This window comes from Clostridium sp. 1001271B_151109_B4, assembly GCF_015670405.1.
GTDB lineage: Bacteria > Bacillota > Clostridia > Clostridiales > Clostridiaceae > Clostridium.
This window is the reverse complement of record NZ_JADPBQ010000001.1, coordinates 118,177-175,847: the sequence shown is the minus strand read 5'-3', so window position 1 is coordinate 175,847 and position 57,671 is coordinate 118,177. Positions and strand designations below refer to the sequence as shown.

General features: G+C 27.6%; 53 protein-coding genes and 2 pseudogenes (1 of these 55 running past the window's edge). 24 read left to right on the top strand and 31 right to left on the bottom strand.

Annotated elements, in window-relative coordinates:
- The first annotated feature begins 114 nt into the window (after nucleotides 1-114).
- Nucleotides 115-786 carry an orotate phosphoribosyltransferase gene (gene pyrE / locus I4V63_RS00835; RefSeq protein WP_195999410.1) on the top strand — a complete coding sequence of 224 codons (672 nt, stop codon included), beginning with the start codon at nucleotides 115-117 and terminating at the stop codon, nucleotides 784-786.
- Nucleotides 787-825: 39 nt separating this feature from the next.
- Here pyrE and ilvA read toward each other — a convergent pair whose 3' ends face one another.
- A complete protein-coding gene (gene ilvA / locus I4V63_RS00830) occupies nucleotides 826-2,025 on the bottom strand; it encodes a threonine ammonia-lyase (RefSeq protein WP_195999409.1) in 1,200 nt (399 codons plus the stop codon).
- A 203-nt stretch (nucleotides 2,026-2,228) separates the two neighbouring features.
- Here ilvA and I4V63_RS00825 point away from each other — a divergent pair, with 203 nt between their 5' ends.
- The 18 genes and pseudogenes from I4V63_RS00825 to I4V63_RS00740 all read left to right on the top strand — a co-directional run bounded on the left by I4V63_RS00825 (nucleotide 2,229) and on the right by I4V63_RS00740 (nucleotide 23,949).
- Complete coding sequence (locus I4V63_RS00825) at nucleotides 2,229-2,969, top strand: pseudouridine synthase (RefSeq protein WP_195999408.1); 741 nt, start codon at nucleotides 2,229-2,231, stop codon at nucleotides 2,967-2,969.
- A 10-nt stretch (nucleotides 2,970-2,979) separates the two neighbouring features.
- On the top strand, nucleotides 2,980-3,519 hold the full coding sequence (locus tag I4V63_RS00820; RefSeq protein WP_195999407.1) for a class I SAM-dependent methyltransferase: 540 nt from the start codon (nucleotides 2,980-2,982) through the stop codon (nucleotides 3,517-3,519).
- Between the two features lie 123 nt (nucleotides 3,520-3,642).
- Nucleotides 3,643-4,539, top strand: a complete 897-nt coding sequence (locus I4V63_RS00815) for a MurR/RpiR family transcriptional regulator (protein WP_195999406.1) — start codon at nucleotides 3,643-3,645, stop codon at nucleotides 4,537-4,539.
- A gap of 72 nt (nucleotides 4,540-4,611) precedes the next feature.
- Nucleotides 4,612-5,826 carry an NAD(P)/FAD-dependent oxidoreductase gene (locus I4V63_RS00810; RefSeq protein ID WP_195999405.1) on the top strand — a complete coding sequence of 405 codons (1,215 nt, stop codon included), beginning with the start codon at nucleotides 4,612-4,614 and terminating at the stop codon, nucleotides 5,824-5,826.
- Nucleotides 5,827-6,077: 251 nt separating this feature from the next.
- Complete coding sequence (cmk, locus tag I4V63_RS00805) at nucleotides 6,078-6,740, top strand: (d)CMP kinase (RefSeq protein WP_195999540.1); 663 nt, start codon at nucleotides 6,078-6,080, stop codon at nucleotides 6,738-6,740.
- Nucleotides 6,741-6,771: 31 nt separating this feature from the next.
- Nucleotides 6,772-8,681: pseudogene (locus I4V63_RS15520) on the top strand (bifunctional 4-hydroxy-3-methylbut-2-enyl diphosphate reductase/30S ribosomal protein S1).
- Between the two features lie 93 nt (nucleotides 8,682-8,774).
- A complete protein-coding gene (locus tag I4V63_RS00790; RefSeq protein WP_195999403.1) occupies nucleotides 8,775-9,710 on the top strand; it encodes a GNAT family N-acetyltransferase in 936 nt (311 codons plus the stop codon).
- Between the two features lie 184 nt (nucleotides 9,711-9,894).
- Nucleotides 9,895-11,238, top strand: a complete 1,344-nt coding sequence (gene miaB / locus I4V63_RS00785) for a tRNA (N6-isopentenyl adenosine(37)-C2)-methylthiotransferase MiaB (protein ID WP_195999538.1) — start codon at nucleotides 9,895-9,897, stop codon at nucleotides 11,236-11,238.
- Nucleotides 11,239-11,497: 259 nt separating this feature from the next.
- Entirely contained in the window at nucleotides 11,498-12,427 is a 930-nt protein-coding gene (locus tag I4V63_RS00780) for an N-acetylmuramoyl-L-alanine amidase (RefSeq protein ID WP_195999402.1), read from the top strand.
- A gap of 342 nt (nucleotides 12,428-12,769) precedes the next feature.
- Entirely contained in the window at nucleotides 12,770-14,203 is a 1,434-nt protein-coding gene (locus I4V63_RS00775; protein WP_347707701.1) for a ComEC/Rec2 family competence protein, read from the top strand.
- A gap of 491 nt (nucleotides 14,204-14,694) precedes the next feature.
- Nucleotides 14,695-15,111, top strand: coding sequence for a hypothetical protein (locus tag I4V63_RS15515; RefSeq protein WP_243280415.1), 417 nt, complete (start codon nucleotides 14,695-14,697; stop codon nucleotides 15,109-15,111).
- A gap of 18 nt (nucleotides 15,112-15,129) precedes the next feature.
- Nucleotides 15,130-15,510, top strand: coding sequence for a DUF4839 domain-containing protein (locus I4V63_RS15510; RefSeq protein WP_243280414.1), 381 nt, complete (start codon nucleotides 15,130-15,132; stop codon nucleotides 15,508-15,510).
- A gap of 416 nt (nucleotides 15,511-15,926) precedes the next feature.
- Entirely contained in the window at nucleotides 15,927-16,334 is a 408-nt protein-coding gene (locus tag I4V63_RS00765) for a metal-dependent hydrolase (RefSeq protein ID WP_195999401.1), read from the top strand.
- Nucleotides 16,335-16,595: 261 nt separating this feature from the next.
- The gene (mutS, locus tag I4V63_RS00760) at nucleotides 16,596-19,322 is read left to right on the top strand and encodes a DNA mismatch repair protein MutS (RefSeq protein ID WP_195999400.1); all 2,727 of its coding nucleotides are present in this window, start codon (nucleotides 16,596-16,598) and stop codon (nucleotides 19,320-19,322) included.
- Nucleotides 19,323-19,332: 10 nt separating this feature from the next.
- The gene (mutL, locus tag I4V63_RS00755; RefSeq protein ID WP_195999399.1) at nucleotides 19,333-21,351 is read left to right on the top strand and encodes a DNA mismatch repair endonuclease MutL; all 2,019 of its coding nucleotides are present in this window, start codon (nucleotides 19,333-19,335) and stop codon (nucleotides 21,349-21,351) included.
- 12 nt (nucleotides 21,352-21,363) lie between these two features.
- Complete coding sequence (gene miaA, locus I4V63_RS00750) at nucleotides 21,364-22,293, top strand: tRNA (adenosine(37)-N6)-dimethylallyltransferase MiaA (protein WP_195999398.1); 930 nt, start codon at nucleotides 21,364-21,366, stop codon at nucleotides 22,291-22,293.
- Between the two features lie 24 nt (nucleotides 22,294-22,317).
- Entirely contained in the window at nucleotides 22,318-22,554 is a 237-nt protein-coding gene (hfq, locus tag I4V63_RS00745; RefSeq protein WP_195999397.1) for an RNA chaperone Hfq, read from the top strand.
- A 117-nt stretch (nucleotides 22,555-22,671) separates the two neighbouring features.
- Nucleotides 22,672-23,949 carry a methionine gamma-lyase family protein gene (locus I4V63_RS00740; RefSeq protein WP_195999396.1) on the top strand — a complete coding sequence of 426 codons (1,278 nt, stop codon included), beginning with the start codon at nucleotides 22,672-22,674 and terminating at the stop codon, nucleotides 23,947-23,949.
- Nucleotides 23,950-23,994: 45 nt separating this feature from the next.
- Here I4V63_RS00740 and I4V63_RS00735 read toward each other — a convergent pair whose 3' ends face one another.
- Nucleotides 23,995-25,149, bottom strand: a complete 1,155-nt coding sequence (locus I4V63_RS00735) for a DUF3267 domain-containing protein (RefSeq protein WP_195999395.1) — start codon at nucleotides 25,147-25,149, stop codon at nucleotides 23,995-23,997.
- 65 nt (nucleotides 25,150-25,214) lie between these two features.
- A complete protein-coding gene (lexA, locus tag I4V63_RS00730; RefSeq protein WP_221697556.1) occupies nucleotides 25,215-25,823 on the bottom strand; it encodes a transcriptional repressor LexA in 609 nt (202 codons plus the stop codon).
- 139 nt (nucleotides 25,824-25,962) lie between these two features.
- On the opposite strand from lexA, the gene I4V63_RS00725 reads away from it, so the two are divergent.
- Nucleotides 25,963-26,361 carry a hypothetical protein gene (locus I4V63_RS00725; RefSeq protein ID WP_195999394.1) on the top strand — a complete coding sequence of 133 codons (399 nt, stop codon included), beginning with the start codon at nucleotides 25,963-25,965 and terminating at the stop codon, nucleotides 26,359-26,361.
- 116 nt (nucleotides 26,362-26,477) lie between these two features.
- On the opposite strand, the gene I4V63_RS00720 is transcribed toward I4V63_RS00725, so the two are convergent.
- From I4V63_RS00720 to purB, 6 genes are all read right to left on the bottom strand, one after another.
- Nucleotides 26,478-27,575: a tyrosine recombinase XerC gene (locus I4V63_RS00720; RefSeq protein WP_195999393.1), complete on the bottom strand. Its 1,098-nt coding sequence runs from the start codon at nucleotides 27,573-27,575 to the stop codon at nucleotides 26,478-26,480.
- A gap of 412 nt (nucleotides 27,576-27,987) precedes the next feature.
- Nucleotides 27,988-28,176: a hypothetical protein gene (locus I4V63_RS00715; protein WP_195999392.1), complete on the bottom strand. Its 189-nt coding sequence runs from the start codon at nucleotides 28,174-28,176 to the stop codon at nucleotides 27,988-27,990.
- Nucleotides 28,177-28,290: 114 nt separating this feature from the next.
- Nucleotides 28,291-28,899 carry an acetate uptake transporter gene (locus I4V63_RS00710; RefSeq protein ID WP_195999391.1) on the bottom strand — a complete coding sequence of 203 codons (609 nt, stop codon included), beginning with the start codon at nucleotides 28,897-28,899 and terminating at the stop codon, nucleotides 28,291-28,293.
- A gap of 113 nt (nucleotides 28,900-29,012) precedes the next feature.
- Nucleotides 29,013-30,941: an ABC-F family ATP-binding cassette domain-containing protein gene (locus tag I4V63_RS00705; protein ID WP_195999390.1), complete on the bottom strand. Its 1,929-nt coding sequence runs from the start codon at nucleotides 30,939-30,941 to the stop codon at nucleotides 29,013-29,015.
- Nucleotides 30,942-31,041: 100 nt separating this feature from the next.
- Nucleotides 31,042-32,886, bottom strand: coding sequence for a hypothetical protein (locus tag I4V63_RS00700; RefSeq protein ID WP_195999389.1), 1,845 nt, complete (start codon nucleotides 32,884-32,886; stop codon nucleotides 31,042-31,044).
- A 162-nt stretch (nucleotides 32,887-33,048) separates the two neighbouring features.
- Nucleotides 33,049-34,479, bottom strand: a complete 1,431-nt coding sequence (purB, locus tag I4V63_RS00695; RefSeq protein WP_195999388.1) for an adenylosuccinate lyase — start codon at nucleotides 34,477-34,479, stop codon at nucleotides 33,049-33,051.
- A 135-nt stretch (nucleotides 34,480-34,614) separates the two neighbouring features.
- On the opposite strand from purB, the gene I4V63_RS00690 reads away from it, so the two are divergent.
- Entirely contained in the window at nucleotides 34,615-34,839 is a 225-nt protein-coding gene (locus tag I4V63_RS00690) for a DUF378 domain-containing protein (RefSeq protein ID WP_195999387.1), read from the top strand.
- A 53-nt stretch (nucleotides 34,840-34,892) separates the two neighbouring features.
- Here I4V63_RS00690 and I4V63_RS00685 read toward each other — a convergent pair whose 3' ends face one another.
- The 10 genes from I4V63_RS00685 to I4V63_RS00640 all read right to left on the bottom strand — a co-directional run bounded on the left by I4V63_RS00685 (nucleotide 34,893) and on the right by I4V63_RS00640 (nucleotide 45,077).
- A complete protein-coding gene (locus tag I4V63_RS00685; RefSeq protein ID WP_042398687.1) occupies nucleotides 34,893-35,153 on the bottom strand; it encodes an HPr family phosphocarrier protein in 261 nt (86 codons plus the stop codon).
- A gap of 108 nt (nucleotides 35,154-35,261) precedes the next feature.
- The gene (locus tag I4V63_RS00680) at nucleotides 35,262-35,522 is read right to left on the bottom strand and encodes a stage V sporulation protein S (RefSeq protein WP_005212907.1); all 261 of its coding nucleotides are present in this window, start codon (nucleotides 35,520-35,522) and stop codon (nucleotides 35,262-35,264) included.
- Nucleotides 35,523-35,697: 175 nt separating this feature from the next.
- Nucleotides 35,698-37,239, bottom strand: a complete 1,542-nt coding sequence (gene rny, locus I4V63_RS00675; protein ID WP_195999386.1) for a ribonuclease Y — start codon at nucleotides 37,237-37,239, stop codon at nucleotides 35,698-35,700.
- A gap of 262 nt (nucleotides 37,240-37,501) precedes the next feature.
- Entirely contained in the window at nucleotides 37,502-38,545 is a 1,044-nt protein-coding gene (gene recA, locus I4V63_RS00670; RefSeq protein WP_195999385.1) for a recombinase RecA, read from the bottom strand.
- A 171-nt stretch (nucleotides 38,546-38,716) separates the two neighbouring features.
- Nucleotides 38,717-39,304, bottom strand: a complete 588-nt coding sequence (gene pgsA / locus I4V63_RS00665) for a CDP-diacylglycerol--glycerol-3-phosphate 3-phosphatidyltransferase (protein ID WP_195999384.1) — start codon at nucleotides 39,302-39,304, stop codon at nucleotides 38,717-38,719.
- Complete coding sequence (rimO, locus tag I4V63_RS00660) at nucleotides 39,288-40,625, bottom strand: 30S ribosomal protein S12 methylthiotransferase RimO (protein WP_195999383.1); 1,338 nt, start codon at nucleotides 40,623-40,625, stop codon at nucleotides 39,288-39,290. The genes pgsA and rimO overlap by 17 nt, the downstream gene beginning before the upstream one ends.
- Nucleotides 40,626-40,700: 75 nt before the next feature.
- Nucleotides 40,701-43,094 (bottom strand): DNA translocase FtsK, encoded by a 2,394-nt coding sequence (locus tag I4V63_RS00655; RefSeq protein WP_195999382.1) that lies wholly within the window; start codon nucleotides 43,092-43,094, stop codon nucleotides 40,701-40,703.
- Nucleotides 43,095-43,222: 128 nt separating this feature from the next.
- Nucleotides 43,223-44,008, bottom strand: coding sequence for an ATP-dependent Clp protease proteolytic subunit (locus I4V63_RS00650; protein ID WP_195999381.1), 786 nt, complete (start codon nucleotides 44,006-44,008; stop codon nucleotides 43,223-43,225).
- 28 nt (nucleotides 44,009-44,036) lie between these two features.
- Nucleotides 44,037-44,717: a hypothetical protein gene (locus tag I4V63_RS00645; protein ID WP_195999380.1), complete on the bottom strand. Its 681-nt coding sequence runs from the start codon at nucleotides 44,715-44,717 to the stop codon at nucleotides 44,037-44,039.
- Nucleotides 44,718-44,837: 120 nt separating this feature from the next.
- Nucleotides 44,838-45,077 (bottom strand): ground-like protein, encoded by a 240-nt coding sequence (locus tag I4V63_RS00640; protein WP_195999379.1) that lies wholly within the window; start codon nucleotides 45,075-45,077, stop codon nucleotides 44,838-44,840.
- A 219-nt stretch (nucleotides 45,078-45,296) separates the two neighbouring features.
- Here I4V63_RS00640 and I4V63_RS00635 point away from each other — a divergent pair, with 219 nt between their 5' ends.
- Nucleotides 45,297-45,686 (top strand): PadR family transcriptional regulator, encoded by a 390-nt coding sequence (locus I4V63_RS00635; RefSeq protein WP_195999378.1) that lies wholly within the window; start codon nucleotides 45,297-45,299, stop codon nucleotides 45,684-45,686.
- 26 nt (nucleotides 45,687-45,712) lie between these two features.
- Here the strand turns inward: I4V63_RS00635 and I4V63_RS00630 are convergent, their stop codons facing one another.
- Complete coding sequence (locus tag I4V63_RS00630) at nucleotides 45,713-46,336, bottom strand: hypothetical protein (protein ID WP_195999377.1); 624 nt, start codon at nucleotides 46,334-46,336, stop codon at nucleotides 45,713-45,715.
- 139 nt (nucleotides 46,337-46,475) lie between these two features.
- On the opposite strand from I4V63_RS00630, the gene I4V63_RS00625 reads away from it, so the two are divergent.
- On the top strand, nucleotides 46,476-46,901 hold the full coding sequence (locus I4V63_RS00625; protein WP_195999376.1) for a hypothetical protein: 426 nt from the start codon (nucleotides 46,476-46,478) through the stop codon (nucleotides 46,899-46,901).
- A gap of 57 nt (nucleotides 46,902-46,958) precedes the next feature.
- On the opposite strand, the gene I4V63_RS00620 is transcribed toward I4V63_RS00625, so the two are convergent.
- Nucleotides 46,959-47,942, bottom strand: coding sequence for a hypothetical protein (locus I4V63_RS00620; protein ID WP_195999375.1), 984 nt, complete (start codon nucleotides 47,940-47,942; stop codon nucleotides 46,959-46,961).
- Nucleotides 47,943-48,243: 301 nt separating this feature from the next.
- On the opposite strand from I4V63_RS00620, the gene I4V63_RS00615 reads away from it, so the two are divergent.
- The gene (locus tag I4V63_RS00615) at nucleotides 48,244-49,065 is read left to right on the top strand and encodes a tyrosine-type recombinase/integrase (protein ID WP_195999374.1); all 822 of its coding nucleotides are present in this window, start codon (nucleotides 48,244-48,246) and stop codon (nucleotides 49,063-49,065) included.
- A gap of 316 nt (nucleotides 49,066-49,381) precedes the next feature.
- Here the strand turns inward: I4V63_RS00615 and I4V63_RS00610 are convergent, their stop codons facing one another.
- The 10 genes and pseudogenes from I4V63_RS00610 to xdhA all read right to left on the bottom strand — a co-directional run.
- The gene (locus tag I4V63_RS00610; RefSeq protein ID WP_195999373.1) at nucleotides 49,382-49,846 is read right to left on the bottom strand and encodes a pyridoxamine 5'-phosphate oxidase family protein; all 465 of its coding nucleotides are present in this window, start codon (nucleotides 49,844-49,846) and stop codon (nucleotides 49,382-49,384) included.
- Nucleotides 49,847-50,058: 212 nt separating this feature from the next.
- Nucleotides 50,059-50,760, bottom strand: a complete 702-nt coding sequence (locus I4V63_RS00605; RefSeq protein WP_195999372.1) for a DUF6062 family protein — start codon at nucleotides 50,758-50,760, stop codon at nucleotides 50,059-50,061.
- A gap of 28 nt (nucleotides 50,761-50,788) precedes the next feature.
- Complete coding sequence (locus I4V63_RS15875) at nucleotides 50,789-51,718, bottom strand: molybdopterin cofactor-binding domain-containing protein (RefSeq protein ID WP_195999371.1); 930 nt, start codon at nucleotides 51,716-51,718, stop codon at nucleotides 50,789-50,791.
- 12 nt (nucleotides 51,719-51,730) lie between these two features.
- Nucleotides 51,731-52,975 (bottom strand): molybdopterin cofactor-binding domain-containing protein, encoded by a 1,245-nt coding sequence (locus I4V63_RS15870; RefSeq protein WP_195999370.1) that lies wholly within the window; start codon nucleotides 52,973-52,975, stop codon nucleotides 51,731-51,733.
- 19 nt (nucleotides 52,976-52,994) lie between these two features.
- A complete protein-coding gene (locus tag I4V63_RS00590) occupies nucleotides 52,995-53,474 on the bottom strand; it encodes a (2Fe-2S)-binding protein (protein ID WP_195999369.1) in 480 nt (159 codons plus the stop codon).
- Nucleotides 53,461-54,312: an FAD binding domain-containing protein gene (locus tag I4V63_RS00585; RefSeq protein WP_195999368.1), complete on the bottom strand. Its 852-nt coding sequence runs from the start codon at nucleotides 54,310-54,312 to the stop codon at nucleotides 53,461-53,463. Before I4V63_RS00585 ends, I4V63_RS00590 begins: the two co-directional genes overlap by 14 nt.
- Nucleotides 54,313-54,371: 59 nt before the next feature.
- Nucleotides 54,372-55,652: a guanine deaminase gene (guaD, locus tag I4V63_RS00580; RefSeq protein WP_195999367.1), complete on the bottom strand. Its 1,281-nt coding sequence runs from the start codon at nucleotides 55,650-55,652 to the stop codon at nucleotides 54,372-54,374.
- A gap of 22 nt (nucleotides 55,653-55,674) precedes the next feature.
- Nucleotides 55,675-56,139, bottom strand: coding sequence for a xanthine dehydrogenase subunit XdhC (gene xdhC / locus I4V63_RS00575; protein WP_195999536.1), 465 nt, complete (start codon nucleotides 56,137-56,139; stop codon nucleotides 55,675-55,677).
- A 7-nt stretch (nucleotides 56,140-56,146) separates the two neighbouring features.
- Nucleotides 56,147-57,028 carry a xanthine dehydrogenase subunit XdhB gene (xdhB, locus tag I4V63_RS00570; protein ID WP_195999366.1) on the bottom strand — a complete coding sequence of 294 codons (882 nt, stop codon included), beginning with the start codon at nucleotides 57,026-57,028 and terminating at the stop codon, nucleotides 56,147-56,149.
- An 11-nt stretch (nucleotides 57,029-57,039) separates the two neighbouring features.
- Nucleotides 57,040-57,671 (bottom strand): annotated as a pseudogene (gene xdhA / locus I4V63_RS00565) (xanthine dehydrogenase molybdenum-binding subunit XdhA); it runs 1,716 nt beyond the window's last position.

Below are 57,671 nucleotides of genomic sequence, written 5' to 3'. Positions count from 1 at the left end.
AATTATTGCCATAATTTTTTAAAATATTAAAATCTCATAAAATTCATTAGCTTTTTTTCACGAATGATGTTACAATATTTAAGAAAAATATACATATAAGAGGAGTTGTTTTCTATGCAAAAATATAAACAAGAATTTATAGAATTTATGGTTAAAAGTAATGTTTTAAGATTTGGGGAATTCGTTACAAAGAGTGGTCGTCAAACACCTTTCTTTATTAATACTGGAAATTATACAACTGGAGAACAACTTGAGAAACTAGGAGAGTTCTATGCTCAAACAATAAAAGAGCGTATAGGATCAGAAGTTGATGTATTGTTCGGACCTGCTTATAAAGGAATTCCATTAACTGTTACAACAGCTATAGCAATGAATAAATTATATGGAGCTAATGTTGAGTATTGCTCTAATAGAAAAGAAGTTAAAGATCACGGTGAAGGTGGTATTTTACTTGGAGCTAAATTAGATAATACAAAGAAAGTAGTTATAGTTGAAGATGTAATGACTGCAGGAACTTCAATTTATGAAACAGCACCAATCTTAAAAGCTCAAGGTGACGTTGAAATATGTGGATTAGTTATTTCAGTAGATAGAATGGAAAAGGGTAGAGGTGAACAATCTGCTCAATCAGAAATCAAAGAAGCTTTCGGTATAACAACATATCCAATAGTTACTATGGCTGAAGTAGTTGAATATCTATATAATAGAGAAATAGATGGAACTATATATATTGATGATAATATTAAAGCTGCTATATCAGAATATTACAAAAAATATGGTGTTTAATATAAAAATAGGATAATGTAAAAACATTATCCTATTTTTTTAATACATAACATTTATTTGATAATCATTTTCCTTAAAAACACTTAATATATTTTCTATATGTTCATGTCCATTGGTTTCAACTGTTACTTCTAATAATACATTGTGAATTCTGTTAATTGCTTTAAATTGATTATGTTCAAGTTTTACTACATTTGCATTTTCACTAGCTAAAATACTTGATATTTTTAATAATTCACCTGGAACATTTTTAAGCTCAACAGAAAAACAAAGTAATCTACCTTTAGATACTAATCCATTATTTATAAGTGATGAGATAGTTAACATATCTATATTTCCTCCACTTATAACACAGCATACTTTTTTCTCTTCAACATTCAGTTGATTAAGCGCAGCTAAAGTAACTACCCCCGAAGCTTCAGCTAATAACTTATGTTTTTCAGCTAATAGAAGAAATGCTTCTACTATTTCTCCTTCAGAAACAGTAATTATCTCATCCACATAATCTTTTACTATTTCAAATGTACGACTACCAGGTGTTTTAACTGAAATACCATCTGCAAGTGTATTAACAGAATCTAATGTACAAATTTTATTGTTTTTTATACTTAATGCCATTGAAGGAGCACCTTCGGCTTGCACCCCAATTATCTTAATATTAGGATTTAGTTCTTTTGCAGCAAGACTAAGTCCACTTATTAGTCCACCGCCACCAATCGGCGCTACTATATAATCAAAATCACTTATATCCTCAAAAATCTCTAAGGCAATGGTACCTTGTCCATAAATTACATCCATATCATCAAATGGATGTATAAATACTCTTTCTTCCTCTTCTTCTAGTGACTTTGCTTTCATGAATGCATCATCATAGCACTTTCCGTGTAATATAACATTTCCACCATAGTTTTTAGTTGATTCTACTTTTAAGTATGGCGTAGTTTCAGGCATTACTATAGTTGAACTAACCCCAACTAATGAAGAAGCATATGCAACTCCTTGTGCATGATTTCCAGCTGAAGAACAAATAACCCCCTTAGATTTTTCAGTTTCACTTAATGATATAATTTTATTTAATGCACCTCTTAACTTATAAGCACCAGTTAACTGTAAATTTTCACATTTCATATAAACATTATTTTTACACATTTCACTAAAAATATTACTATACAATAATGGTGTTTTTATAACTGTATCCTTTATATTTTTTCTGACATTTATAATTTTTTCTAAATGCATAATATCTAGCCCCTTTTCATCTATAACTAATATTTATAAAAATAGCAATAATTATATATTATCATAAAATAAACCATTAATCGATTATTTTTACATAAGATGCAGTTTACATTAACTTTTCCTTATATAATTAAAGATATAGTTGTATTAATTTAATATTAAATATATAATTACCTTGAATATTAGGAGACGGAGTGAAAATAATGGAAGAAAGATTACAAAAGTACATGGCTCAATGTGGTGTAGCTTCTAGAAGAAAATGTGAAGAAATAATTTTAGAAGGTAAAGTTAAGGTTAATGGAATTGTAGTTAATGAACTAGGTACAAAAATTGATCCTGAAAAAGATACAGTAGAGTTTAATAATAAAATTATAAAGATTGAAGAAAAGAAAGTATATATTATGCTTAATAAACCAGAAGGATACATTACTTCGGCTAAAGATGAAAAGGGGCGTAAAACTGTATTAGATATAGTAAATGTAAATGAAAGAATTTATCCAATCGGAAGATTAGATTATGATAGTTCAGGCTTACTTTTGCTAACTAATGATGGTAGTATATATAATAATATAATTCATCCTAGAGTTTCTATTAAGAAAAAGTATATAGCTGAATGTAGAGGTAAATTTACTGAAAGTGATTTAAAGAAGTTTAAATCTGGAATAGATATTGGTGGATATATAACTGCAGAGGCAGAAATAGATATAATTTCTGAAGAAAAATCTTTTAACTCAAGAAAAAATAGTAGTGAAGTTATATCTACCGTTGAAATATCAATACATGAAGGGAAAAATAGACAAATAAGAAAAATGTGTGCCTCTTTAAATCATGAAGTAATAAGTTTAAAAAGAGTTTCTATAGGTGATATAAAGCTTGGATACCTAAAAAAAGGGCAATGGCGAGATTTAACTTCTGAAGAATTAAATTATATAAAAAATTTATAGGAGTTTTTTTATGTTTAAATATGTATCTGATGTGAGTTTACTTTCTCACAATATAATTAAAGAATATGTTTCTGCTAAAGATATCGCGGTAGATGCTACATTAGGAAATGGTTACGATTGCGATTTTTTATCAAGTAATTTTAAAAAAGTATATGCTTTTGAAATTCAAAAAAGTGCTTGTGATAAATATATTGATAAGAATAATAATGTAGTTGTTATAAATGAATCTCATGCTAAAATAGATAACTATGTAAAAGAACAGATTAATTGTGTTTGTTATAACTTAGGCTATCTTCCAGGTGGAGATAAAAATATAACTACACTTGCAGAATCAAGCCTAGAAAGTATAAAAAAATCATTAGATTTATTAGCTAAGAACGGTATTATATCAATAGCTATTTATAGAGGTCATAATGAAGGTAAGGATGAGGAAAATTGCATTATTAACTTTGCTAGAAATTTACCTAAAAGCAAGTATGGTGTAATGCTACATGAATGTATAAATAGATCTAGCACCTCACCACTATTAATGATAATTGAAAAAAAATAGTCATTATTGGAACTTTAATTTATTTTACTTGCATTTTTTATATTTCAGATTAATTATTTCATTGATTATATTAATAAAAAATGCTAAAATGATTGAAGTTAACTAAAATAGGAGAATGAAATAATGGAAAGAAGTAACAACAATGAATCAAAGGATTTAATGAAATTAATTCAAATGAGATTTCCAAAACTTAGTAAGGGGCAAAAACTAATTGCTGAATACATATTAAAAAATTATGATAAGGCAGCATTTATGACAGCTGCAAAACTAGGTGTTTCAGTTGGAGTCTCAGAATCTACAGTAGTAAGATTTGCAATAGAATTAGGTTTCTCAGGCTATCCTAAACTTCAAAAATCTCTTCAAGAGTTAATTAAAAACAAATTAACTACAGTACAGAGATTAGAATTATCTAGTGATTATATTACTGAAGGTCATGCTTTAAAGGGTGTATTAAAAGCTGACATGGAAAATATAAGAGCTACAATGGAAAAAATAGATTATAATACATTTGAAGATGTAGTAAATAATATTTTTGCAGCAAAAAGAATTTATATTATAGGATTAAGAAGCTCTATGGCATTAGCTGAGTTTTTAGGTTTTTACTTAAATATTATCCTACAAAATGTAAAAACTGTTGGGTATGGTATTTCTGATATTTTTGAACAAATGATTAATGTAGGTGAAGGTGATTTAGTAATAGGCATAGGCTTCCCACGTTATGCAAGTAGAACTATTGATGCATTAGCTTTTGCACAAGATAGAGGTGCAAGGGTAGTTGCAGTTACTGATAGTTTTTTATCTCCACTTGCAACAAGAGCAGATTATGCATTAATTGCACAAAGTAATATGGCATCTTTTGTTGATTCATTGGTTGCTCCATTATCAGTAATAAATGCACTAATAATTGCAGTTGGAATGAGAGAAAAAGAAAATATTTCATCAACATTTAACAGTCTTGAAGAAATATGGCAAGAATATAATGTTTATTCATACAATAATCGCAATGTTGGTGATGATTAAATTTCAATAAAAAGGAATTAACATTTGTTAATTCCTTTAGTTATTATAAACAAATAATTAGGAGGACTTTAAATGTCAAAAGTCATAGTTATAGGTGCTGGTCCTGCTGGAATAATGGCAGCAATTCATGCATCAAAAAAACATAATGTAATTCTTTTAGATGGTAATGATAGAATTGGTAAAAAGTTATTTATTACTGGAAAGGGTAGATGTAATGTTACAAATGCAAAAGATATAAGTGAATTTTTCGATTATATTCCAGGTAATCCTCATTTTTTATATAGTGCTTTATATTCATATACAAATGAAGATACAATAAGCTTCTTTGAAAATGCAGGAATTAAATTAAAAACTGAACGTGGGGGGCGTATTTTCCCATCGTCTGATAAATCATCTGATATAATTAAGGGGCTTTCAATTGGATTGAAAGAAGCTAATGTACAAGTTAAACTTAATTCGAAAGTAACTAACATCATTTATACAGATGGTAAAATAACTGGTGTAGAGATAAATAATACCACGAAGCTAAATGGTGATTATTTTATTTTAGCTACTGGTGGTGCTTCATATCCACTAACAGGTTCTAGAGGTGAAGGACAAAAATTTGCTAAGTCTCTTGGACATACAATTATAGATTTAAAGCCTTCATTAGTTCCAATTGAATTAAATGAACCATGGCTTAAAGAACTAATGGGATTATCACTTAAAAATATATCTTTAAGTATTCTAAGAAATGATAAGGTAGTATATAAAAATCAAGGTGAAATGCTGTTTACTAATTATGGAATATCAGGTCCATTAGTATTAACTGGATCAAGATATGTAAAAGATAATGGTAATTATGAAGCTTCTCTAGATTTAAAACCAGCACTAAATGAAAGTGACCTAGATAAAAGAATACAAAAAGATTTCTTAAAGTATCAAAATAGAGAATTTAAAAACTCTTTAGATGATTTATTACCAAAAAAAATAATTCCTTTAATTATTAAACTTTCAAATATACCCGAAAATAAGAAAGTCAATGTAATTACTAAAGAAGAAAGAAGAAATCTTGTTTACCTTCTTAAAAATCTTAAAGCTAAAATTAAGGGGCTTAGACCTATAGAAGAGGCAATAGTGACTGCTGGTGGTATAAATACATTAGAAATTGATCCATCAACAATGAAGTCAAAAATAATCTCAAACTTATCATTTGCCGGTGAAGTTATTGATGTTGATGCTTTTACTGGAGGATATAACGTGCAAATTGCATTATCAACAGGTTATATAGCAGGTAGTAGCATTTAAGTTCGATTTAGCAAATCGAACTTGCTTGAAACTCCAAATCTCAATTTGGTTAGTTGAAAGTACACTTTAGTGTACTCAGCCACTAAAAGGAGTCGAGTTTCCTTAAGTAAGATTCTAAATCTTCGATTTAGTAAATCAAACTTACTCAGCGACTAAAAGGAGTCGAGTTTCCTTTATTATTGAGAAATTTTATTTTTAATATTATAATGTACTAGAACATAAGATAGATGTAAATGTTTGAAAGGTGGATAATTATTATGAGAATATCTGTAGCAATAGATGGACCAGCTGGAGCGGGGAAAAGTACAATTGCAAAATTAGTAGGTAAAAAATTTGATTTAATGTATATTAATACAGGTGCAATGTATAGAGCCGTAGCTTTATTAGCTAAAAGAAATAACATTAAAACAACAGATGTTGATGCATTAATGAATATGATTGACAAAATGGATATGCATTTTGAAAATGATGATTTAATTTTAGATGGAGTTAATATTCAAGATGAAATTACACTACCAGAAATAAGTGAAATTGTATCTGAATATGCTTCTATTCCTGAAGTAAGAGCTAAGCTTGTAAGCTTACAAAGAAAGATGTCTGAAAAATATGATGTAATTATGGATGGTAGAGATATTGGTACTGTAGTACTAAAAAACTCAAAATTCAAATTCTTCTTAACTGCAACACCAGAAGAAAGAGCAAGAAGAAGATTTATAGAATTAGTTAATAGAGGGTTAGACGTTAATTATGACAAGCTACTAGAAGATATCATCAAAAGAGACTATATTGATAGTAATAGAGAAGTAGACCCTTTAAGAAAAGCTGATGATGCAATAGAAATTGACAGTTCAAACTATAATATTAATGAAGTAACTGAAATAATTTGTAATTTTATAGAAAATGCCTTACAATAGATAAGAAGAATATTTTTAACACAGGAGAAATATTATGAAAGTATTATTAGCTGAAAATGCTGGTTTTTGCTTTGGAGTTAACCTTGCCGTAGATGAAGCAATAAAAACTCAAAATAAGTATAATAAAAAAATATATACATTAGGTCCGTTAATTCATAATAGTGATGTAGTTAATTATTTAGAGGAAAATAATATATATGCTATAGATATTACTGCTGTAGATACACTAAATGAAGGCGATGTTATTTTAATAAGATCACATGGTGTATCAAAAAAAGTTTTGGATTATTTAACTAATAAAGGACTTATTGTTATTAATGCAACATGTCCGTTTGTAACTAATATTCAAAAAAAAGTAAATAAGTTTTCGAATGAAGGTTATAAAATTGTTATTTTAGGAGATGAAAATCATCCAGAAGTAATAGGAATTAATGGCTGGTGTAATGATTCTGCTATCATTACAAAAGATGGTAGCTTTAACAAAGATTTATCTGGAAAAGTATGTGTTGTATCTCAAACTACTGAAAAAGAAGAAAATTGGGAAAAAACTATTAATAATCTATCATTAAATACTTTTGATGATTTAAAATCATTTAATACTATTTGTGCAGCAACAGAAGAAAGACAAAAAAGTGTTTATGAGCTATCAAAAAAAGTTGATTTTATGATAGTAGTAGGTGGAAAACATAGTTCAAATACTACAAAGTTATATGAAATAGCTAAGAAAAATTGTGAAAATACTATTCACATTGAAAATGCTAATGAAATCTCAAAAGATATTTTTAAAGACAAAGATATAAAAACTATAGGGGTAACAGCTGGAGCGTCAACTCCAGATTGGATTATAAAAGAAGTAATCAAGATTATGGAGGGATTTTAAAAATGGAAGAACAATTAATTTTAATGAATGAAATGGATAGAAGATTTCGTATAGGTGATGAAGTTGAAGGTGAAATACTTTCAATTAAAGATAGTCAATTACAAATATCTTTAGTTGGATATAAATCTGATGGTGTTATTCCTTTCAAAGAATTAGCAGCTGAGGATAGAATAAATTCAGTTTTAGAAAGCTTAAAAGTAGGCGATAAAATTAAAGCTAAAGTAATAAAATTAAAAAATGAAGATAATTACGTTGTATTATCAAGATTAGAGTATGAAAAAGAAGCTACTTTAGAAAAGCTTGAAGGGTTATTTAATACAAAAGCTGAATTTGATGTTGTTATAAAAGATGCTAAGGAAAAAGGGTTAGTTGCTTATTATAATGGAGTTAGAATATTTATACCGGCTTCACAAATAGACATAAGATACATTGAAGATAAAGAAAGCTTAGTTGGAAAAACATTAAACGTAAGACTAATAGATTTTTCTAGAGACAACCTTTCAAAGATTGTTGCTTCAAGAAAGGTGATTTTAGAAGAAGCTAAAGCAGAAAAAGAAGCTGCTGCATGGGAAGTATTAAACGAAGGAGATGTAGTGAAAGCAGAAATTAAAAGATTCACAAAGTTTGGTGCTTTTGCAGAAATCAATGGAATTGATGGTTTAATTCACTTATCTCAAATTTCTTGGAAACATATTAACTCATGTGAAGAAATATTAAAAATTGGTGAAATTGTTGATGTAAAAATACTAAGCTTAGATAAAGTTGAAAAGAAATTATCTTTAAGTATCAAAGCTTTAACTCCTGAACCATGGAGCGTAGTAGATGAAAAATATGCTGTAAACTCAGCTGTACTTGGAAAAGTTGTAAGAATTAATGATTTTGGTGCATTTGTAGAATTAGAACCAGGCATTGATGGATTAGTTCATATATCAAAAATAAGTCATGACCATATTAAACACCCATCTGAAGTATTAAGCATTAACGAAGAAGTAAAATGTATAATACTAAGTATTGATAAAGAAAACAAAAGAATTGCTTTAAGCATTAAAGATGCTCAATAATTTTAGCAATATAAAGAAAGATTACACATATATATAAGTGTAATCTTTTTATCTATAAGGGGATTATTAGAAAGTTAGGTTTAGGGGTTATGTATGGTATTATTAGAAAGGTTATCCAGTAATAATTTTGAGAATTTTAAAAACTTAAATTTAGAGAGATTTAGTAAAGAAAATTATGATAAAAACTTTTTTGAATACTATGAAAACGAAAAATTTTTTCTGAAAATTTTTCTAAAAAAATTTGTTAAGTTATTTATCTACGGGAAAGAGGTTATCGGATATATATGGTATGAAATTCCAGTAGAAATTCCTGTGAGAGTTTGGTCTTTATATATCAAACCAGAATATATTGATTTATTAAATCCAGAAATTTTAAAAGGCTTTAACAATACTATTCTCTCTTATGAAACATGCAACGATGAAGATACTAATAAAATGCTTATAAATTTAGGATTTAATAAAATTAAACCATCTTTATTAATGAACATTAAATTAAGTAATTATCATAAAGAATCTCAAGTTGCTATTTTAAAAAATACCTTAGAGCATAATTATAATGTAATTAATTCTTTAAACAACTTATATAATGGGAATATAAGAAAAATTAAAATTACTACTGAAAAAGTAATTTTAAATAAAGAAGAAGAGTTAAGATGCAAAATACAAAATTCAGTTTTTTCGGCTACGACAAGAGTTCCTTTAGAAGTAGAGGATATACAAAATGACATTGAACAAGATTATTATATGGAAGACTTATCTTTGTTTATAAAATTAAATAATATTGCAATAGGTTATGGTCAAATAATATTTAATCGTGATATGTACACTGTAGTTAATTTTGGAATCCTTAAAGAGTTTAGGGGTTATGGATTTGGTAAAATACTATTAAATGATTTAATTAATAGATCGAAAATGATGAAAATTAATGACCTATTTATTAGAGTTGAAGAGAATAATTATAGCGCTCTAAAATTATATAATTGGATAGGGTTTAAACCTAAATCAATTATTAATAAATGGGAAAGATAGATAAAAAACATATGTTTTTAAGTATTTTTTGAAATCAGGATTAAAAGAGTATTAGCTATTAAAGCTTTTACTCTTTATTTTTTACAAAATTTTATGTTATAATACATTATGATTTGATTTTACATAAATAACAATGGAGGAATTAATAATGGCTAAAGATTTTGATTATAAATTATTAGATAATATGAAAGAAACTGATAGTGAAAAAATAAAGCACTATTATATTCATACATATGGTTGTCAAATGAATGAAGAAGATTCTGAAAAGCTTTCTGGAATGCTTAAAAGATTAGGCTATACTAGAACTGAAGATAAAAATGAAGCAAGTATAATCTTATTTAACACTTGTTGTGTAAGAGAGAATGCAGAAAATAAGGTGTTTGGTAACTTAGGTCAATTAAAAAAATTAAAAGAAAAAAATCCAGATTTAATAATTGGTATTTGTGGTTGTATGATGCAACAAGAAGGAATGGCTGATAAAATATTAAGTCAATTCCCTTATGTTAACATAATATTTGGTACACATAATGCTTATAAGTTCCCTGAATATTTAAATAGAGTTAGAACAGAAGGTGTCCAAATAAAAGAAATCTTCAATAAAGAAGAAGAAATTGTTGAAGGATTACCAATTGATAGACAAAGTGATGTTAAAGCATTTGTTACTATTATGTATGGATGTAACAACTTCTGTACGTACTGTATAGTTCCATATGTACGAGGAAGAGAAAGATCTAGAAAACCTGAAGATATAATTAAAGAAATAAAAGAACTAGTATCTCAAGGATATAAAGAAATAACTTTATTAGGTCAAAATGTTAACTCTTATGGTAAAGGTCTAGAGGAAGAGGTTTCATTTGCTGATCTTTTAAGAATGATTAATGAAATAGATGGATTAGAAAGATTAAGATTTATGACTTCTCATCCAAAAGATTTAAATGATGATGTTATTATGGCTGTGAAAGAATGTGGAAAGCTATGTGAACAAATTCATTTACCAGTTCAAAGTGGATCTGATAGAATATTAAAGAAAATGAATAGACATTATACTAGAGAATACTACATGTCTTTAGTTAATAAAATCAAAAAGGAAATCCCAGATGTTTCATTAACAACTGATATAATTGTTGGATTCCCTGGTGAAACTGAAGAAGATTTCTTAGATACTTTAGAATTAGTAAAAGAAGTTCAATATGACTCAGCATTTACTTTTATATATTCAAGAAGAAATAATACACCTGCTGATATGATGTTAGATCAAGTTTCTGAAGAAGATAAGCATCATAGATTCAATAGATTAGTTGAAGCTGTTAATGCTGGAGTTATAGCAAAAAATAAATCTTATGATGGTAAGGTAGTTGAAGTATTAGTAGAAGGTACTAGCAAAAATGATGAAAGTAAACTTTCAGGAAGAACAAGAAACGGAAGATTAGTTAACTTTACTGGTGATGATGTAAAAGTTGGTGACATAGTAAATGTTCAAGTTACTAAAGCACAAAACTTCTCATTAGTTGGTGAAGCAGTAAAATAAATGAAATAAGGATAGCTCTTAATATTAGAGTTATCCTTATTTTAATGTTTATGTACTTTAAAGTTTAAGATAAGAATTACTAGTTAATAAAATTTTATTAGGATTGCTTAATGATCCAAACCAAAATACTAAAGCCTACATAGCAGGTGTAAGTGATAAGTTAATAGATAAAGAATAATTTTGAGGGCCAATAGGCTCTCTTTTTATTATCAATAATATATGAGTTTTCATAATATAAATTAAAAGGAGTGTGTTAATAATGAAAATAGCAGTTAGAGGTGGACATTGCCCAAAAGTTCCAGGGGCAAGAGGTATACTAGATGAGTTAACAGAAGATAGAAAAGTAAAAGATGCAGTTATAAAATATTTAAAACAATTAGGTAATGAGGTTTTAGATGTAACTCCACCAGATTCAACTTCATCTTCATCTTCAGATTTAAGTTATGGTGTTAATAAAGCTAATAATTGGGGCGCTGATTTATTTGTATCTATTCACTTTAATAAAGCTTATGATAGCTATAATGGTGCATTAGGAAGTGAAGTATGTGTATATTCAACTCATGATATAGCTCAAAGAGTTGTTAATGGATTAGGTGAGTTAGGATTTAAAAATAGAGGGCAAAAAATTAGAACTGGTTTATATGAATTAAAGCATACTAATATGAAATCAATGATAGTAGAAACTTGCTTTGTAGAAGCGACCGAAGATGTAGCATTATATAGAAAGCTAGGATCAGATACAATTGGAAAAGCTATAGCTGAAGCTATTGTTAATAAAAAGATAGATGTAGAAATAAAAGAAAATAATAAAGAAGATAATGAGGAGATGAATTATTCTATGTATGTATTTAGTCAAAATTGGTATTTAAAAAAATACGCTGATGTATCTAACAGTACAACTTATAAAAATAATCCATATAAGCATTATGTTGACTATGGAAAGAAAGAAGGCAGATTAGCTTTACCACCTATACCAGCGGAATACAATGAAGGTTCTTATTTAGAACTTAATCCTGATGTAGCTGCAGCAGTTAAGAAAGGAAGTTATAGTTCCGGAATAGATCATTATTTACAATATGGATTCTGTGAAAATAGAAAAATATACAATGATGATAGTTTAGAAGCTATTAAGAAACGTTGTGAAGAGTTAGAAATTAAGTTAGAAGATATAAAAAAAATAGTAGATTAATTATTTAAAGGATAGTAGGTAGGAGAAATCTTACTTACTAGCCTTTTTTTTATTTTGTTGAAAAATATTGCTATAAGCTATTTAGGGATAAAAAAACCATGAAAATTAATGGGTAAATATATAATACAAAATATATACTCAATACTTCAATTTATTAAAATATATAAAAAATTATTAAATTTAAGACATACTACTATTTATAAAAAGTTATTAAATAGTAGTAAAGGTTATTACCCCTAATATGTTATATATATATTAAATGTACTAAAATATCTTAAAAGTTTACAATAAATACTATTAAATGCTATAATCAATTTGAAAATATTTAAGGGGGATGATAAAGTGATAAACAATAAGTTTAATTTACTTAGATTTATAATTGGAACGATTATAATGTTTTTCTCATTAGCTTTTGTTGGATTAGGAATAGATTCAGTAGGATTTTTTGCAGCATCATTTGTAATTGCTCCAATAGGTGTTTATTTTTTTAATAAAAAAATAAACTTAAAATCAAAACATTATTTTGGAGGTCTAGCAGCAATATTTGTTGCTACATTTATTTTTGCAGGGGTAAACACTACACCAGTAGATAATACAGAGAGTAATAATAGTGCAATAGTTCAAAAAGTTGAGGAAGATGATATTGAAGAAGTAGCTACAACGGTAGTAGAAGAAGAGTTGACTGAAGCAACTGTACATTTCATTAATACTGGCAATTCAGATGCGATATTAATTTTACAAGATGATAAGTCAGTTTTAATTGATGCTGGTGATAATGATGATGAATCGTTGATGGTAAATTATCTAAATAATTTAGAAATAAAGAAAATAGATTATTTAGTTAATACTCATCCAGATGCAGATCACTGTGGGGGATTAGATGCCGTAATAAACAATTTTGAAATTGGAACATTTTTTGTCGGCAATGGAAGTTCAGATTCTCAAACATACACAGATGTAATTAATGCAAGTGCAAATAAAGGTATAAATCCATCGGTACCATTAGAAGAATCTAAATTTGAACTAACAAGTAACAGTTATATTCAATTTTTCAATACATCTGGGGGAAGCGATAGTAATGAAAGTTCATTAGTAACTTTATTTGTAAATGGAGAAGATAAATTTTTATTAACTGGAGATGCTGGAGAAGAAACAGAAAATAAAATTTTATCAAAAATGCAGGATGTTGATGTATTAAAAATAGGACATCATGGTTCTAAAAATAGTACAACCCAAGGATTTTTAGATAAGGTTAAACCAGAATATGCAGTAATTCTAACCGGGAAGAATAGCTATGGACATCCAAACTCAGAGGTTTTATCTAAGTTAGAAAGTGCAAATATTGAAATTCATAGATCAGATGAATGTGGGGATATAATCTTCAAATCAACAGGAGAAGGCGTTTCTACTGAATGTAATAAAGGTACTTACTTAGCTAACGATAAGGAATCTAGAGAAGAAGCAGAAAAGAAAGCTGAAGAAGAGAGAATTGCTGCAGAAGCAAAAGCAGCGGAAGAGGCTAGATTAGCTGAGGAAGTCAAAAAGGCAGAAGAAGCAAGAATTGCAGAGGAAGCAAGGAGAGTAGAACAAGAGAGGCTTCAGCAAGAAGCAACTGCACAGACACAAAATAATGTTAGTGAAATGGTTTGGATAACTGCAACAGGTACAAAATATCATAGAACTAATAATTGTGGTAATACTAATTCAGCAAATGCAAGACAAATAACATTAGAAGAGGCTCAAAAGAATTATGAACCTTGTAAAAAATGTTATTAGAACATAATATAAGAAAGTAATAGTTTAAAGAGTAGGACAACCTACTCTTTTATTTTTCTCTCTCCACAAAGTCTATAGCAACAATAAGCACCAGGAGTAATTTCATAAGTATTTTCATTTCTTAAATTTTTAGTTGAGCAATTAGTAGACCAAGAACTATTACACCAGCAATTATAATTTTCATTTACATCTTTATATTTAACAATACATTTTTCGTAAAACACCATCCTTAGTTGAGGAGTAATAGAATGTGTGTTTTTATACAATATATAATAAGGCATATAACATATTAATTGATAAATTTTAAAAATATTAAAATAACCATTTTAAAAAGTCAATCAAGAACTACAATCTATATTTATAATTATTTAATTAATGGTATTATATTTACCAAAATATAATATAATAAATCAAAATTGTATTATTTGGTGAGTTAGTTGTTTAGTAAATTACTATATAAATAGAACTTTAATGGCTGAGGTGGGTAAATTATGAAGAAATTTATATTTATTTTATTAGCTATCTTTTGTTGCATTATTCTCATTGCGTGTGATAGTAGTAGCAATCATATTGGAGAAGCTAAAACACCGTCAGGTTCTTCTATAATGAAAGGTCAAGATTACCAAAGTGTTATAGAATCATTTGAAGAGAATGGTTTTACTAATATTAAGCTAGAAAAAATAGAAGACTTGATTATTGGTTGCCTGACAAAAGAAGGCGAAGTAGAAGAGGTTTCTGTAGGTGGAGATTTTAACTATTCACCATATGAGTGGGTTAAAGCAGATACTGAGGTTATTATAAGATATCATGCGTTGCCAGAAAAAGAGAGTGAAGTAACTGAACATAAAACAGAAGAAAATACAAATAAAGAAGAGTCTACTGAAAACAATGGCCAAAATATTATATAAGATATATCTGATGAAGTGTTGACTATTGATAATTGTGATGAACTTTCTAGTATACTATCAAAGAAAGCAGAAATAGATGAATCATATTCAAGTTTTGCAAATAAGTATGAAGGAAGAACTATTGAGTTTGATGGTAGAATTGATTATTTAGTAAACCATGGAAATTATGATACAAGATATGATATTCTTATGTTTGCATGTGATTATGACCCTAATCATCAAACTGGACCAGCGTTTAAATTTGAAGATGTTAATGCTCATGATTTAAATTTAGATACTTTATATTTAGAAGATGAAATTGAGGTTGGGAAAAATGTACGAATTGTTGCAAAGATAAAAAGGTTCGATAATAACTCAGGATTGTTTTTTCTTGATCCTGTATCAGTTACAGAACGATAAATTCAAATTTGTCGAGTAGATTTAGAGGAATAACCTTAATATACTGTTATAAAAAAGAGTAGATAATCTACTATTTTTTATCTTACCACAAATCCTACAAGTACACTCCCCACCTATGTAGAACAAATATGGTATTTAGATTAATGAAAGAGATAAAGAATGGAAAATAATTGGAACTAGAGAAAGTTTAATAATTGGAATACTAAATAGAATAGTTATTCTTCAGAAAAATCCATTTATACAAGCGATGTTAGGAGCAGATATAAATAAAAAAGATAACATTACTAAATGGATTGAAGAAGGGAGAGGAAGAGAAAAGGCTATAACTACTTTTATAACTAAATTACCTGAAGAGTTAAAGTAGGCTAGGTGTATTATCTAGCGTTTTTACATATAATAATGTAAGGTGATATCGCATGATGAAAAGAACACATATAACAATAGGAGTAATTAGTACAATATTAGCAATCAGATATTTAAATTTAGAACCTATTACTTGTGCGCTTGGAACTATAGCAGGAACAATGACACCGGATCTTGATTTTAAATTTCATATTAAGCATAGAACTATAACTCATAGTTTATTATTTTTATTTATTAGCAGCTTATTATTTTCTGTAATAAGTACAGAATTAAGTCTATCTTATTTTATAGGAGTTAATATGCATTTAATAGCAGATAGTTTTACAGTAATGGGAATTCCATTATTTTATCCATTTATAAAACATAGATATGGGTTTAAATTAATAAAGACAAATAGCTTAATTGAAAATATAATATTTATACTGCTAATCTTTATAGCTTTCACATTAGTAAAGGACTAAGGTAATATACCTAGTCCTTTTAATTTTAGCTTGAAACATTGAATTTTACAGTTTACAATTAATAAGTAATTTATATTTAGGAATTCGGCAAAAACGTTTGTCTAAAAAATTAATTCGTCAAAAAAACGTCAAAAAAACGTCAAAAAAACGTCAAATAAAAATTTCTTTATATATACATTATACATATTTTCATTTTAAAATTATTCTTAAAATGAGATAAACACTAGAAAATGTATTTTAAATACAACGGAGGTAACTAACATGGCATTAACACCCATGATGAGACAATACATGGAAATTAAGGATAAATATCAAGATTGTATCCTTTTTTATAGATTAGGTGACTTTTATGAAATGTTCTTTGAAGATGCAAAGACAGCTTCAAGAGAGTTAGAATTAGTTTTAACAGGAAGGGAATGTGGCTTAGAAGAAAGAGCTCCAATGTGTGGAATTCCATTCCATGCTGCATCTAACTATATTTCAAGATTAGTAAGCAAGGGATTTAAAGTTGCAATATGTGAGCAAGTTGAAGATCCTGCTGTAGCAAAAGGAATTGTAAAAAGAGATGTAATTAAAGTAATAACTCCAGGAACATACTCAGAAAATAATGGTGAAGAGGAATATAAAAATACTTATATAATGGCTATTTATAATGCTGATGGATATTATGGAATAGCGTCTTCAGATATTTCTACTGGAGAGTTTAAAACAACATTCTTTAAAGAATTAAAGACAACACTTTTAGATGAGGTATCAAAAATATCACCAAAAGAAGTGCTTGTTGATATAAACTTTAATGAAGAACTTTTAAATGAAATACATAATATTTCAAATGCATTAATTACTAAGAAAAATGTTATGAATTTTAATTGTAGTGATGAAGAACTTATAAATCAATTTAGTGAAGTAGAAGTAGCTGGGTTAGATTTAAGAAGTAAAATTGCCTCTTCAATATTATTAAAATACATATTAGATACTCAAAAGATGAGTCTTTCTAATATAAATGTTTTAGAATCATATGACATAGTAAATTATATGACTATAGATAGTAGTTCAAGAAGAAACCTTGAATTAACTGAAAACTTAAAGGAAAAATCAAAAAAAGGTAGTTTAATTTGGGTATTAGATAAAACATCTACTACTATGGGCGGAAGAACAATTAGAAAATGGATTGAAGAGCCTTTAATTAATAAGGAAGAAATAAATAAGCGTTTAGACTCTGTAGATGAATTATTTAATAACATTTATTTTACTGAGGAATTACGAGAATCACTAAAGAACATTTATGATATAGAAAGAATTGTTGGTAAAATATCTAATAAAAATGTAAATGCTAAAGATTTAGTTTCATTAAATATGTCTTTAATGAAACTACCTGAAATAAAAGAAAAGCTATCAGTATGTAAAGCTGACCTATTATCTGATTGGTATAGCAATTTAGATGTGTTAGATGATATTAGAACTCTTCTTTCAAAAGCTTTATTAGACGATCCTTCAACTTCTGTTAAAGAAGGTAATATTATAAGGGAAGGATATTCAAGCAAGGTAGATGAGCTAAGAGAGGCTAAATTAAATGGAAAGCAATGGATAGCTTCATTAGAAAGTAAAGAAAGAGAATTTACAGGCATTAAGTCACTAAAAATTGGTTACAATAAAGTGTTTGGATATTATATCGAAATATCTAAAGCAAACTACAATTTAATTCCTGAAGGAAGATATATAAGAAAACAAACACTAGCAAATGCAGAACGTTATATCACTGAAGAATTAAAAGTAGTAGAAGAAAAGATTTTAGGTGCAGATGAACATCTTATGGCCCTTGAATACGAATTATTTGTAGAACTTAGAGATAAAGTTGAAGCTCAAATTCCAAGATTAAAATGCAGTGCAAATATAATCTCATCATTAGATGCACTTTCTACATTAGCTAAGGTAGCAGTAGACAATGATTATGTACGCCCTGAAATTAATACTAATGGAGACTTATATATAACTGATGGAAGACATCCAGTTGTAGAAAAGGTAATAGGCAATGGTGAATTTGTATCTAATAATACTACAATTAATACTACTGATAATAGATTATTATTAATTACAGGACCTAACATGGCAGGTAAATCTACTTATATGAGACAGGTGGCTTTAATTACATTAATGGCACAAATAGGTTCATTTGTTCCTGCTAGAAGTGCTAATATATCAGTTTGTGATAAGATCTTTACAAGAATCGGTGCTTCAGATGATTTAGCAGGTGGAAAATCTACATTTATGGTTGAAATGTGGGAAGTATCAAACATATTAAAAAATGCTACACCTAATAGCTTAGTCTTATTAGATGAAGTAGGAAGAGGTACTTCAACTTATGATGGATTAAGCATTGCTTGGTCAGTAATAGAATATATATCTAATAATAGTAATTTAAAATGTAAAACTTTATTTGCTACACATTACCATGAATTAACTAAATTAGAGGGAATAATAGAAGGTGTTAAAAACTATTCTGTTGCAGTAAAAGAAAGTGATGATCAAGTTATATTCTTAAGAAAAATTGTTGAAGGTGGAGCTGACCAATCTTATGGTATTGAAGTAGCAAAGCTTGCTGGATTACCTATAGAAGTAATAGATAGAGCTAAGCATATTTTATGTAAATTAGAAAATGAAAAATCAATAGAAATTGATAAGTTATTTAATAACTATAAAGAAATCAACGATAATAGCATAAAAGTTAAAGAAGAAGCTGCTGTTGAAAAAGAAGAGGTTGAAGTTATAGAAGATAAAAAAGTCACAGAAATACCTTCTAAAATTAATACTGAAAAGGAACCTATAGTAGTAAAAGAAAATACTGAAATGATGCAAATTGATTTTAATATGATTGGTAAAGAAAGCTTATTAAATGAAATTGCTAATATAGAAGTAATGACTATGACACCATTAGATGCAATGAATACTTTATTTAAAATTGTTCAAGATGCAAAAAAACTGAAATAGGAGGTGCTCTATGAAAAGAATTAATATATTAGATGAGCATACATCTAATAAGATAGCTGCAGGGGAAGTTGTAGAGCGCCCTTCCTCTGTAGTAAAAGAGCTTGTTGAAAATTCAATTGATGCTAATTCTAAAAATATTACCGTAGAAATTGAAGAGGGTGGAATATCAACAATTAGAGTAATAGATGATGGGGTAGGTGTACATAACCTTGATATAGAAAAAGCCTTTATGCCCCATGCAACTTCTAAAATAAAAAATGTTGAAGATATTTACTCTATCAATACTTTAGGTTTTAGAGGTGAAGCACTTCCATCAATTGCTTCTGTTTCAAAATTAACATTTAGAAGTAAAACTTCTGATTGTGATTTTGGGAAAGAATTAATTTTAGAAGCTGGAGAAAAAGTGTCTTTAAATGATTTTGGTATGAACAATGGATCTTATATGGAAGTAAAAGATTTATTTTATAATGTTCCTGCAAGAAGAAAGTTTTTAAAATCTACTTCAAGAGAAGGAAGTTTAATTAATGATATTATTTTAAGAGTTGCATTATGTAATCCTAATATCTCATTTAAGTTATTTAATAATGGCAAAAAAACTCTTCATACATATGGAGATGGTAATTTATTAAATGCTATTAGAACTATATATGGTAAAAACATTTCTGAGCATGTATTGCCTTTTAATTATGAAGATGATTATTTAAAAGTCTATGGATATATAGGTAAAGAACTAATTGCTAGAGGTTCAAGAAATAATGAAAGTATCTTTGTTAATAATAGATATATAAAAAATAAAACTATTGTTGCAGCAGTAGAAAATGCCTTTAAATCATTTTCAACTGTAAATAAGTTTCCTTTCTTTGTTTTGTTTATAGAATTAAATCCTGAAGATATTGATGTTAATATACATCCAACAAAGGCTGAAATTAAATTTAAAGATGAAAGGACTATATATAAAAGAGTATTTGATTCTGTTCATACTGCTTTAAGAGAAGATATCTTTAATTCATTTGCTGAAAAAGAAAATAAAGAACCAGTAGAAGAAATTGAAGAAATTAAGTTGAATTTAGATACAAATATACCTTTAACAACATCTGCAACTACAGCACATTCTGAAACAAGTGAAACATTAATACAAAACAATAAAGTTGAACCATCTATTAATGATATATACAATAATATTACTATTCATGATGTAGCAAAAGAAGAGGACTTATATAATAGACTAAAGGAAATAAATAAAAATAAACTTCAACCTATTAATAATAATTCAGTAAATGACAATACATCACTTTATACTTCACCTATTAACACTAATTATATTGAAAAAAGTGAAAGTGTTGATTCAAATTACTATAATAAGAATAATTCATTTACTAACAGCAATTGTAATACAGTTAACGAAATCAAAGAAACTCAAGAAGACTTATCACAGATAAGAAAAGCTAAATTTCCAGACTTAAGAGTAATCGGTCAATTTAATAAAACTTATATTTTGGCAGAATACTCAGATACACTTTATATAATTGATCAGCATGCAGCTCATGAAAAAATACTATATGAGAAATATGCTAATGATATAGAAAATGGAGAAATAGTAGTACAACAACTTCTTATTCCTTGCCTTATAGATTTATCCTTAGATGATTATGAGTGTTATAAGGAAAACAAAGAAATTTTCATTAATTCTGGCTTTGTTATAGAAGAGTTTGGGGGAAATACAATTTCATTAAAGGAAGTACCGTACTTCTTAGGAAAATTAGATGCAAGGAACTTTTTATTAAGTATAATTGATAATTTAAAAAACTTAGGAAGCGGAAAAACTGTAGAGGTAAAGTTAAATAAAATTGCAACAATGGCATGTAAAGCAGCTGTTAAAGCTAATGATTACCTTACACAAATAGAAATGGAAAAATTAATCTCTGACTTAAGATATATTGATAATCCATTTAACTGTCCACATGGAAGACCTGTTATAATAAAATTTACTGAATATGAATTAGACAAAAAGTTTAGACGAATAGTATAGGAAGGTAAAAAAATGAATAATAAAATACTTGTATTAGCTGGTCCTACTGCAGTAGGAAAAACAGCTTTATCGATAGAATTAGCTAAAAGGTTAAACGGCGAAATAATATCCACTGATTCTATGCAAATATATAAATACATGGATATAGGGTCAGCTAAAATTACTACTGAAGAAATGGATGGAATAAAACATCATATGATAGATGTTACTACACCCGATAAACCATTTTCTGTAGTAGATTTTAAAACTATGGCGCAACCTATTATTGATGACTTACTAGCAAAAAATAAACTTCCTATTTTAACTGGAGGAACAGGGCTTTATATAAATGCATTAACATGTAATATGAATTTTACCGATGCAACTAATGATGAAGCTTATAGATTAGAATTAGAAGAACTTGCAAAAGAACATGGTGATACTTATATTCACAATATGCTTAAAGATATTGATCCAATAAGTTATGAATCAATACATCCAAACAATAGAAAAAGGGTTATAAGAGCTCTTGAAGTGTATAAAGTAACTAATAAACCATTTAGTTCTTTTAATGCAGGAGAGGACTTCTACAAAACTAAATATGATGTACATTACTATACGTTAAACATGGATAGGGAAAAGCTTTATCAAAGAATTAATAAACGTGTAGATATTATGTTTGAAAAAGGACTTTTAGATGAATGTATTAAATTAAAAGAAAATGGGTATAATTCTTTTATGCAGGCAATGCAGGGTATAGGATATAAAGAAATTTTAATGTATCTTGAAAATTCTATATCATTAGAAGAGGCTACAGAAATGATTAAACAAGGATCAAGAAATTATGCTAAACGTCAATTAACATGGTTTAGAAAAGATCCTAGAGCTATTTTCTTAAATAAAGATGAATTATCTGATGAAGAGATAATTAATATAATAACAAATGATATAAAATCTAATTAGTTATTAGCCATGGAGGTGGTTATATTGAATAAACAAAGCAATAATATTCAAGATATCTTTCTAAACAATGCTAGAAAAAGTAAAACAGTTGTATCTATTTATTTGGTAAATGGATTTCAATTAAGAGGTATCGTTAAAGGATTCGATAGTTTTACTGTAATTTTAGATAGTGAAGGTAAACAAATGCTTATATATAAACATTCAATTACTACTATTACACCAGCAAAACCATTACCTTTTTCTGATAATGAAAACATCTAGGAACTGCAAATTGCAGTTCCTTTTTCATTACTTTTCAATTATTTTGTGTAAAAACTTTATATTTTGTATTATATTATATATAATAGTTATGAAATATTATAAAATGGAGGAACTTTAATGTTAAAAGAAACAGAAAAGTTAATGATGGAAGCATACAACATTAAGCCAAATGTATTTGAAGTATACAAGCAAGCTCTAAATGATGTAGAAGAACAATTTAAAATTTATGATGAAATAAGAGAATATAACCAACTTAAGGTCCTTAATGCATTTCAAGAAGAAAGAATAAGCGATATGCATTTTACGAATTCATCTGGTTATGGTTATGATGATGTTGGTAGAGATACTTTAGATAAAGTTTATGCAAGAATATTCAATACTGAAAGTGCTTTAGTTAGACCACACTTCGTAAATGGTACTCATGCTATAGGATGTGCTTTAATGGGTAACTTAAGAACAAATGATACTATGGTATGTATCAGTGGAGCACCATATGATACCTTACATAACATTATTGGAATTAGCGGTAAAGAAAATATAGGATCATTAAAGGAATATGGAGTAAATTATAAGCAAGTTGACTTAAAGGATGGTAAATTCGATACTGAAGCTATTATAAAGGTTCTTAAAGAAGATCCAACAATTAAATTAGTACATATTCAAAGAAGTACAGGATATGGCTGGAGAAAATCATTCTTAGTATCTGAAATTGGTGAAATAATCTCAGTAATAAAAGAAATAAGAAGTGATGTATGCGTATTTGTTGATAACTGCTATGGTGAATTAATTGATACTATAGAACCTACAGATGTTGGTGCTGATTTAATCGCTGGTTCACTTATTAAAAATCTTGGTGGTGGTATTGCTCCAACGGGTGGATATATCGCTGGTAAAAAGGAATACGTTGAACAAGCTGCATATAGATTAACAACTCCAGGTATAGGAGGGGAGTGCGGCTCTACATTCGGTGTTATGAGACAATTTTATCAAGGACTATTCTTAGCACCTCATATAGTAATGGAAGCTCTTAAAGGGGCTGTATTCTGTGCTAGAATAATGGAGATAGCAGGATTTGAAGTATTACCTAAATATAATGATAAAAGAAGTGATATAATTCAAGCTATAAAATTTAATGATAGAGAAAAATTAATTAAATTCTGTAAGGGAATCCAAAAAGGTTCACCTATTGATTCTTATGTTGAATGTGAACCATGGGCAATGCCTGGATATAATGATGAAGTTATTATGGCAGCTGGTGCATTTATTCAAGGATCTTCAATTGAACTATCAGCTGATGCTCCTATAAGAGATCCTTATATAGCATACCTTCAAGGTGGTTTAACATTTGACCATGCTAAAATTGGTATATTAATTTCTTTAAATAGCATATTATAAATAAAAAAGCGAAGAACTTCTTCGCTTTTTTTATTTATAATAATATTAATTTTCCTTAATAATAGATTGTTCAATTACACTAATTAATTCATTAGATTTATTACTTATAAAAGAATCATCTGTCACTGACACCTCATTATCTGACTCATTATTTTCTTCTTTTTGATTGTTTTCTTCAAGGCTAAACATATCAATTTCACCAATCAACTTATTTACCATTATATTATTAAAGTTATTTTTATCATCATTTATAGAATGGTCTTGTATTAAACTACTTACATCTTCATATATATTAGATTTATATTCATCATCCACAATATCAATATCTTCAACACTTTCTTGTATACCTTCATCAATACAAGTATTATTAATACTATCTTCACAAGCTTTACATTCTTCTTCATTTTCTATAATAACATCATTTACTTTATTTTCTTCTAACTGTTCTTTATTAAGATTAATATCAGCAATGTTACTTTCATTAAGTTCTAATTCAATATTAGTTGGTAGGAGAGAAGTATCATCTAACTTTATATCAGATTCATCAATATTAACATTAGATAATTCACTATTTTCTACGGAAGAAGTATCATTATTTAATAAGTAATCATAATTATTAGGAATTACATATAAAGTTTTTTTACCTTCACTATTTTCCTTAGAAAAGAATAGTAATATAATATTTAATAAATCTTCAGCTGATAATATTGCATTTGCAAATGATAATGTATATAAATATATGTCAAATCCTATATTACTAATTAATACTATAGGCAGTATAGAAAATAGCAAAAATGGAGTAATTAAGCTTAAAATAATACGCCATTGATTTATATCTTCCTCAAGCTCTGTTGTTACAATTCTTTTTTTATTAAAAAATACTAATTTATTTTTTTTGTTACTAAATGCCTTTGAATAGAAGAGTATATGAATAAATTCATGGGGTATTTGAATTAAATAAAAGTTAATAACATAAAATAATGCAAAATTTATTACTATAATTTTTAGGTCATTAATGGTATTTGAATTCAATGCAATTATATAGCCTAATCCATACCCATATAAAATAACAAATAAAATCCTAATAATTATTCTTCTATTTAAATATTTATCTCTATCATAATCCTTGATTGGGCAAATAATATTTTCACTATCAAAATCCTCCTTTTTCTTTATAAATCTACCTAAAACAATTTGCATAAGAACCACACACCTTTAAAATATAATAAAAAAGAATCATACAATAGTGTATGATTCCTTAATTATTAATATGTCCTAAATAAACCAACTAATTTACCTAAAATGACGCAGTCTTCAACTATAATTGGATCCATTTTATCATTTTCAGGTTGTAATCTTATATAATTATTTTCTTTATAAAATGTTTTTAAAGTAGCCTCATTTTCTATTAAAGCAACTATAATTTCACCATTTCTTGCCGTCTGACATTTTTCAATTATAGCTAAATCACCATCGAAAATACCAGCATTAATCATACTTTCTCCACTTACATTTAACATAAATAGCTCTTTATTATGCTTAATATAATCAAGTGGAACAGGGAATATCCCTTCAACATTTTCATTAGCTAGTATAGGCATACCAGCTGTAACCTTCCCTATAATGGGAATGTTAACCATTTCCTTTCTTGAAGAATGATCTATAATCTCAAGAGCTCTTGGTTTAGTTGGATCTCTCTTTATTAATCCTTTTGACTCTAAACGTTTAAGATGACCATGAACGGATGATGTCGATCTTAACCCAACAGCTTCACAGATTTCTCTTACTGAAGGAGGGTATCCTTTGTTATCAGTGAAAGTCTTTAAAAACTCATAAATTTCACTTTGTTTATCACTTACTTCTCGCATTTTCAACACCTCGCTTTTGTTATCATTATATCATAATCGTAATACTATATCAAACCTATGTTCTTCTATTTATAAAATATTTTAGTTGAAATATTTTAAATAAACTGATAAAATAATAAGGTTAAAATAAACAGGTGGTGATTTAATGACTTATAAATATACTGAAGATGACTATTGTGATCTTTTTTCAAAAAAAATATGTGATAATTGCGGTAAATGTTTAGAAGAAGATGGGATAGATATAAGGGCCATAAATATTGATGATATAGCAAAGACTGTAGAAGAAAATTCATTTATAGAAGAAGAATTAAAAAATGCATTAGAGGCATTAAATGAAGAAAAGAAGGATTCTGAAGAAAATATAGATGAAGAAATTACATTGGAAAACTATAATGATATCCTAAATAAAATGGATTTAGAAAATGACTATGTAGATGCATTTGATAATATTGTATACTTTGATGAACTTGGTGTTGATAATGACACAGAATTAGAAGAGTTAACAGAGGAAATATATCCTGGAATAAGAAAAATGAAAAAATAGAAATTATTAAAAATGAAAGAAACTTTAAAAATAATAAGTTTCTTTCATTTTTTTATAGTCTTTATTATTAATTTGATAACAAAATGCCAATTTTACGGGTCCTGAACATATGTTCTTTATTTGTTTTTTATACTTGCTAACGGATTCGATTTAGCAGCTTCCCTTAAAATTTCTTCATCCACATGGGTATAAATTTGAGTTGTTGATATATTTTCATGCCCTAAGATACTTTGAAGACTTCTTATATCAACATTACCATGCTTGTACATAAGTGTAGCAGCTGTATGACGAAGCTTGTGGGGAGTATATTTTTCATTAGTTAATCCTGCGTTTTTAACATGTTTTTTAACCAACAATTCTACAGTCCTTTTATTTATTGGAGTACCCCTAGATGATAAAAATAAAAACCTTTTATTTTCATCTGTGGCTTTATTATCATTACGCTTTGAAAGATAATCTTCAATTGCCATTATACATGCTTCATTTAAATAAACAGTACGTTCCTTATTACCTTTACCTATAATAGTTAATGTATCACCTTTTATCTTATCTATTTTTATAGAGCATAATTCAGATAATCTCATACCACAATTTAAAAATAAAGTTAAAATACAATAATCTCTTAAGTAATTGCAATTCTTTTCATCTAAAGAGGAGAGTAGAGATACACTTTCTTCTAGTGTTAAATAAATTGGATGGCGTTTATTTATTTTTGGCGATTCTAATTCAGATGCTGGATTATAAGTAATTATTTTAGCTTTTCCATGCAAATAATTAAAATATGATTTGATTGTAGCAACTTTTCTTGCTCTTGCATAAGTTCCATTGTTTCTTTGCTTTTCTACAAATGATAAAAAGGCATATAAATCACTTAAGCCTATACTTTTTAAAAAAGTTTCATCTAAATCATTTATAGGTATTTCTTCAAATTCTATATCATCTGGTATGTAATAGCCTTTATATACTTTTAAATACTTAAAAAATAAACTTAAATCAATTTTATAAGCTTCAATTGTATTATAGGATTTTCCTTTAATAGTTTCTAAATAACCCAAAAAATCAGCTAATACTTTAGGTAATTTATTATTATTTTGAACTTCAATACCAAATCTATTTTTTTGATCTAAATTATTATAAGTATCTTTTTTTTTAATTTCACTTAGATCAATATCATTTTTTTTATTAGTTTTAGTGTTTTCAAGATTTTCATCCATATAAAATTCTCCTTAAACTAGATTTAATGCTGATTTCATTATATCATAGCTATTTTGTGCTAACAATGGCATTTATTTCGCTAAATGGTTATTTAGCGAAATAAATTTTCGAGTTATTTTTATGTTTTTATTATATAATTTTACATTTTTACTATTTTTACTCTCTTTTGTTTAATATTTTTATTATTTATTTATATTTTTTCTTATAAATCAACTTTTTTAAGTTACTTTCTTTTTTTATTAAATTTTGAGTTTCAACTATGATATTTCTTTAATAATCTTATATTTATTCTATAAGTTAAATTTTAATTTTTATATAATTGTATCTTATTTAAATTAAATTGTATTATAATAAACAATTTCAAATAATTTAATTTTAAACAAAAAAAATAAACGCATTATTTTAATACGTTTATTTTTCGATTTCAATAATTTTTGTTATTAAATCAGCTTTTAATAATTCTGACTTTGAAAATCCTTTTCTAAAATATCTTATTTGTTTATACATTTCTCCATTCATTTCAAAATCCAAAACATCAATTCTATCACCAGAATAAATAATTGGATCCTTTTGACCTTTTACCGTAACTTTAATCTTCATATTTAACTCCTTATTTATTCATTTGTTTAATTATATCTTAAGTATACAACATAGAATTATTTTTATAAAGAAAAAAGGAAAAGTTTTATAAACTTTTCCTTTTAACTAAATATATTATTTAAATATTCCAAAAGGCTTACCAACTGGTAAAAATACCTTTCCAAAGTGCTTATTTAATACAGCTGCACCACATCCATAGAATGACATAATAGCTATTAATAATTCTGACCAAGCAGCTAATCCATGTGAAAATTCTGGCATTATTCCAAATGAATTTAATGATAATCCTAAGAATAAGAAATCAATTAAAACAAATATTGTGAATAATACTTTATGAGTTTCCATTGCTCCAATTGTCATGAATATTGTAAATATTAAATATCCTAAAAATGCAAATCCTAATTGCTTAGTATCCGCTGTTGCAGCTAACTTTTCCCCAAATACTCCATTTTGAATTAACCAAGTGAATCCCATTGAATACCAGAAGAATGCATATGCTCCAAAGGCTGTTGCTCCAAATGTGTTATCATGTTTAAAATCATTTATACATGCAAATAATTGTGCTGTTGCTCCTAAGAATATTGCCCATGGGAATACTAATGCTACCCCTGAAGTTATTCCTAACTTTTGTGATGAAGCTACTAAAGTAATTAGTGCTAGTCCAAATAATCCTAATGCTGAAGGATCAGCAGTTACAATTTTTATCTTTTGCGTGTTTTCCATAATTTCCTCCTAAAAAAATATAACTTTTATTACGACCTTATCAAGATTATCAGAAACTTAAATCCTTGTCAATAAGCTATATTTTTTTTATTGCTTATTACTATTATATTGCTCTATTTCTTATTACTATTATATTCCTCTATTTTTTGTGCTATATCTTCTAAATATTCTTGGCGTTCATACTTTTCTAATAATTCCTCTTCAAGCTTAGTTTTTTCTTGATCTAATTCGTTTAATAAACCATAACTGCTTGAATTTTTTATCATTTCCTCTTCTATTTCTGCAATTTTATTTTCTATAGCTTCAATATCCATATAAATAGTTTCAAATTCTTTTTGCTCTTTAAAAGTAAATTTAGGTCTTTCATCTTTATTTTTTACGTAAGTTTTTTTCTTCCCTATTTCAGTTTTATTATTTTGCTCTTCTTCTTTTTCTTTTAAGAATTTAATTTCTTTATTAATTAAATAATCACTATAGTTTCCGTTATATATGTTAATTAATCCTCTACCATCAAATGAGAAGATCTTATTACAAATTCTATCTAAGAAATATCTATCATGTGAAACAACTATTACAACACCTATAAACTCATCAATAAAATCCTCTAGTATTTTTAATGTTTCTATATCAAGGTCATTAGTTGGCTCATCTAAAATTAAAACATTTGGCGCTTCCATAAGTACCCTTAATAAATGAAGTCTTCTTCTTTCTCCTCCTGAAAGCTTTTCTATCAATGTATATTGCATTGTACCATCAAATAAGAAACGTTCCGCAAGCTGAGATGCGCTTATTTTAGTTCCATCCTCTGTAGGAATCCATTCTCCACCTTCTTTAACATAATCAATAGCCTTCATAGATAAATCCATATGTGAGTCGTCTTGAGAGAATGTAGATATCTTTACAGTTTCACCAATTTCTATGTTTCCTTCATCAGGAGCAATAGAATTTCTAATTATATTAAGTAATGTTGTTTTCCCTACTCCATTATCGCCAATAATTCCAATTCTATCTTCTTTTAATACTGTATAATTGAAATTATCTATAAGGTTTCTAGTTCCATATCTTTTACTTATATTTTTCAACTCTATGATTTTTTTCCCTAATCTAGTACCTATGAAGGACATTTCTAAGTTAGCCTTTGGAGCTATATATTCCTCATTAACTAAATCATCAAATCTTTGAAGTCTTGCCTTTTGTTTTGTTGTTCTAGCCTTAGCACCTCTTCTTACCCACTTTAATTCCTTTAATATTAACTTTTGTCTCTTTTCTTCACTAGCTGCTTCTACTTCTATTCTCTCAGCTTTCTTTTCAAGAAAAGCACTATAATTACCTATATAAGTATATATATTTCCTCTATCTAATTCTAAAATCTTATTAGATACCCTATCTAGAAAATATCTATCATGAGTAATCATTAATAATGCACCTTTTCTATTATTTAAATATTCCTCTAACCATTCTATAGAATTTGAATCTAAATGGTTAGTAGGCTCATCTAGTACAAGTAACTCACATGGTTTTATTAATGCTGACGCTAAAAATACCCTTTTCTTTTGTCCACCAGATAAAGTGCCCATTTTCATAGTATAATCATTTATTCCAAGCTTAGTTAATATAACTTTAACTTCACTTTCTAAATTCCATAAATTTAAAGAATCAATTTTTTCCTGTGTTTTTATAAGCTTATTATTAACTTCTTCATTAAACTCTTCATTTTTAGTTTTATCTAATAAATTTTCATATTCCATCAACAATTTCATCTCAGGAGTATCACTATTAAATACTTGTTCTAAAACTGTTGCATTTGCATCAAAATCTGAGTTTTGAGAAAGATACTCTACCCTTACTCCTTTACCCTTTGTAATACTTCCATCGAAGAATTCATCTCTTCCTGTTATTATTTTTAATAATGTAGATTTTCCACTACCATTTAAGCCTATAAGTCCTATTTTATCACCATCATTAATTCCAAATGAAACATCGTTAAGTAAAACTTTTTCACTATATGTCTTTTTTATATTTTCAACTGTTATTAAATTCATTGTCTTCTCCTTTGATTAATAATTCATTCACTAATTTTATCACATTTATATAAATTAATGCAAAAAAATTAGGCATACAAAATTTATGCCTAATTTGGCTTTACCTATTTAATAGAAAATGTAGTCTTTGTACCTCTTCATTTTTATTTAACCACCAGTTCCTATACCATATATATATCAATTCTCCCCTTTTATCTATAATATCTAATAACCTTATTAAAGTATTAACGGTAAATTTCTCTTTATTATTTATAAATATTGTTTTTATTTCATCTTTCCCCTTACAGCCAGATACATATAAAAGTGATTTATCTTTTTCATCTCCATATATGTGATAACCTAAATTAGAAAGCAAATTAGTTATTCCATTATCCATCTTCTCATTAGATGAAAGTTCACTTTTATATTCCTTACTATCATCACAACTTAAGAAATCTGTACTTTTTATAATAACTTGAAAATTATCATTTATGCTATCCTTATTCTTTTCATATTCCTCTTCATTAATAATTAGAAATGGATATAAATTAGATAAAAACTTATAATTTTTTTCTTCATACTTATTATCAATTATTTGTCTAAAATCCAATTTATTAATATCAACTTTGTTTTCTTTAATATAATCATTTGTGTTTTTATAACTATATTCCTTTAATACTTGTAGAATAATATTATCATAGGATTTCAAAGCCAAATGTAGATTTCTTATTCTTTCATCTACAAATTCATACTCAATTATTTCTGTCTCATATTTAAGCTCATTCTTTTCAATTTCTTGATATAAATAATAACTTGGTATAAATTTAATTATTTTTTCTAAATCCTTCTTCTCATCAATTTTATCATAACAATAATCTAATATATTTTTTTGAATATCACTTAAGGATTTAACTTTATTTTCTAAAGTTAAAAACTCTTCATATGTAGTCAACGTTTCCTTTATATTTAGTATATATTCATATAAATTGTCCTCATTTGCTATATTATCATTAATTTCATCTAATACCTTTTCTTTAAAAACTTTAGTTAAAAATTTAAAGGAACTTGAAAATAGCTTTAAGTTTTCAATATTCTCCATATATTGATTATAAATTTCTTTTTCCTTTTCATAATAATCATTATTAACTTCTTTATTTTTATTAGTTATTTTCTTGTAATTTAATATTTGAGAAAATTTATACCACTTTATATCTACAAGGTCCTCTAACAATTTTTTATTATGTTTGTAATTAATCTTTTTAACCTCATTTAGCAACTGTTCAGGAGTGTAATTTTTATAATAAATTTCTTCATTTTCAAAATCACTTGTATACTCATTATTATAGATAGGAGGCATAAAAGCAAAACTATTATTCAAAATACCGCTTAATTTAGTTATAATTTTTTTTATATCACTCATATCTATATTATCTTTTATAATTTCAAACTTTTTATTATCTCTAAACTTTAAATATTTTATATATATATTAATATAATTTCCTGTAGTAATTTTATTAATTTCATCTACAATTAATTCTTCTTCATTCTTAATTACTTCTTCGCATTTACTCAAAATTGAAAAAAATTTAAAAGCTTCATCTTTAAACTCTAAGCATTTCTTAGTTATTGAATATAAATCATTTAATGATCTTCCTAAATCGTCTTTCTCTATGAATGTTAGAAATATGTTTATAATATTTCTCTTATTATTATTTATCTCTCTATTAAGTAAGGTAAGCTTCTTTACTTTAATGAAATCTAAAGTATCATTCGCATTCAAATCTTTACATTTATTTTTAATATCTTCTATAGTAGCATTATTTAATACATATTCTTTTAAATATTTAAAAATATAATCAGTATTTTCATCATTCCTAATTATAACAATCCTATTACCGTCTATATAGTTTTTTATTAAATTATCAAAAGTCGAATTTTTCAATAAATATTCATAAATCTCTTTCATTATATAATGTAATCCCCTTATTGTATTATTTACTATAACATATGATTGCTAAATAAATTACATTACAATATTGATTAGATTACACTATAAATAAGTTATATTTAATAAAAAAAATCCACTCTAAGCTAATTACAATTAACTTAAGGTGGATTAATATTTTAACTAAACATTAATTTCACTTTTTATTTCTAATGCATCTTTATTTTCATCTATAATAGGTGAGATATATTCAGCAATAAACTCAATAACTTGACTTGGAGCTCTACCTACAAACTTTTGTGGATCGATTATAGCTAAAATCTCTTCTCTTGATAATTTAAAGTAATCATCCGCCATGATTCTTTCAATTAAATCGTTGTTTAAGCCTTCTCCCTTAACTCTTTGTGCTGCTGCCATCGAATGCTCTCTAATTCTTTCATGTAACTCTTGTCTATCGCAGCCCTTTTTAACTGATTCCATCATTATATTCTCTGTTGCCATAAATGGTAATTCTTCATTAACATGTTTAGCTATTACTTTATCATAAACAACCATATTTTCAGCAATATTAATATAAAGATTTAAAACACCATCTAAAGCTAAGAAAGCCTCTGCAACTGATATTCTCTTATTAGCTGAATCATCTAAAGTTCTTTCAAACCATTGAGTAGAAGCTGTTATCGCAGGATTTAAAGCATTAACCACAACAGTTCTTGCTAAAGCTCCCATTCTTTCGCTTCTCATTGGATTTCTCTTATATGCCATAGCTGAAGATCCAATTTGATGTTTTTCAAATGGTTCTTCTACCTCTTTCATACTTTGTAGTAATCTTAAATCATTGCTAAATTTATATGCGCTTTGAGCCACTTCTGATAAAGTATTTAAAACTATAGAATCAATCTTTCTAGGATATGTTTGTCCTGTTACTCCATAACTCTTTTCAAATCCCATTTTTTCAGCTACATATGTATCTAATGCTTTAACTTTACTTTCATCACCTTCGAATAAATTCATAAAACTTGCTTGTGTTCCAGTTGTACCTTTAACACCTCTAAGTTTTAATTTACTTAATAGGAAATCTATATTTTCTATATCTAAAACCAAATCTTGCATCCATAATGTACTTCTCTTACCAACTGTAGTTAATTGAGCAGGTTGAAAATGTGTAAAGCCTAATGTAGGCATATCCTTATACTTTATTGCAAAATTTGATAAATGATTTAAAACTGTAACTATCTTTTTCTTAGTTAATAATAATGCATCTCTCATTATTATTATATCAGTATTATCTCCAACATAGCAGCTAGTAGCCCCTAAGTGTATAATACCTTTTGCATGAGGACATTGTAGTCCATATGCATATACATGACTCATAACATCATGCCTTACTTCTTTTTCTCTTTTTCTTGCCTCATCGTAATTTATATTATCTATATTAGCTTTTAACTCATTAATTTGCTCTTCTGTTATATTTATTCCTAATTCTCTTTCACCTTCTGCTAAAGCAACCCATAACTTTCTCCAAGTTGTAAATTTCATATCATCAGAAAATATATAACTCATTTCCTTTGATGCATATCTAGAGTTTAATGGTGAATTGTATAAATTTGTCATTTGAACACCTCCGAATAATTCATGGTCTTAACCAAATATAATTCGTATTATATCATATTTTTATTTATTTTGTTAGTAATAATAAAAAAAATTTTTCATATTATTTATTATAATACATATTACGGAGGAATTATTATGTGTAAATTAAGTACCTTTGATAAATTTTCAGCTATTTTAGTTTTGTTAGGATCACTAACATGGGGCATAATAGGAATATTTAATGTTAATATTCTATTTGTATTATCAGGTGGTTCACCTAGCATTTTAAGAATTATATATATTTTAATATTAATATGTGCTATTGATTTAATATCTTTAATATTTAGATGTAATATTGTAAGATTCAATAAAGATAAGTAAACTAGCAAAACATACGATAAAATAAAAAAAGTGCTTTCGCACTTTTTTTTATTTTAGTCTTCTAAAGTTTCGATTAATTTAGCAATTTCTTCAGCTGCTAAAGTTTCATCATCACCGCTAGCTGTAACTGTGATATTAGCTCCCTTAGTAACTCCTAAAGATAAAACACCAATTAAGCTCTTAACGTTAGCTTTCTTTCCGTTAAATTCAATGCTTACATCTGATTTGAAAGATGAAGCTTTCTTAACTAATAAAGTCGCTGGTCTTGCATGTAAACCAGTTCCATTGTTTACTATTACTTCTTTAGATACCATTAAAACACACCTCTTTACGTATAATATATTATATATCTAACGATTACATTATATAACGTACTTAAAATAATTTCAATACTAAAATGTCTTTTAATTTAAAGTTATTTTTTATCTAGGTTGTACAATTAATTTTATAGCTGTTCTTTCTTCACCATCAATCTCTATATCAGTAAAGGCAGGTACACATACTATGTCTCTTCCGCTTGGTGCAACAAAGCCCCTTGCAATTGCTATAGCCTTTACTGCTTGATTTATTGCACCTGCACCTACAGCTTGTATTTCTACAATGTTCTTTTCTTTAATAATCGCTGCTAGAGCACCTGCCACTGAATTTGGATTGGATTTTGTTGATACTTTTAATACTTCCATTTGTATTTCTACCCCCTAATTTTAAAATCGTTTACATATTATTGTTTATAAAGTCCTATAATTACTTATATGATATATATTCTACAAAATACTGAAATCTCCTTTTAAAATTTAAAAAATTTTAAAAAAAATTTAAAAAATGCATTTTGTATTATTACAAAATGCATTTTTTTATTTATTTAGCAAAATCCACTGCTCTTATTTCTCTAATTACATTGATCTTAATTTGCCCTGGATACTCTAATTGTTCTTCAACACTTTTAGCTAAATTACGAGCTAATTCAATTGAACCAGCATCGTCTAATTGTTCTGGTTTAACCATGATTCTAATTTCTCTTCCAGCTTGAATGGCATATGACTTATCTACGCCCTCATAAGAATTTGCAATTTCTTCAAGTTTCTCTAATCTCTTAATATAAGCTTCTAACGTTTCTCTTCTAGCGCCTGGTCTTGCTGCTGATATTGCATCAGCCGCTTGAACTAAAACAGCTTCCATAGACATCATTTCAACATCACCATGGTGAGCAGCAATAGCATTTACAACTAATGCTGATTCATGATACTTTTTAGCAAAATCTCCTCCAATTAATGCGTGAGGTCCCTCTTGCTCTTGATCTATTGCTTTACCAATGTCATGTAATAAACCTGCTCTTTTAGCTAAATTTACATCAAGACCTAACTCTGAAGCCATTACGCTTGCTAAGTATGCAACTTCTATTGAATGCTTTAACACATTTTGACCATAGCTAGTTCTATACTTTAATCTTCCTAAAAGTCTTATAATTTCAGGATGTAAACCATGTACACCTGTTTCTAAAGTCGCTTGTTCGCCTTCTTCTTTAATATCATTTTCAACATCTTTTTTGGCTCTTTCAACCATTTCCTCAATTCTAGCTGGATGTATTCTTCCATCTACAATTAATTTTTCTAGTGCTATTCTAGCTACTTCTCTTCTTATAGGATCAAAGCTAGATAAAATAACCGCTTCTGGAGTATCATCAATAATTAAATCAACTCCTGTTAATGTTTCGAGTGTTCTTATGTTTCTACCTTCTCTTCCAATAATTCTGCCCTTCATTTCATCATTTGGTAACGCAACAACATGCACTGTAGATTCAGATACATGATCTGCTGCACATCTTTGAAGTGCAGTAGTTATAATTTCTCTTGCTTTTTTATCAGCTTCTTCTTTAGCCTTTGACTCAATGTCTTTAATCATTAAAGCTGCATCATGAGAAACTTCCTTCCTAACTTCTCCAAGAAGAATTTCTTTAGCTTCTTCCGAAGTTAAAGTAGATATTCTTTCTAATTCTTCTCTTCTCTTAGCATGTAACTGCTGAACATTTTCTTCCATTTGATCAATTTCTTGCAATCTTTTATTGATAGTTTCTTCTTTCTTTTCTAATAGATCACTCTTTTTGTCTAAAGATTCTTCTCTTTGAAGAATTCTTCTTTCAAGCCTTTGAATTTCATTTCTTCTCTCACGAGAATCTCTGTCTAAATCATTTCTTAGTTTGTGAACCTCTTCTTTAGCCTCTAAAATAGATTCTTTTTTAGTAGCTTCTGCTTCTCTTTTAGCCTTTTCAACTAAATCTTTAGCTTCATTTTCTAAAAATAAAACCCTCTTTTGTGTGGCCTTTTGTATTGCTTTGTATACGATAAATCCGAATACTGCTAATACTACAATATCAACCAATATAATTGTTAATATCTCCAAACTAACACCTCCTCGTATAAATCTCTATTTATAATTTAATAGAGAACGTCTAGGTGTCATATTATTCTCACTGTCCCTACGAATATGATAAACCAGTATTTGTTATTATTTTACCTTATAAACAAAAATATGTCAAGATTAGTTGTTTGCTATGATACACACTAACTTGCTTAAAAATATTTCATTAATAGTATTTCCTATTTATTTATTTATATTAAAAAAGATATGTAGTTTATAAACACTACATATCTTTAAATACTATTTATTCACTAGCTTTTTTAGTTTCGCCTTTAGTTTTATCTACCATTAATGGTAACTCATACTTGCTTCTAATTTTATTTTCTATTTCAAGAGCAATTTCAGGATTATCTTTTAAATATTGTTTTGCATTTTCTCTTCCTTGGCCTAATCTTACATCCCCATAAGAGAACCAAGCTCCACTCTTTTGAACAATATTTTCTTTAACCCCAACATCAACGATATTTCCTGTTCTTGATATACCTTCATTATACATTATGTCAAATTCAGCTTGTTTAAATGGAGGTGCTACTTTATTCTTCATGATTTTTACTCTTGTTCTGTTACCAACAATTTCATCACCTTGCTTTATTGAATCTATTCTTCTAACATCCATTCTTATACTTGAATAGAACTTAAGAGCTCTTCCCCCCGTTGTTGTTTCTGGATTTCCGAACATAATCCCAACCTTTTCTCTTAATTGGTTAATGAAAACAACAACACATTTAGATTTATTTATAGTACCTGTTAATTTTCTTAAAGCTTGTGACATTAATCTTGCTTGTAACCCTACGTGAGAATCACCCATTTCTCCTTCGATTTCAGCCCTTGGCACTAAAGCTGCTACTGAGTCAACTACAAGTACATCTATTGCTCCAGATCTAACTAACGCTTCTGCTATTTCAAGACCTTGTTCTCCTGTATCCGGTTGAGATACTATAAGATTTTCTGTATCAACACCAAGATTTCTAGCATAACTTGGATCTAATGCATGCTCAGCATCTACGAAAGCAACAGCTCCTCCTAACTTTTGAGCTTCAGCTGCAATATGTAATGCAACAGTAGTTTTACCAGAACTTTCTGGTCCATATATTTCAATGATTCTACCTCTTGGTACTCCTCCAATTCCAAGAGCTATGTCCAAATCAAGGCATCCGGTAGAAATTGAGTCTACATTTAAAGTGCTATGTTCACCTAACTTCATTATAGACCCTTTACCAAATTGTTTCTCAATTTGACTCATCGCATTCTCAATTGCTTTTAACTTATTTTCATCAATGTTTGCCATTAAATAATCACCCTTTCATGAACATTTGTTCTTATGTTTTTAATTATAAAGTATTATTTATTTGTAGTCAACATATATTATAATTTTTATTGAAAAAAGAGTCCTTTCTATACATTTTTTTATATAGAAGGAACTCTTTGAATTATAACCAATTTATTTCATTATTAAACTTTATTTCATAGAAATTGCTGCCTTATTTTTAATAAAATAATCTACACCTGAAATTATTGTAATTATTACAGCTAATATTAATAAAATATTAGGAATATAAGTAAAGAATCCATTTAAAAATGCATTATTACTTACAAAATCAATTGCTGCTTGTGATGATCCAATATTAACTTCTACTAATAATGTTATAATTGCAGCCATTTGAGTTACGGTCTTTATCTTTCCCCACCAGCTTGCAGCAATTACAATACCATCTGATGCAGCTAATGTTCTAAGACCAGAAACTGCAAATTCCCTTGCAATTATTATTACAACAGCCCAGCCAGGTATCATATTTAATTCAACCAATGAAATTAATGCCGCTGTAACTAGCAATTTATCTGCTAATGGATCCATAAATTTCCCAAAATTAGTTATTTGATTTCTACTTCTAGCTATATGACCATCAAGTTGATCAGTAATTGATGCAATTATAAATACCGCTGTTGCAACTACTGAACCATATGGAATATCCCTTACTGCTATAAAAACTAAAAATACTGGAACTAGAAATATTCTAATCATTGTCAATTTATTTGCTAAGTTCATCAAAAATCTCCCCTATTAAATCGTACTCCATAACATCAGTAATCTTAACTTTTATTATATCGCCTATACTTAATCCGCTATGCTTCTTAATATAGATAAGCCCATCGATTTCTGGAGCCATTTCGTAATTTCTACCAATGAAATATTCTCCATTGTTGCTATCTATTATAGTATCATAAATATTTCCTATTTTCAATTTAATTTGTTCTTTAACAACTTCTCTTTGAATAGCCATTAATGCATTTTGACGTTCTTTCTTTATATCCTCATCTATTTGACCATCCATTATTGCTGCTGGTGTACCTTCTTCTTGTGAATATGAAAATACTCCTACATTTTCAAGCTTATAATCTCTTAGGAACGTTGCTAATTCATTAAATTCTTCATTTGTTTCTCCTGGAAATCCTACTATTAGAGATGTTCTTAATGCTATATTAGGAACCTTGTTTCTTAATGTTTCTATTTTATTAATTATAGTTTCCTTATTAGTTCTTCTCCCCATTTGCTTTAACACTTTACTACTTATATGCTGAATAGGTAAATCTAAATACTTAACAACCTTATTGTTACTTGCAATTTCTTCAATTAACTCATCAGTAATTTCTTCTGGATAACAGTATAGTAGTCTAATCCATTCTACTCCATCGATTAAAGAAATTTTTCTAACTAAATCATGAAGCATTCTTTTACCATAAATATCAACACCGTAATCAGTTAAATCTTGCGCTATTAGTATTATTTCTTTTACTCCATTATTAACTAAAAGATTTACTTCATCTAAAATATTCTTTTCTAGTCTACTTCTAAATTTTCCTCTTATTTTAGGGATTATACAATAAGTACAAAAATTATTACATCCTTCTGCTATTCTAACATAAGCTGTATGCTGTTTAGTTGTTAATAATCTAATACCTTCATTAACCCCTTCATCACTGTAAGCTGCTGATGATATTCTCTTATGATCTTTGATGAAATCTAAGATTAATCTGTGTAACTTCATATAATCATTAACTCCCATTAATATATCTATCTCAGGAATTAACTCTAATAATTCATCACCATATCTTTGTGTTAAGCAACCAGTAGCAATTAACATTTTACATTTATATTTATTTTTGTACTCAGCCATTTCTAAAATAGTATCAATAGATTCTTGCTTTGCACTTTCTATAAATCCGCATGTATTTACTATAATTATATCGGCTTCCTTAGCGTTATTTGTAATTTCATAATGTTTATTTATAGCTCCTAAGATTAATTCGGAGTCTACCCTATTTTTATCGCATCCCAAACTAACCATTCCAACTTTATATTTACTCAACTTTTTTCCTCCTAAGTATAAATAATAATACTTATTTTAATTTAACTATCTCATATTTACAAGTATTTTATATTGTTATTCGTTATATCTATCTTCTTTACCAACCAATACCTGTCTTGGTCTGCTTCCATCTTTTTCCGATATTATGCCATGTTCTTCTAGTTCATCCATAATTCTAGATGCTCTATTAAATCCTACTCTTAATTTTCTTTGAAGAAAAGATGTTGATGCTTGTTGATAATCAATAACTAATTTCATTGCTTCTTCTAGCAATTCATCAGTATCACTACTGCTCATTGCACTCTCAGTACTCGATTCACTATTTATATGATTTATAATATCTTCAGAATAGTCAACATCATCTTCAGAATTCTTAATATATTCAACTACATTTTCAACTTCCTCTTCTGAAATGAATGCTCCTTGAACTCTTAAAGGTTTATTTTCACCTATTGGATAATACAACATATCCCCTCTTCCTAAAAGTTTTTCGGCTCCAACTTGGTCTAGTATAGTTCTTGAGTCAGTTCCTGAAGAAACCGCAAATGATACTCTTGACGGAATATTTGCTTTAATTACTCCAGTAATAACATCAACAGACGGTCTTTGAGTAGCAATTATTAAATGCATGCCAGCAGCTCTAGCCATTTGAGCTAATCTACAGATATAATCTTCAACATCATTAGGACATGCCATCATTAAGTCTGCAAGTTCATCTACTATTACTACTATATAAGGTAGCTTTTCTTGTATTTCATCTTTTTCATATAGTTTATTATACGATTCGATATTTTTAACTTTCATTTGAGAGAATAAATTATATCTTTTATTCATTTCATTTACTGCCCAATTTAATGCCCCCGCTGCCTTCTTTGGATCTGTAACAACAGGTATTAATAAATGTGGTATTCCATTATAAACACTTAATTCAACAACCTTAGGATCAACCATAAGTAATTTAACCTGCTCTGGTGAATACTTATATAATAAACTAATTATAAGAGAATTTATACACACTGACTTACCTGATCCTGTAGCACCTGCAATTAACATATGTGGCATTTTACTCAAATCACCAACTATACACTTGCCTGTAATGTCTTTTCCCAATGCAAAAGCTAAATTTTTTGATGTATTAGTAAATTCCTTAGAATCTAATACTTCTCTTAAAAATACTGGAGATTGCTTCTTATTAGGAACCTCTATACCAATGGCTGCTTTACCTGGAATTGGAGCTTCCATTCTAACACCATTTGCTGCTAAACCTAAAGCAATGTCATCTTGAAGGTTAACTATTTTAGAAACCTTAACACCCGGACTTGGTTGTAATTCAAATCTTGTAACAGAAGGTCCCTTGGTAACTTGTACTACTTTTGCTTCTACTCCAAAGTTAGAAAGAGTTTCTTCAAGTTTATTTGCATTATCTATTAAGTCCTTTTTATCTTCATTTTTAAGCTTTAATTTAGAATTTACATTTAATAAATCCATTGTAGGAAAAGCATATTCCTTTTTTTGTACCTCATCTAATTCATTTAAAGATTCCTCAATTTCCTTACTTACAACTTCTTTATCATCATGAGATAAATTCTTGTTTATCTTTTTACTTTCAGTTCCTTTAGGCACTATATATTCTTCTTGCTGTCCAAAATCACTTGAAAAATCTTTGTCTAAATTAAAGTCTTGAAGAGGATTTACCTCTTGCAATTCAGAATTTCTCATAAAATCCAGAATTTGTATTTTGTTATTTATCCCTTTAATAAAATCTTCTTTCTCTCTATTATCGTTTTCTGGAACAATAACCTCAATAGTATCATTAGTAACTTTTCTCTCTGACTTCTTAGAAATTTTACTTTTTTGTTCTTTATCATTGCTTTTTCCTGTTCCTACAAACCCATTTATTAAACTCTTACTCTTAACATAAATATCATATAATGTTATATCCATCAACAAGATACTTCCTATAATGAATAACGTAATATATAATATGTAACTTCCTATGTATCCTATTAACATAGATAAAGGATAGGCTATTATAAAACCTAAGAAACCTCCGTGAATGCTATAGTTAGTTGAAAATTTCATTTCTCTAATTGTATCTATAAATCCTTCACTAATTCCTTCCCCTATAGCAAAATTAATAGAAATAGTACTACAAAATAACCAAATTACTATAGCCATTAACGTAATACTAAAAAACCTCCTGGAATATTTTATGGTCCCCTTTGACTTTATTGTATCTATACCAAAATATATTAAATATATCGGAATTATATAAACAACTACTCCAATAAAATGATACATTACTTTTCGTGTAAATATAGATAAAATCCCAGCTAAATCTGTATATGTTGAAAAACACAATAATATTCCTACAGCAACATATATTATAGCTTTGATATCTCCTTTCTTTTCAATAGATGAATCTTTTTTCTTTTTACTAGTATTCTTCTTTTTACTGCCCGTTCCCATCAAATCACCTCTGTAATCAAAACATCATTTTAGTAAATTTTATTATATTATAGCCTATAAATATTTTAAACATATTTCAAACAAAAAAGAAACTCCTATATGGAATTTCTTTTCATTATTTTCTTATTTTATTTTTCCTCTTCCTTTTGCTTTATTAATTCATTCAATTTATCCAATGCTTCTTTTATGCCTCCAACCTTATCAATTAATCCACACTCAACTGCTTGTTCTCCAATAAGCATTGTTCCCATATCATTCAACAACTCATCTGACTTTAACATCATTCTTTCTAATTCATCTTTATCAATTTTCGAAGTTCTTACAATAAAATTATTAATTCTTTCTTGCATTTTTTTAAAATAATGGAAAGTTTGAGCTACACCTATTACAAACCCATTCATTCTAACAGGGTGCACAATCATAGTTGCTGATGGAGTAATAAAAGAATAATCTGCAGATGTTGCTAGTGGAACTCCAATAGAATGTCCTCCACCTATTACAATAGAAACTGTTGGTTTTGATAATGAATAAATCATTTCCGCTATAGCCAATCCTGCTTCAACATCTCCTCCTACTGTGTTTAAAACAATTAACACACCTTTAACTTTTTCGTTTTGTTCCATTGAAATTAATTGTGGAATTAAATGTTCATATTTAGTTGATTTTGTTTGTGGTGGTAACACAACATGCCCTTCAACCTGACCGATAATAGGTAGTATTTGAATACTTTGATCTGGTCCAGTCATATTAGTGTTTCCTAGTTCCTTAATTTCGGATAGTTTTGCTTGATCCTTTTTCAAATTTTCTTCTTCTCTTTTTTCACTCTCATTCCCAACTTCATTTTCATTGTTCACTTTTCCAGTACACTTCAATTCATTTTCATTTGTATATGTAACATTATAATTAACATCCATAATCTTATCCTCCTACTATTTTTTGCATTTACCCTCTTATATCTAAAACTACAGCATAAAGTATTTTTCCATTTTTATATGTTCCTTCAATTCCAACTACAATTTTTTTATCATAATTAGGAACCCTAATACTTCCTCTAGTCATTTCTAATTCAGTTATTTCATCATCCCATATATATGCACGAATTTTTTTGGGTTTCTCACTAAACTCAAAATTTATTAATTCGCCAGGTCTTACCTTTAATGAAGATTTCTTTAATAAAACCGTATAATCATCATAATTACTACCAGCAAGTTCACTTTCTGTATTTTCATTTGTTATAGTAAAATTATAACTACATAAGTATTTAGTAGAATGTTTCCCTCTTAATCTAACTATTAATTTAGGAATTGCTTCATTTTCTTTTTTAGTATCATTTTGCTTTTTTTCTTCTGTAGTTTTTTCTGGTATACTTTCACCATTTTCAATTTCATTTGCCTTTTTTTCTTCTTCCTTCTTTCTGATATCATCTAATCTTTGCTGATCAACTTTGTGACGTTCCTCCTTTAACTCCTTTTTTACATCTTCTAGCTTTCTATATGGCTCACCCTCACTATTTTCTTGTAATTCTCCTTCCTTACTCTCATTAGGTTCTGAATATACTAAATTACTATTTAAAGTTAGTAATATAGTTAATATTAAGTTAAATAAGAAAAAATTTTTTCGCATGTAACAACACCTCTAGAGTTTCTTTCAAAAATAGTTTTCCCATAATGCAAAAATTAATTTATAATAAATAAAAAAGTGTACTAAAAAGTCAATACACTTTTTAGTACACCTAGCCATGAATTACCAGCATCCTCCACAGAAGAATAATAGTATAATTATCCACCATGCCCAGCCACCACCGCAGCCGCCAAAGCCACCACAGCCGTTACCAAAGCCTCCGAATCCTCCACCACATCCTCCGAATCCGCATCCGCTATTGTTCCATTGATTGCAACATTGATTGCAACATTGATTACAACATGGTTGACAGCAACAATTGTTTCTACAACAGCAGTTTCTTCTACAACACTTCTTTGACATGTTTCTCATCTCCTATCATTGGTACTTTAATATATAGTATTCAATTTCTCATTTTATGGTTCTACATTTCGCAAGATTCTTTTTAGAATGGACACTGTTAATAATTTTTGTTATCATTAATAAGTAAACTTACTCGGCTCAAGTATTGAAATAGCTTATATAAATATGATTTTAAGATAGCAAATTAATAAATATTCTTATAAAAAAAGGAGTGATTAAATGAGTTCAAATAGAAATAGATTAGTAGCACCAAGAAATGTAGTAAACACAAAGATGCTATATTCGTTTTATATATTAAAAGAATTAGCTAAGGGAGAAGTAATGTTCGGTAACAAGGTTCTAGAAACATTTAGAGATGTATTTCAAACTTCTAATTTACCTTTTCCAGTATCATCAAGTACTATTTATGAAACATTTTACGATTTAGAAGAGAAGGGTTACGTAATTAGCAAATGGACAGGTGATGAATTTTTAAATAAGAGAAGTAAAAAAATATATTCTATTACAGATGAAGGTATATACTATTATAAACACCATATTTCAGATTATATTAGCAATTTAGAAAGAACCAAAAGCACCCTTGATTTAATGATTAATATGCTAAAATAATATATTAAAAAGGATGACTTAAATACTTAAGTCATCCTTTTTCCTTTATACCCCATATTACATATCACATCTAAGGATTTTAGTATATCCCTATATCCTTTTTTCATAAGAGAATCAGAATAAAGTTCATTAAAGCTCAAACAATCAATATTCTTTGATAATAATTTAATGTAATTTTCACCATAAAGCTTTATTAAAATATTTTTGAATGAATTTTGGACTATTATTCTATCATTTAAATCCTTGCTGTTTAAACTTTCAATTTTTTTTGAATTCATTTCTAAAACTCCATAGAACTGATAAATATAACTGAGCTCCTTTAATGAGTATTCACCACATAAAGAGGCTATTATTTTGTGATAATCCTTGTACATAGGTATTGAATAAGATACTTCATAACTATCCATTTTCTGAAGCGATCTTACACTTTGGTAAATTGCATTACAAAAATCTAATCTTATTATATTAGCATTAATATATTTTTCCCTTGCACTACAATTTTCCTGATAATTTAAATTTTCTCTTTGAATTTTAACTTGTTCATGTAATGAAACTTTATTAATAAATATACTGCAAATAGCTCCAATTACAGAACCTAAAACTAATCCACCCGCTGAGATTAATGCTGTAACAAGTGCAATCGGCAACAAAACTCACTCCTAATAGTTAATTATAGTTATAGTATTATCATTATTTTTTAAAATATTATTATATATTTGTATTATTTTATATCTATTTCTGTTTTCATGCATAAAATAAATAATAATAAATTTTAGGAAGGATTATTAATTGGAATTGAATTCAATATCACAACCTACACATTATATTAAGAAATTAACTTTAGAAAAATGTTTGAATTGTAATAACAAATTAACTTTATATTTTTTTAAAAAAGATTATAGTTGTTATACTTTTTTGGACATAGTAATTAGAAACACTAAAAATAGAGATGAATTTATTTGTCCATTTACTATAAATTCACCTAATTCTATAACAATTGATTTAAATAATATTTGTCAATGTTTAACCGATTATGAAGGATCACTTTCTATTGTAGCTAAATCATCACATACATTATTTTCTATCATTCCGGTTTTATCAAAGGAAAAACTTATAATTGATAATACTTCACCTAAGAGCCCTTATAAACTATATATTAGAACCCTTGAAAACGGTGAGCTTAGATTATCAAGTATAATAAATAAAAAACTATAGGGGATAATCCCCCTATAGTTTAAATATTACTTATCAAAATTATCTCTTTAGTTAACTTTATTTTTCTAAGTTAACTCTATTTAAATTTAATTTTAATTCGAATATTTCTTCTTTTAAATTTATAATAGTTTCACTAGCATTTTTTAATTCTAATTCTTTTTTATTTTCGATTTCCCTAATTAATTTGTTCTTCTCTTCATTTATTTGGGTAATTTCAGCTGATTTATTCAACAACACTTCTTGAATTCTTTGGTTTAAACTATTGCTATACTCTTTGTATTCTTTTTTCTCTTCATTTAATATAGAAATTTCATTTTTAAATCTCTCATTTTCACTTTCTAAATAATTGATTTTTTCATTAATAATATTTGCTTTAGTTAACTTCTCCTTTAGTTCTTTTATTTTTTCCTTTAATTTATCATTTTCGCTCTTTACCTCTTTGTTATCACTAGATATTTCTGTTAACGAATTAATATGTAGCTGCAAATTTTGAATTATATCAGATTTATCTTTAAGTTCTTTTTCTACAGTAGAAAGAGCTGAGTTAACACGTGAAAAACTATCTTTTATATCATTTAATTCATAATCTCTCTTATTTATTTCATCATCAATTTCTTTGCATCTCTTTTTTAAGTTAGTATTTTCATCTTGAAGTATAGATATAACCTTATCCTTCTTTTTTATTTCATTTTTAAGTTTTGTATCATACTTATCTTCTAAATAAGTAGCCATTTCTAATGAATTTATAAAACACCCTTTTAATGAATCTATTAAAAAGTTAAACCTATCAATTTCGCCTTTTCTATCATTATATTTTTCATCATTTTCTACTATAAAGCTATCATATTGATTTAATAATGTAGTAATCATACTTTCAGCATCATCAAAGCTACTTTGTAGCATATTAAGCCTGTCTTTTGTTGACTTTTTTAACTTTAACCCCTTTGTTTCTATTTTTTCCTCTATAACCACAGGTTGAATATCTTGAATTTTTTCTTGATTTTCAGTAATTTTTTCATTAATTTCTTTAATTTCGTCCATTTTTAAAGCACCTTTCCTTCTTAAGCTTAGTTAACCAAAGTTAACCGAGTTAACTTTGGTTAACTTTGTATTTTTATTATATCATATAAAAAGTGTATTTTCTACGAAAATTTAACATAATTTAATCCAAAAAAAACTGCGCACATTCCCGAATGTGCGCAGTTTTTTCTCTAACCCTTGATTTTAAGCCATTTCTATGGTATTATATTTTTACGAAAATACAAAATGCGCAGTTTTAAAGTATAAAAAGCGCAGTTTTATTTTTAAGCAAAATCGATTTGTACGAGAAAGGAAATTTTAAATGGATTTAAATGATGAAATGCTCGATATGATGAAATTCTATGAATTTTATAAAAAAATGAGAGCATATGAAGAGAAAAATGAGTTTACTGAAAAAACACACAAAATTAATATAAAAACAGAGGGAGCAAATGAAATTTCTAAAAAAATGCCTCCAAAAACAGAGGGAGCAATTTTAAATAATAAAAAAGACCATGAAAATGATGAAATTATAAAAGAAGAGGGTAAAAAAAAGAATTATAAAGCAACTAGACCATTGGAAGTTGAAGAATACGAAGAAATTATTAAATTGTGTAAAGAAGGTTTTACATATACTGATAAAAACACAGGGAGACAAAAAAAATTTAGATCAAATCCATCTTTAGCTTTTGCATTAGCACTTCAAGCAACTCTTGGATTTAGAGCATCAGATATAGTTAATTTAAAAGTTTCAGATTTTAACAGAAGTAAATTTGCTATAAAAGAAATAAAAACAGGTAAATGGCAAAATAGAGACTTAAATGATGTAATGTATAATAAACTATTAGAATATGTAGTTACTAATAATTTAGATAAAGATGATTTTATTTATCCTAATAAAGTTAGAAACATGCAACAACAATTAAAAATAATAACTGATTATTTAGGATATAAAAATATAGGTACCCATTCATTCAGAAAACTTTTTGCTCATACTTTGTATGAAGAATCTGGGCATGATATAGAATTAGTTAGACATGTATTAAATCACTCTGATATAAAAACAACTATGCGATATCTTGGAGTAAGTATGAAGAAATTAAGAGAGATGAGTAACAAGATAGACTTCTCTTATGCCTTATAAAACGGATGGAGCAAATATTTAAATAGTATTATTTATAACCCCCAGTAAACTAAGAAAGCATGGTAAAGAAATAATAAATAATTTTAATATATTATAAAATAAAGGATGTCCATATGTACATCCTTTATTTTATAATTGTCTTCATTTTCAAAAAGGAACTCCTTAGCACTTTTAAAACCTGAAAATAAATATTCTGTTTTATTATTTTTAGCCCACTCATTTATAAGAGCTTCCATGTAACAAATCTGCACACTTTCATCTTCACAATAAGCAATTCTTAATTTTTTTCATTTCATTCCCCACTTAATTTACAATATTATCTTCTTGATTTCCCTGTAATTTTATCTATTGATATCTTGTAAATAGAGACTTTATCCTTCGCTGCATCTATATACTTCATTCCAGCTTCTTTATAATCGTTACTATACTTATTTATAAACTCCTCTAATGCAATTCTCTTATCAAATTCATCAGATATATGAGCTTTTCCTAATACAACTACACTTTCATAGTTTTCAGAAAATCTAGAAGGCAACACTTCTGTATCACCAATTACTGTAAAACACACTTTAGGATTCTTTTTTATGTTTTCACTCTTTTGTCCTGATTCGCAAGTTCCATGAATATATATAATTTTATTTATTACAACATAATTTACTGGTACTGCATATGGATAATCATTTACACTAGTTGATAATATTCCATATTCACCTTTCATCAATATTTCCATAGCTTCATCTTCTGTAAGTTGTCTGTCTTTTCTTCTCATTTCTTTTAACATATTATTTCTCCAGTTTACATTTATAATTTTGGCTTCGTAATATTTTCCAGTTGATGTTATAATTATATACTATATTTTACAAAGTAAAAAGGAGGCATATCTATTCCCCCTTTAAATCACCATATTCAAGTAATAAGAATAACTTTTAATACTTGAAATAATAAAATATATTTTTAACTATACTGCAAATTGTTATTAATCTTTATAAATTATTAAATGCTATCTCTCTTTAATACTTCCCTTGCTCTATATATAGAATCCTTAGCATTATACCAAGGTTCATTTGCATATCTATAATCAAATTTATTAATAAACCACTCTAAGTCACTTTCTAATTCCTTACAATATTTCATTTGAACATTAGTTATTTCTTTCTTAAATACTTCATAGTCTTTTTTGCTAAACTTTTCTTTGGCTGAATTAATTAAAAGTTTATTATGTTTGAAACAAAAAAAATCTTGCGATCTAAAGTTTTCTCTAAATGATTCTTTATTTTTCCACAAGTCTAAAGTAATATCAATATCACTATTCATAGCCTTTAAATTTACTTTTTCGCAAACAAAGCATTTCTTTTCATTAGCTTTCTTTATAAAAAATTTACTTACTTTATTCTCAACTTGTCCACTTTCCATTTTTCTTATTTCTAATGTAACAAGTTTTTTTAACATTATTGCCATTCCTAATTTATCTCTCATATCTTCCATTTTACTCATATGATAATCACAAAAAGTATACTCATCTCCAAATTTCGGAAAGAATTCTAAATCCATAACTAAATCCGTAGATATTGCATTTAAAACTTGATTTTCAAACTCTTCTATGCATCTACATAATGCACACTTTTCTTTTTTCTCAAAACTTTCGTAAATCCTAATATGCTCAATACTAAGTTTCTCTAATTCCCTTTTATCCATAAAATCCTCCATTTTAACATTTCAAAACTTATTTTTTTTTCTTTAATGCCAATAATACTTTTTCACATGTTACAGGGAGCTCATAAAACCTAATATTAATAGCATCATAAATTGCATTTAAAATAGCTGGTGCTGTTGGAATCATAACTGGCTCACCTATTCCCTTTGCTCCATAAGGACCTGTTGATTCATTTTCTTCAATAAAATATGTTTCTATATTTGGCATATCCATAGATGTTGGAATAATATAATTTGAAAAATTAGTATTTTTAATTTTTCCTTTATCTAAATTAACTTCTTCCATAATTGCATATCCAATCCCCATAGAACATCCACCTTCAACTTGTCCTTCTGCTAAAGTTGGATTAATAATTTTTCCACCATCATTTACTGCAACTATTTCTAAAATATCAATTTTACCTGTTTCAGTATCTACATTAACAGTAACTCTCTGAGCACAAAATGTATAAGGCCAGTAAGGATTACCTTGACCATCTTCATTTATTTTAGAGGTACTTGCTTTAAAGTAGCCCTCCTCTAATATAGCAATATTCTTTTGGAGCATTATTTGTAAAAGTAATTTTAACTCTAAAACTGTTTCAATCTTTTGGTTTTTATCTATAATCTTATTAATGTTATATCTTAATTTCTTACATGCATTTAAAACGGCATTTCCAGTATTATATGTTTGACGACTTGCAGCTGCAGTTCCCGAATCCATCATTAACTTAGTACTAGTATTAATTATTTTTACTAAGTCTTTATTTATATTAAGAGCTTGCGATGCAATTTGCCACATTACGCTTTCTCCCCCTGAACCAACATCAGAAACTTCAACATAAATTTTTATAATTCTACTTTCCTCAATTTTTGCAATTGCTCTTGATTCATCAGGAAATCCATTACCATATCCCGTTCCATAAAATATAGTTGAGTAACCAACACCTTTCTTATTCATCTAACTCCCCTCTTATAATTCAATATTATCTATGGAAGCCAATTTACTTATACATTCTTTAATTCCAACACTCTTATCAAAAATTTGACCAGTAGCAGTTTCACTTCCACATTGAAATGCATTAATATTTCTAAATACTAATGGATTTATATTAAGTTTTTCTGACAATATATCCATTTGTGATTCATATGCTATTGGCACTTGTGCTGCACCAAATCCCCTCATTGCTCCACAAAAAGGATTATTAGTATAAACTGCATAAGCTTTAATATCAACATTTGGAATTTCATAAGGACCTGTTGCATGTACAGCCGCCTTTCTTATAACATTTATTCCCCATGAAGCATAAGCTCCAGTATCAGCATAAATTCTAGCTTTTAATGCACATAACCTTCCATTACTTTTAACTGCTGTTTTATAGTACATTTTCATTGGATGCCTTTTACTATGAGAAATAGTAGATTCCTCTCTACTATATATAATTTTAACAGGTCTTTTAGTTATATAAGAAGCAATAGCTGCATGACATTGAGGATTAATATCCTCTCTTGCTCCAAAGGCTCCCCCAATGGTCATATTAATAACATTAATATTTTCTTCCTTCATATTTAAACATCTTGCAACTTCTTCCCTATCATAATGAGGATATTGTGTTGCAATATACAAATCTAAAGTATTATTTATGTCATTATAGTTTGCTATTGTACATTCTGGTTGCATAAAAGCATGCTCAGTCATTTGAGTTTTATAAGTATTTACACTAATAAATTTAGCTTCTTTAAATCCTTCATCCATATTTCCTTTATTTATTTCTACAGAAAATAGAATATTATTTTTCTCACCTATTACAGGAGCATCTTTTTTCATTGCTTCCTCAATAGAAAATATACCTTTATATTCTTCATACTCTATTTTTACTTTTTCTAAGGCTTCTTTTAAATTCTTCTTATTATTAGCTATTACTAATAAAATGCAATCGCCAACTCTTTTAACTACGTCTTTAACTAAGATTGGTATATCCTTAAATATAACACCATGACTAGTTGATCCTGGAATTCTTGAATAATCTATTACATCAATTACTCCATTAAGCTTTTTAATTTCATCTATATTAATATACTTTATCTTCCCATATGCTATGGTACTTCTTTTAACCCCGGCATAAAGCATATCTGGTAATTCTAAATCATCTGGAAATAATGCTTTTCCTAATACTTTTTCATATGCATCAGGTCTTATTATACTTTTTCCAATCAAGTTAAAACCTCCTAAAGCATTAGTAACACTTTGTATTTAATTTTTCTTCAGCTAAAAGAACAGCTTTAATTATCTTTGCATATCCTGTACATCTACACAAATTTCCACTTAAAGCCTTTTTTATTTCTTCTTCTGTTGCTTTAGGATTTTTATCTAATAATGCTTTTGCACTTAATATCATTCCTGGTGTACAATAACCACATTGCACTGCACCAACTTCAATAAATGCTTCTTGAATTGGATTCATTTCATCTGTACTTAATCCCTCTATAGTAATAATCTTCTTACCATCAGCAGAAGAGGCCAACATTAAACATGAATTAATTGCTTTTCCGTCTACTATTATTGTACATGCCCCACATTCACCTTCACTGCATCCTTCTTTTGTTCCTTTAAGTTTTAAGTCATCTCTTAAAAAATCAATTAACCTTATAGATGGATCAATACTTCTTATATAATCTATACCATTTACATTAATAGAAACCCTAATTACAAACACCCTCTATCCCTAATGCATTATTTATAGCATGCTTGTACACGCCTTTAACTGCCTCCCTCTTAAAATCTGCAGTATTACGACCTTTAATATTATTGTAAACTGATTGTTCTAATTCATTTAATACATCATTATCTAATAAACTTGCTTTATTTTTATTTAGCAATAAACCTTCTAACTGCGTGATTTTAAAAGGAAATCTCCCTGCTGCACCAACTGCAATACTTATGTTTTTAATAATATCATCTTGAATGTTTAAGCTTACAGCAACATTAATTCTTGCTATTGCTAGTGAATTCCTTTTACCTAACTTATAATACCCACTATAATTATTTTTTTTAGGTATTATTAACTTAGTTAATATTTCACCAGGCCTTATTTGTTCTTTTTCATAATTTTCAAAATATGTTTCTACTTTTATCTTCCTAGTTGCTTTTATAGATTCAATAACCATTTCGCTATCTAAAGATATTAAACAAGGAATAGAATCTGCTGCTGGTGCTGCATTTATAACATTACCACCTATTGTAGCAACATTTCTAACTTGTGGAGAACCCATATGTTTACTACATTCATATAAAACATTAAAATATTTTCTTACTTTTATGTTTTCCTCTAACTCTGCAAATGTAATCATAGAGCCTAATGAAACAAAGCTTTCATCTTCTTCAATTAAATATAAATCTGAAATCTTACTAATATCTATAATTTTAGTTAATAAATCTGATTCTTTTCTTATACTTATTATTAAATCAGTTCCTCCAGCCAATATTTTAGTATTTTCATTGTTAAATAATAACAGTTTGGCTTCATCTAAAGTTTTAGGTTTATAAATTTCCATAGTTATTCACCTACTTTAGTGTGATTTAAAATTTCAACTAATCTTTTTATAATCATCTTTTAAAATTTTGGTTCCTTTACTACGTTTCCACGTACATATCTTTCTATTATATTTTTTACTTTGCCTTTATATAAGAATTTTTGAATTCTCTCTTCTAGAGATAAATCATTATTAATATTTAACTCAATATCATCAATAACCAATGCATCAAATTCATAACCTTCTTCAAAGCTACCTACTTTTCCAAAGAATTTTCCCCCGCCCTTTGTTGCTAAATAAAATAACTCTGCTGTTGAAAGTTTTTCATCTGTTTTATTGCTATAAATCCATTTTAAATTAGATACTTGAGCTGAAGACACAATAACTTCTGGCATTGATAATGTATGTCCACCAGATATATCTGAAGCTAGTCCTACATTTATACCTTTTTTAATTAATTTTCTAATAGGTGCAATTCCACTAGATAAATTTAAATTTGAAGTAGGACAATGAGCAATAAAGGCCTTATTTTTTGATAATAACTCTATTTCATCCTCATCAAGCCATACGCAATGTGCCATTATTGTTTTATTTTTTCTAAATAGCTTTGCTTTATAATATACATCAGAATAATTTTTAGATTCTGGTTCTAAAATCTTTACAAATTCAATTTCATTTGTATTTTCGCATAAGTGAGATTGTACTGGCAAATCATATTTTTCTGCAATATCTCCTAAGCCTTTAAGCATTTGAAAACTACATGATGGTACAAATCTTGGTGTTATTATTGGTTTAACTAAGCTGTATTTATTTACATATTCCCTTGCTATTAGCTCCGTTTCTTTTAATGATTGCATAGTATCTTCTTTTAAAGCATCTGGACATTCCCTATCCATATTTACTTTACCTACATATGCACCAAGTCCAGCTTCATTAAATAAATCAAACAATAATTTTGTACTTTCTTTATGTATAGTGCTAAAAACACAACATCTTGTAGTTCCAACATTCCATAGTTCTTTTATTAGTAATCTATATACCCTTTCTGCATATTTCAAATTGCTATACTTTGACTCTTCTGGAAAAGTATATTTATTTAACCAAGGAATTAATTCTTTATCTACACCTAATCCCATATTAGGAAATTGAGGTGCATGTAAATGTAAATCTACAAATCCAGGTATAATTAATTTTTCCTTATAATCTATTACTTTTATATCTTTATAATCAAATGGTAGTTCATCATAAATGCCTTTTACTATACCATCTTCTATTATAATTATTTTATTTTCTTCAATTTCAAATTTTCCAAAATCCTTTGTATATACTAAATTCCCCTTTAACCCATATATGTTTTTCAAAATAAATTCTCCTCTCATTTGTTCATTTTTTTTGTAATAGTGACTTTTTAGTTGCCATAAAAATTTTTTGATATCCTGTACACCTACATAAATGTCCTGAAATTTCACGTTTAATTTCTTCATCTGTATAATTATTTCCACTCCTAACTAAGGAGGTAGTTGTTAAAACAAGTCCAGGAGTACAAAAACCACATTGAATAGCTCCTTCATCAACATAAGCTTGTTGAACATTACTTAACTTCCCATTTTTAGATATACCTTCTATAGTCTCAATCTTTTTCTTATCAGCCCAAACAGCTAAATAAATACAGGAGTCTATAGGTACATTATCTATTAATACAGTACAAGCACCACATTCCCCAACAGAACAACCTCTCTTTACTCCAGTTAAAAATAACTTATTTCTTAATACATCTAAAAGAGATTCTCTTATATCGACTTCTAAATTATATTCTTCACCATTTACATTTATATTTATCTTCTTCATTTTACCATTATTCACAAAAATTCACCTCACTATATGTGAAATTTTCCTTCATTATTTTTTTTATTAGAGTATTAATTAAATGTAATCTATAATCTTTAGATCCTCTCCATGAATTCCTTGGGCTGGATTCATTCATTGCAATATTTGCAATACTATCAATAACGCTTTTTGAATATTTCTTACCTATACCATAAGATTCAGCTTTAATGCATCTTAATGGAGTTGGAGCTGCAACTCCTAAAGCTATTCTTAAATCATTTATTTCTCCTTTATTCTCCTCACAAACTATAGCTACTCCTAGCATTGATATATCTAATGCATTTCTATTAGTAAATTTTATATATTTACCTTGTTTATTAATATATTCTTTTTCCTTAATTAGTACTTCTGTTAATATTTCATTTTTATTTATTTTCACTTTACCTGGTCCATTATAAAAATCTCTAATTTCAACAATTCTTTCTCCATTAACACTTTTAAGTTTTAATAAGGCATTTAATGCAAATAGGGAAGGTGCGCTATCTGCTGAAACCGCTCCATTGCATATATTCCCACCAACAGTTGCTATATTTCTTATTTGTGGTCCGCCCATAGATACTGCAGCTTCACTTAATATAGGTATTCTTTCGTTTATTATTTTATTTCGAAATATATCAGTAAAAACAGTTGCTGCTCCAATCGCAATAGTATTATCCTCTAAAAGCTTTATACCTTTTAAGCAATCAATATTACGTATACTAAGTAAATTTGCGCCTTCCATTTTGCCACGTCTCAATTTAATCAATACATCAGTACCACCACATATTATTTTTAAGTTATTATTTTCCTTTAATAACTTTAATGCTTCTTCTAATGTTTCTGGCTCTTTCAATTCATTAATATCAAACATAATATATCCCCCTATATTAATCCACATTCTTTAAATTTTTCAAATACACTTTGAGGATTCATAGGTATTTTATTAAAAGCTACTCCAGTTGCATTTAAAACTGCGTTTCTTATAGCTGGAGCTGGTGAAATTGTAGGATTCTCTCCTAATGACTTTTGACCAAAACTTCCCGCTGGATCAATAGTTTCAACAAAATCAACTCCTATTTTAGGCGTATCTAAAATTGTTTGAAGTTTATAATCCAATAAATTATTATTTAATGGTTCGCCTGTTTTTTCATCAAATAGCATTTGTTCACTTAAAGCATAGCCAAGTCCCATACTTACTCCACCTTCAACTTGTCCTTCCGCTATTTTTCTATTTAATATTTTGCCTGAATCATGAACATTATAAATTTCTAGTACCTTTATCTTGCCTGTTTCAATATCAACTTCAACTTCCGCAAAAGTAACACCATATGCTACGGCATTAATTTTTATATTTTCTGATATATCACTAGTAATTGGATTTGCAAATTCCCTATCATAATATGACTCTAATGCTATATCACTTAACGAACAAATTTCATCACCTAAGTTTTTTTCTATTATGACTCCCTCTTTTATGTCTAATTCATCTATATTCAATCCACTTTTTCTGCTTG

Bases quoted from the DNA above. Each gene is read 5' to 3' on its own strand.
- pyrE (WP_195999410.1), top strand. From the start codon at position 115: ATGCAAAAATATAAACAAGAATTTATAGAATTTATGGTTAAAAGTAAT.
- ilvA (WP_195999409.1), bottom strand. From the start codon at position 2,025: ATGCATTTAGAAAAAATTATAAATGTCAGAAAAAATATAAAGGATACA.
- I4V63_RS00825 (WP_195999408.1), top strand. From the start codon at position 2,229: ATGGAAGAAAGATTACAAAAGTACATGGCTCAATGTGGTGTAGCTTCT.
- I4V63_RS00820 (WP_195999407.1), top strand. From the start codon at position 2,980: ATGTTTAAATATGTATCTGATGTGAGTTTACTTTCTCACAATATAATT.
- I4V63_RS00815 (WP_195999406.1), top strand. From the start codon at position 3,643: ATGGAAAGAAGTAACAACAATGAATCAAAGGATTTAATGAAATTAATT.
- I4V63_RS00810 (WP_195999405.1), top strand. From the start codon at position 4,612: ATGTCAAAAGTCATAGTTATAGGTGCTGGTCCTGCTGGAATAATGGCA.
- I4V63_RS00790 (WP_195999403.1), top strand. From the start codon at position 8,775: ATGGTATTATTAGAAAGGTTATCCAGTAATAATTTTGAGAATTTTAAA.
- miaB (WP_195999538.1), top strand. From the start codon at position 9,895: ATGAAAGAAACTGATAGTGAAAAAATAAAGCACTATTATATTCATACA.
- I4V63_RS00780 (WP_195999402.1), top strand. From the start codon at position 11,498: ATGAAAATAGCAGTTAGAGGTGGACATTGCCCAAAAGTTCCAGGGGCA.
- I4V63_RS15515 (WP_243280415.1), top strand. From the start codon at position 14,695: ATGAAGAAATTTATATTTATTTTATTAGCTATCTTTTGTTGCATTATT.
- I4V63_RS00765 (WP_195999401.1), top strand. From the start codon at position 15,927: ATGATGAAAAGAACACATATAACAATAGGAGTAATTAGTACAATATTA.
- mutS (WP_195999400.1), top strand. From the start codon at position 16,596: ATGGCATTAACACCCATGATGAGACAATACATGGAAATTAAGGATAAA.
- mutL (WP_195999399.1), top strand. From the start codon at position 19,333: ATGAAAAGAATTAATATATTAGATGAGCATACATCTAATAAGATAGCT.
- miaA (WP_195999398.1), top strand. From the start codon at position 21,364: ATGAATAATAAAATACTTGTATTAGCTGGTCCTACTGCAGTAGGAAAA.
- I4V63_RS00740 (WP_195999396.1), top strand. From the start codon at position 22,672: ATGTTAAAAGAAACAGAAAAGTTAATGATGGAAGCATACAACATTAAG.
- I4V63_RS00735 (WP_195999395.1), bottom strand. From the start codon at position 25,149: ATGCAAATTGTTTTAGGTAGATTTATAAAGAAAAAGGAGGATTTTGAT.
- I4V63_RS00725 (WP_195999394.1), top strand. From the start codon at position 25,963: ATGACTTATAAATATACTGAAGATGACTATTGTGATCTTTTTTCAAAA.
- I4V63_RS00720 (WP_195999393.1), bottom strand. From the start codon at position 27,575: ATGGATGAAAATCTTGAAAACACTAAAACTAATAAAAAAAATGATATT.
- I4V63_RS00715 (WP_195999392.1), bottom strand. From the start codon at position 28,176: ATGAAGATTAAAGTTACGGTAAAAGGTCAAAAGGATCCAATTATTTAT.
- I4V63_RS00710 (WP_195999391.1), bottom strand. From the start codon at position 28,899: ATGGAAAACACGCAAAAGATAAAAATTGTAACTGCTGATCCTTCAGCA.
- I4V63_RS00705 (WP_195999390.1), bottom strand. From the start codon at position 30,941: ATGAATTTAATAACAGTTGAAAATATAAAAAAGACATATAGTGAAAAA.
- I4V63_RS00700 (WP_195999389.1), bottom strand. From the start codon at position 32,886: ATGAAAGAGATTTATGAATATTTATTGAAAAATTCGACTTTTGATAAT.
- purB (WP_195999388.1), bottom strand. From the start codon at position 34,479: ATGACAAATTTATACAATTCACCATTAAACTCTAGATATGCATCAAAG.
- I4V63_RS00690 (WP_195999387.1), top strand. From the start codon at position 34,615: ATGTGTAAATTAAGTACCTTTGATAAATTTTCAGCTATTTTAGTTTTG.
- I4V63_RS00685 (WP_042398687.1), bottom strand. From the start codon at position 35,153: ATGGTATCTAAAGAAGTAATAGTAAACAATGGAACTGGTTTACATGCA.
- I4V63_RS00680 (WP_005212907.1), bottom strand. From the start codon at position 35,522: ATGGAAGTATTAAAAGTATCAACAAAATCCAATCCAAATTCAGTGGCA.
- recA (WP_195999385.1), bottom strand. From the start codon at position 38,545: ATGGCAAACATTGATGAAAATAAGTTAAAAGCAATTGAGAATGCGATG.
- pgsA (WP_195999384.1), bottom strand. From the start codon at position 39,304: ATGAACTTAGCAAATAAATTGACAATGATTAGAATATTTCTAGTTCCA.
- I4V63_RS00655 (WP_195999382.1), bottom strand. From the start codon at position 43,094: ATGGGAACGGGCAGTAAAAAGAAGAATACTAGTAAAAAGAAAAAAGAT.
- I4V63_RS00650 (WP_195999381.1), bottom strand. From the start codon at position 44,008: ATGGATGTTAATTATAATGTTACATATACAAATGAAAATGAATTGAAG.
- I4V63_RS00645 (WP_195999380.1), bottom strand. From the start codon at position 44,717: ATGCGAAAAAATTTTTTCTTATTTAACTTAATATTAACTATATTACTA.
- I4V63_RS00640 (WP_195999379.1), bottom strand. From the start codon at position 45,077: ATGTCAAAGAAGTGTTGTAGAAGAAACTGCTGTTGTAGAAACAATTGT.
- I4V63_RS00635 (WP_195999378.1), top strand. From the start codon at position 45,297: ATGAGTTCAAATAGAAATAGATTAGTAGCACCAAGAAATGTAGTAAAC.
- I4V63_RS00620 (WP_195999375.1), bottom strand. From the start codon at position 47,942: ATGGACGAAATTAAAGAAATTAATGAAAAAATTACTGAAAATCAAGAA.
- I4V63_RS00615 (WP_195999374.1), top strand. From the start codon at position 48,244: ATGGATTTAAATGATGAAATGCTCGATATGATGAAATTCTATGAATTT.
- I4V63_RS00610 (WP_195999373.1), bottom strand. From the start codon at position 49,846: ATGTTAAAAGAAATGAGAAGAAAAGACAGACAACTTACAGAAGATGAA.
- I4V63_RS00605 (WP_195999372.1), bottom strand. From the start codon at position 50,760: ATGGATAAAAGGGAATTAGAGAAACTTAGTATTGAGCATATTAGGATT.
- I4V63_RS15875 (WP_195999371.1), bottom strand. From the start codon at position 51,718: ATGAATAAGAAAGGTGTTGGTTACTCAACTATATTTTATGGAACGGGA.
- I4V63_RS00585 (WP_195999368.1), bottom strand. From the start codon at position 54,312: ATGGAAATTTATAAACCTAAAACTTTAGATGAAGCCAAACTGTTATTA.
- xdhC (WP_195999536.1), bottom strand. From the start codon at position 56,139: ATGAAGAAGATAAATATAAATGTAAATGGTGAAGAATATAATTTAGAA.
- xdhB (WP_195999366.1), bottom strand. From the start codon at position 57,028: ATGTTTGATATTAATGAATTGAAAGAGCCAGAAACATTAGAAGAAGCA.